Below are 57,671 nucleotides of genomic sequence, written 5' to 3' on the forward strand. Positions count from 1 at the left end.
TCCACAGCCAACCATTCACGCCTTCGGGCGCGTAAGCAGGGTAGCGGAAGCCGAACATCGGAATCAAAGCGCCATGCATAACCACGGTGATAATGATGCCGTATAACGCGCCGTACCATGCACGCATTTTCGACCAATACATCGAGCCGACTACATAAACAAATGCAAACACAAAGCTAAACAGCCAGTGATACAGCGTCACTGCGCCTAAAATGCTGTTGCCTTGAAACATGTAATCCAAGGAATGCTGGTTAAAACCCAACCAGCCAAGCCACGCATCGATATTGGCACCCGGTGGCGAAATTTCGCCCGGCATACGCGGCGGCATGTTTACTTCTGAGCCCCATTTCACCAAAGAGCTAATGAAACCACCGATTAAGGTTGTCCATAAAATTACTTTGCCATTGACATTACGCTGAGTACTCATTTTATTTTCCTTCAAATTGGCGTGAATAATAATGTAACTTTATTTCTAAATGGTGGTTTTGTCTATCAATATAAGAATGATTATTGATTTAAATCAATTAAAAGATAAAAGGGTATTATCCTGATAAACTAATGATTACAATATCTTATTTGGAATTCTTAACAATATGGATAGATATTATCGGTTTTCATGTAAAAAATAGTAATTATTTGATATGAATAGGATGTAGTCGCAAAAACGCCGTCTGAAAAATAATGTGTATTTTCAGACGGCCTTAGTGAATAGCTACGCGGATAATTACAGCCCCAATGCTTCGGCATGAAATTCGATGTGGCTGTCGATAAAGCTGGCGATGAAGAAATAGCTGTGGTCATACCCTGCGCGTTGTTTGAATTGAACGTTAAATCCATTACCGCGGGCAGCGTTGACGAAGGTTTCCGGTTGCAATTCTTTCGGATAAAACGGATCGGCATCGCCTTGGTCGATGAGAATCGGCAGTTTTTTCGAGGCCGTCTGAACGAGGGCGGTGCTGTCGTAGGCTTGCCATGCGGTTGGATCATCGCCCAAATAGGCGGCGAAGGCTTTTTGTCCCCACGGTGTTTGGCTCGGGTTCACAATCGGAGCGAAAGCAGAAACGGCAGCGTAGCGGTCGGGATTTTTCAAAGCAATTTGCAATGCGCCGTGGCCGCCCATGCTGTGGCCGAAAATACTGCGCTGTCCGGTCACCGGAAAATTGGCTTCAATCAAAGCGGGCAATTCTTCGACGATGTAGTCGTACATGCGGTAATGTTCTGCCCAAGGCGCTTGCGTAGCGTTGACATAAAAACCTGCGCCTTTGCCCAAGTCGTAGCCTTCGTCATCAGCAACGTTGCCGCCGCGCGGCGAGGTGTCGGGCATGACTAAGGCAATGCCCCATTGTGCGGCAAAGCGTTGCGCACCGGATTTTTGGGTAAAGTTTTCATCGGTACAAGTCAGGCCGGAGAGCCAATACAACACCGGCACATGGTAGCCTTGAAGTGTTTGCGGCGGCAGGTAAATGCTGAAAGTCATGTCGCAGCCGTTGGCACTTGAGGCATGGCAGTAGCGCTCTTGATGGCCATTGAACATTTTATTGCGTGAAATCAATTCAGGTGAAGACATTATATCTCCTTGTTTTCTAATCAATTGTTTTTCAGACGGCTTTGTTTGGTTTCAGGCCGTCTGAAACTATTTGTGGCGGATTTCCCAGCATTGGTGGATTTTTTTGTTGCGGAAATCATCGGGAACGGATTGTTTGGTCACGTCTTTGACGGCGTATTTTTCGCTGATTTCGGGATTCAATCCAAAGCTGCGTAGATTGTTTGAAAAATACATCAGGCCGTCTGAAGCCAGCAGTTTCATGGCGCCGTTGATTAAGGTCATTTGGTCGCGCTGGATGTCGAGAATATCCAGCATTTTTTTGCTGTTGGAAAAGCTCGGCGGATCCATCACAATCAGGTCAAACTTTTTGCCTTCGGCTTCGGCGTTTTTTAAGTATTGAAACACATCGGCGCGCACGATTTTATGAGCGTTTGAATCGATGCCGTTTAATTCAAAATTGCGTTTTGCCCAATCAAGATAAGTATTGGATAAATCGACAGTTTCACTACCGGTTGCGCCGCCGGTTGCAGCATATACGGTAAAGCTGCCGGTGTAGGAAAACAGGTTTAAAAAGCGTTTGCCCCGGGCGTTGTTGCCGACTTTTTTACGGGTGTTGCGGTGGTCGAGAAAAAGGCCTGTGTCTAAATATTTATCAAGGTTGACCCAAAAGCGGCGGCCATTTTCGCTGATCACAAAATCTTCGCCGGATTTGCCGGTTTTTTCATATTGTTGCGTACCTTTTTGGCGTTCGCGGCGTTTGAGGTGGATTTGTTCGGGCGAAAAACCGGTTACAAAGCCGATGGCTTCCAAAACATCGGCCAACCATGCTTCATATTCTTCCGGCTGCATCAGCCAGCCGGTGTCGTATTCCTGCAAATGAATATGGCCGCCATACACATCGATGGCGAAAGGGAACTGAGGAATGTCGCGGTCGTAGATGCGCCATGCTTCGATTTGGTTGCGTTTGGCCCATTTCATCAGGTGTTTGATGTTTTTTCCCAAGCGGTTGGCAAATGGTGTGATGTCGGTCATTTTCAGACGGCCTGCTGAATAAAATGGCTATTTTACGCCAATTGACTCATTTGTGCTTGACCGAATATGGCAAAATCTATATTATCCGTCATTCGTCTTTATTTTTATGAAGCCATCGTCTTCAAACCTATTAACCGGTATTCTGCCGCGTTTCTTATATCTTTTTTGCTTTCACGCATATTTGCAGGTTGTCGTCGATGTTAACTTACAAGCCAAAGGGCTTGCGACAACCTTGTAACTTATTTCCCGTTACTTATCCTTTGCTTCAGGCCGTCTGAAATGTTCAGTCGGAAGTTGTTGTTGTGTCTTTAGGATAGCCATGTCTATTAAATTTGTTGATTTAAACCTTGATAAAAACATTTTGTCTGCGCTGCAAAGCGCGGGCTACGAATCGCCAACCCCGATTCAGGCGCAGTCGGTGCCGGTGGCTTTGGAAGGCCGCGACATCATGGCATCGGCGCAAACAGGTTCGGGGAAAACCGCCGCATTCCTGCTGCCGACCCTGCAACGTTTGATCAAACGCAGCGAAAAAAACGGCAAAGGCCCACGTGCTTTGGTATTGACCCCGACCCGCGAATTGGCTGCGCAAGTTGAGAAAAATGCGTTGACTTATGCACAAAATATGCGCTGGTTCCGCACCGTCAGCATTGTTGGCGGTGCGTCGTTCGGCTATCAAACCCGCGCTTTGAGCAAGCCGGTTGATTTGGTGGTGGCCACTCCGGGGCGCTTGATGGACTTGATGGGCAGCGGCAAAATTGATTTTGATCGTTTGGAAGTATTGATTCTGGACGAAGCCGACCGCATGCTGGACATGGGTTTCATCGACGACATCGAAACCATCGTTGAAGCCACGCCAAAAGACCGCCAGACCTTATTATTCTCTGCGACTTGGGACGGTGCCGTCGGCAAATTGGCACGCAAATTGACCAAAAATCCGGAAGTGATTGAAGTTGAGCGCGTTGACGACCAAGGTAAAATCGAAGAGCAATTATTATATTGCGACGATATGCGCCACAAAAACCGTTTGCTCGACCATATTTTGCGCGATGCCAGTATCGACCAATGCGTGATTTTCACTTCAACCAAAGCCATGACCGAAGTTTTGGCCGATGAGTTGTATGAAAAAGGCTTTGCTGCCAATTGCTTACACGGTGACATGCCGCAAGGCTGGCGTAACCGCACCTTGATGGATTTGCGCAAAGGCCGTTGCAAAATCTTGGTGGCAACCGATGTGGCTGCGCGCGGTATCGATGTGCCGACCATTACTCATGTGATTAACTACGATTTGCCGAAACAGGCGGAAGATTATGTGCACCGCATCGGTCGTACCGGCCGTGCAGGCCGTACCGGTATTGCGGTGACGTTTGCAGAAGTGAACGAATATATTAAAGTGCACAAAATCGAAAAATACATCGGCCGTAAATTAAATGAAGTAACCGTAGAAGGTATGGAGCCGACCCGTAAACGCAAGTCTACCGGCGGCAGAACGAAAGGCGGCAGATTTGCCAAAGGCAGCTACGGAGACCGTGACCGTAAATTCGGTGATCGCAAAGGCGCTAAGCCGCGTAGCGAAGGCGGTTTTAGTGGAAAAATCCGCAGCGAACGCAGTGAAGATGGTTTTAAACCACGCAGCGAAGGCTTTAAAAAGAGCGGTTCGGATTTCAAAGGCAAACGCAAATCAGGTGGTGATTTCGGTGGTAAAGGCGGCTATGGTAAATCAAGCCGGCCGGCCGGTAAGCGCGGTTAATTTAGTCAAGGCCGTCCGAAAGTAAAAAGGAATGCAGCTTTCTGCATTCCTTTTTCTTTCTGCATTGCTTTTTTGTTTATAAGCGGTGATTGGGAAATCTGAGATTTTTGCAAAATTTAATTTGAAACAAGCAAACTATGTTCGTCATTCCCGTTTGAGCGGGAATAACGGCATAAAGATTTCTGAAAGTTTATGAGTTTGTAAGACCTCAATCTATCGTAGCCATCAATAAAGCGGCATAAAAAAGAACCGCATTGCGGTTCTTTTTTAGCATTAACTGCCTCGTAATTTCAAACGCTGGCCCGGCGTAACGGTACGGGTATTTTTGTTCCAGCGACGAATATCGTTGACATTAACATCGAAGCGGCTGGCGATGGTGTTCAATGTATCGCCTTTGCGCACGGTATATGCCACGTTTTGCACTTTAACTGTATCGGCTTTTGGCTTCGCTGCAGTAATATGCAGCAATTGGCCTTTGCGGATGTTGTTGCCTTTGATGTTATTGGCAGTAATCAAATCGGCCACGCTCAAATTATAGCGCTGCGAAATGTTGTACAAAGTATCGCCTTCGGCTACGCGATGCATACCGCCGACAACGGTTTGCTCTGATTCGGTCGTTTTGGTGCGTGCCAAGCGGGTGGCAATGCGTTGTTGCTGTTTCACCTTGTTTTCAGCCAGTAGTGCTGCACGCGCTTTGGCTGCATTTTCTTGCTCGGTCAGCTTGGCAACAGTTTCTTGAACAGTTTCTGCAGCTTGAATGCGCGAAGTGGAGTCTTGTACCAAATCCATCAATGAATCAGTGTCTTGGCTAAGCTCTTCAGCTTGTTGACCTTGAGTCGGCAGCGGCAACGGTTCAGTTAAAGCTACTTCTGTTGCAACCGGTTCCGATGAGGCCTCGATGGAGAGTTTTACTGCTTTTTCAGCCGTATTATCCGCTGCGTTGGCAACCAAGCCTGAAGCCAAGCTCATTGGTGCAGGTGCCTGTGGTTTTGCTTCTGCAACAACCGTTTGGGTTTTGGCAACAGCAGCAATCGCGTCAACCGGAGCAAGGGTAGGATCAACAGCCGCCTGTTGTGGCTCAGCCACGGCAATAACTGTTTCGACAACGGGCGCTTTGGCTGCGGCAACGTATTCAGCTTGCGTACGGCTCACAAAATTAATCGGTTTGCTTGATTTAGCAGCCGGTGTCACGATATCGGCAGCCAAGGTGCCGGCCACTTTGGCATTGCTGGCCAATTGAATTGGTGCCATTTCAGGCATGTTTGAACGATAAGTATCCGGCGTATTGTCGGTATCGATAAAGTTAACCGGCATATTATTGCTACCGCTCAAGCTGTTTTTCGCCACCAAAATACTGCGGCCGGCAGACAATGAATGGCCGCTGATGCCATTTAAACGTTTGATTTCGGCCACACTCATGCCGGTTTCTGCAGCGATAGCGCTTAAGTGGGTATTGCTGAATGAGGTGTAAACATCCCAAGACAATAAGGTTTCCGGTTTGGCGTTGCGGTAATTTTTCTCAAAGGTGGCAGCGGCGCTGGCCGGCAGCAATAGTTTGCGGTTGGCTTTAGGAATGAATACCGGCGCGTTAAACGCAGGATTTAATGCTAAAAATTCGCTTTCGCCGATGTTGGCCAAGCGGGTAATGGCACTGTGGTCAATTGGTTGATCAATATCTAAAGCTTTGAAATATGGCTGGTTGCTGATTTCGCTCACATTCATGCCGTACGCTTGCGGATTGGCGACAATATTACGAACAGCCAATAATTTTGGCACGTAATTTCGCGTTTCATTCGGCATGCGCAGGTTTTCGTAGGTTGGTTCCAAGCCTTGTGCGCGTGCGCGGTTAATCGCACGGCCGACATTGCCTTCTCCCCAGTTGTAGGCCGCCAAAGCCAAAGACCAGTCGCCAAACAGACTATGCAGATATTCCAAGTAGTTCAAAGCGGCATTGGTGGCGGCGTAAACGTCATGGCGGCCATCATATAATGCTGTTTTTTCCAAACCATAATGACGACCGGTCGCCGGCATAAATTGCCACAAACCTGAAGCGCCGACATGTGATTTCGCTTTGGTAACATAGGCACTTTCAATGAAAGGCAGCAAAGCGATTTCGGCAGGCATATTGCGTTTTTTCACTTCAGTGGCAATATGATACATATAAGGTTTGCTGCGGTTGATAGTGCGGTCAAAATAAGCACGCCCGGCCGAAAATTTGCCTTCATGGAGGCGAACCAATTCGGTGTTGACTTCGTTCATGCGGAAGTCTTTACGTAGAGAAGCCCACAAGCTGCCTGAGCCAAAGGTTTGCGATTTGGCTTGATCAAGCAATGCGGAATTCAAACGCATCATCGCCATGCCGACCTGATTAGGGGTGGCATTGCCGGCGGCTTGTGCGTAGGTGGCGCCGGAAACGGCGGAAATACCCGAAATGGTGAGTGCAATTGTTTTCAGTTTTGCCATAGTCAAAAATAATAGTAAGATAGAATAAATTTAGTCAGTTGGATACTACTGTTTGATGTTGTGAACGTCAAGCCGATAAGCTTGGTATTTACAGACAATGTGGCCTTAATGCCAACTTTTTGATAAAAGTCATGGCCTTGCGTGTAAAAATTTGATGCTGTGGTATAAATTGATACCCCATTCACAATAAGGCCGTCTATAAAGTGAGGAGCGCAGATGGATACTTGGTTTGAACAAACCGTAATCGGGCAATATGTTGCGCAAAAGGAGCGGCAGTTTTTCCAAAAGCATGTGTGCGTTGCCGAAAATCAACAGGCGGCTCAAATCGGGCAGGCTTGGTTGAGACCATCCGAAAAGCTTATTTATGTTCCTGATGATGTGCGCATGATTGCAACTGAAATGGCTTGGGAAAGCCAATCTTTGGATATGCTGCTGCTGCCGCACAGCCATGAATACAGCGGTTCGCCGCTTTTGGCGTTGACTGAATCGGCTAGAGTGTTGAAGCATGGCGGTAAATTGATTGTTACCGGCTTTAATTTAAATTCGCTCTGGTGTGGCAGCAAGTGGTTTGACGGTAAATGCCTGCCGCGCAAAGGGAACTGTTTTACCTTGCCGCAATTTAAGCAGCAGATTCAGGATTTGGGTTTTGAAATCGAATACGGGCAATTTATGGTGTATGTGCCGCCTGTAGAGCAGGGCTCCGCGCTGAAATTTTGGCAATTTTTGGAAAAGGCGGGTGATCGGTGGTGGCCGCAGTGTGCTGCAGTGTATGGTTTGGTATTGGTCAAGCGTATGGCGGGGGTAACGCCGTTGCCGGAGCTTGAGGAAGAATTGGCAGGGCAGACGGTGGCTCTAACGATCGCCCGAGTAGAGGGTAAATAGGGCATTTTTGCAGAGTTTTACCTTTTTCAGACGGCCTGAGGCTTTAAAATAAACGCTGTTGGCTTTATTGTTTTCAATTTAAGATTATTTTTATTCAAAGATTATGCCCGAATTACCTGAAGTAGAAACCACCTTGCGTGGGATTAATCCGCATATAGCCGGGAAAGTCGTGTCGGCGGTTGAAGTGCGCCAGCCTAAACTGCGTTGGCCGATCCATCCTGAATTGGCGCAGATTTTGACCGGACAAACTGTGCTTGATTGCCGGCGTCGAGCGAAATATTTGATGATTCAATTTGATACCGGTATTTTGCTGATTCATTTGGGCATGTCGGGCAGTTTGCGGATTTTTACCGCCGGTGAAGAACGCATAGAGACCCATGACAAGCATGATCACGTCGAAATCCGTTTTTCAGACGGCACGCTATTGCGTTATCATGACCCGCGCAGGTTTGGCGCATTTTTATGGTATGAAGGAATTGCCGAGCATCACCCTTTGTTGGAAAAATTAGGCCCCGAACCTTTGTCTGATGACTTTAATGCCGAATATCTGTATCAGAAATTGAAGCCGCTTAAGCGCGCAGTCAAATTGGCTTTGATGGATAATGCCGTTGTGGTGGGCGTGGGTAATATTTATGCGAACGAAAGCCTGTTTAAAGCAGGTATTTTGCCGCAGCGGCCGGCCAATAAAGTAACCAAAAAAGAGTGCGCTGTGTTGGTTGGAACGATTAAAACAGTTTTGCAACGTGCTATCGATACCGGTGGCAGCACTTTGCGCGATTTTGTCAATAGTGATGGCAAAAGTGGTTATTTTCAGCAGGAATATGCTGTTTACGGCAGGCACAATGAGCCTTGTCTGCAATGTGGCCAATTGATTCAAAAGCAGACTTTGGGTCAGCGCGGTACTTTTTATTGCGGACATTGCCAAAAATAAGGCCGGGTAAGGTTCCGGCCATCTGAAAACAAATGGAATATATAAGAAAAATATGTCTTCTCCAAAAGCCTCATTCGCCACACGCTTACGCCGCTTATCCCGTTTGACGGCGTGGCTTTATCAAACTGCTAAAAATCTGAGTAATATTGATGGCAATAATCCGGAGCAACGCAATCAGGCGGTGTTGGCTTTAGGCCGAGGTGCGCTGGACGCTTTGGATGTTGAGCTGGAAATCGGCACGCCACCGCAGCAGCAATCGGTAAACGGCACTTTAGTCGTGGCCAACCATGTGTCTTGGTTGGATATTTTTGCCATGAGCGCAGTATATCCGAGCAGCTTTATTGCCAAACAGGAAATCAGCAAATGGCCGGTATTGGGAAAAATGGGCAAAAATGCCGGAACAGTTTTTATCAACCGTAACTCTCGCCGCGACATCGAGCCGATTAATCAAGCGATTGGCGCGGCATTGCGGTCGGGGCAAAACGTGAGCTTCTTCCCCGAAGCGCGTACGTCTTCAGGCAAAGAAGTTTTGCCTTTCAAAGCAGCGTTGTTCCAATCTGCCATTGATGCCGACGCGCCGATTCAAATCGTGACTTTGCGTTATTACGACAGCTTGGGCAGACGCAGTATTGAGCCTTCTTATGCCGATGTAAACTTGGTGTCATCGTTGTGGCGTATCATTTCCATGAAAAAAATACGCATTCGGTTAGACTTTGCGCCTTTATACAGGCCGTCTGAATATCCGGATAGCGACCGTTATGCACTGAAGGATATTGCGGAAAATTATGTACGTCAAAATATTGAATCAGATAAAAATAGTTTCGAATAAACCTTGAAATTTTTCAGACGGCCTCTATCTGTATTTTCAGAAGCAGTTATATAATTTATAGTTTAAAATTATTAATATAATTTGAACTATAAATTATACAAATGAAAGTCGGCGGGTTAGAATGTACGCATTGATTTTCAACACCCTTATAAACCTAATCTGAAAGGAGCTAAACATGGCTTTGCAAGATCGTACCGGTCAAAAAATCCCTAGCGTTGTATTTCACACTCGCATTGGTGACACTTGGAAAGACGTATCTACCGATGATTTGTTCGCCGGTAAAAAGGTAGTAGTATTCTCATTGCCCGGCGCATTTACTCCAACTTGTTCTTCTTCTCACTTACCACGCTACAATGAATTGGCTAAAGCATTTAAAGAAAACGGCGTAGACGAAATCTGCTGTGTATCCGTAAACGACACGTTCGTAATGAATGCTTGGGCTGCTGAAGAAGAGTCTGACAACATCGTGATGATTCCTGACGGTAACGGCGAATTTACCGAAGGCATGGGCATGCTGGTTGACAAAAACGATCTGGGCTTCGGCAAACGCTCATGGCGCTACTCTATGCTGGTTAACGACGGCGTAGTAGAAAAAATGTTCATCGAACCGGAAGAACCGGGTGATCCGTTCAAAGTATCTGACGCCGACACCATGTTGAACTACATTGCACCAGACTGGAAATCTCAAGAGTCTATCGCTATCTTCACCAAACCAGGTTGCCAATTCTGTGCTAAAGCCAAAAAAACTTTGGAAGACAAAGGCCTGTCTTACGAAGAAATCGTATTGGGTAAAGACGCAACCGTAACTTCTGTCCGTGCGATTACCGGTAAGATGACTGCTCCTCAAGTATTCATTGGAGGTAAATACATCGGCGGCAGCGAAGAGTTGGATGCTTACTTGGCAGCTCTTTAATCATTAACGATTAACCGCTGGAAGATAAAAAGCAGCCTTCGGGCTGCTTTCCTGAATAATAATGCTAGAGTTATTCAGGTAATGCCGGACATTGCGCGGTATTACCTGAATAACTCTATATTTACTAAGGAAGCCGGTTATTATTAAATTTAATCGGAATTTCTGAAAAACCAATCAGGCCGTCTGAATATGTTCGGGCAGCATTCATAAAGGAATGAACAATGAAAAAAATTCACGCAGATGTAGTGGTAATAGGGGGCGGTACTGCCGGCATGGGCGCGTTTCGTAATGCCCGTTTGCACACAGACAATGTTTACCTGATTGAAAATCATGTCTATGGCACAACCTGCGCACGTGTCGGCTGCATGCCTTCCAAATTATTGATTGCAGCCGCCGAAGCCCGTCATCATGCTTTGCATACTGATCCATTCGGTATTCATTTGGATAAAGACAGTGTAACGGTTAACGGCGAAGAAGTAATGGGCCGCGTCAAATCCGAGCGCGATCGCTTTGTCGGCTTTGTGGTAAGCGATGTAGAAGAATGGCCCGCCGATAAACGTATCATGGGTACGGCCAAATTCATCGATGCCAATACCGTGCAAATTGACGATCACACCGAAATCACGGCCAAAACCATCGTGATTGCTACTGGCTCACGTCCGGTTATGTTGCCTCAATGGCAGGCATTGGGCGACAAAGTCATCATCAATGACGATGTATTCTCTTGGGATACGCTGCCAAAAAGCGTGGCCGTGTTTGGTCCGGGCGTGATTGGTTTGGAATTGGGCCAAGCCTTGCATCGTCTGGGTGTGAAAGTCGAAATATTCGGCGTGGGCGGCAACTTGGGCGGTATTTCTGATCCAGTCGTATTGGAAGAAGCCAAAGCCGTATTCGGTGAAGAAATGACTTTGCATTTGGATGCCAAAACCGAAGCCGCATTAGATGCAGACGGAAATGTCGTGGTGAAATGGGATCAAGACGGTGAAAGCGGCGAATTTACTGCCGAATACTTGTTGGCTGCCGTTGGCCGCCGCCCAAATGTGGACAACATCGGCTTGGAAAACTTGGATATCGAATTAGACGGCCGTGGCGTACCGACTGCCGATCCGTTGACCATGCAAACCAGCATTCCGAATATCTTCATCGCCGGTGATGCATCTAACCAATTACCATTACTGCACGAAGCTTCTGACCAAGGTAAAATCGCCGGTGACAATGCCGGCCGTTATCCAAATCTGGAGCAAGGCTTGCGCCGCAGCACCATCGGTGTTGTATTCACCACGCCGCAAATTGCTTCGATTGGTTTGAAATACGCGCAAGTTTCTGCCAAATACTCAGAAGGCCAATTTGTCAGCGGCGAAGTATCGTTTAAAAACCAAGGCCGCAGCCGTGTGATGTTGGTCAACAAAGGCCATATGCGCGTTTATGCCGAACAAGGTACAGGCTTATTCTTGGGCGCAGAAATTTTCGGCCCGGCCGCCGAACACTTGGCGCATCTGTTGGCTTGGGCGCATCAAATGAAAATGACCATTCCGCAAATGTTGGATATGCCTTTCTATCATCCGGTTATCGAAGAAGGCTTACGCACCGCACTGCGCGATGTGAATGCGAAATTGAAATTGGCTTAAATTTAAAATTTAATCAAAGGCCGTCTGAACGTTCAGACGGCCTTTGATTAAAATTAAATAAAATAATGACCAAATAAAATAATATCGTGTGGAATTATAGTGGATTCACTTTAAAATAGGACAAGGCGGCAAGCCGAAGACAGTATGGATAATACGGCTGGGCGAACCAACGCCGTACTATTTTAAAGTGAATTCACTACATTTTAAATCGTTTCATAAACTGATTTTAAGGATAGAACATGCAAAAATTCCTGTTATTACTTGTTGCCGCCGCGTTGGTTGCTCCTTTATCTGCACAAGTCATGGATACCAAGCCGACTGAAAAATCAGTTGCTTCACAACCTGCCAAAGCAAAAGGCCTATGGGTTGATGTGCGTACACCGGAAGAATTTTCCCAAGGTCATTTGCGCAATGCGGTTAATATTCCGGCCAATGAAATTACGGTTAAAATCAAACAAGCCAGCCCGGATAAAAATGCGCCGGTTAACCTTTATTGCCGCAGCGGCCGCCGCGCCGAAGCCGCTTTGGAAGCCTTGAAAAAAGAAGGCTACACCAATGTGGCCAATCATGGCGGCTATGAAGATTTATTGAAAAAAGGTTTAAAATAATCATTTAGGCCGTCTGAAAGAAAATATTTTCAGACGGCCTTGATTTTAAAAAACATAAAAAAGAGATTTCATGACAGCATTAAAAACTGTAGCTATTGCAGTATTTGCTACCACGTCAATTGCTGCTTGTTCTACGTTAATAAGCAAGCCCGTCCCAACCATGCGATAAGGAAAGCCGATGGGTCAAACGCATGATACGCTTTGGCGAAACGGTCAACCGCCCTGCAAAACACAGTCAAAGAAACACCGATTATCAAGCGGCCGTCAAAGAAAAGCGGGCTTGGACATGTGGCCGGCAAAAGTAATTGCGTTCGGCACCCCAAAAAAATCCGGCACGCCTTTGATGGTGAAAGATCCTGAATTTGCATTGCAACTGCCGAAGCGCGTGTTGGTAACAGAAACCGACGGGCGCGTGAAAGTGGTATTCAATGACACGCGCGCACTGATTGCGGGCAGTAAAATTAATTATTCGGAAGTGGAAAACATTTTGACCAATGCGGAGAAACCGGCCTGCAAAGTGGTTACGGAATAAGTTATTATCAATAAATGAGGCCGTCTGAAACTGAACTGCCCCCCAATACTTGGACAAGTTAAGAATCTTTCTCAAACAGCCTTTTCAAGCTGGGTTCTGTAGCCGACAGGACTCAGCTTTTTTAAGTTTAAACTAATCCGCTCATGATTGTAGTAACGTATGTAATCATCTATTACCTCTGTCAGCTCTGCCACCGACAACGCACCTTCCTGATAGAAGCTCTCTTCTTTTAATGTACCGAAGAAACGCTCCATCGGCGCATTGTCCCAGCAATTTCCTTTGCGCGACATGCTTTGCACCATTCCTTTCTCAGCCAGTTTCGCCCGATAAGCCCCGGTGCGGTAAAGCACACCCTGGTCGGAATGCAGCAGCGGCGTTTGGCCTTTCAGACGGCCAAATGCTTTATCCAACATTTGTGCCACCAGTTTACTGTTTGCTCTGCGGCTTAAAGAATAGGCCACAATCTCCCGATTAAACACATCCAATATCGGCGATAAGTACAGCTTCCCGTCTGTGCATTTGAACTCCGTCACATCGGTCAGCCATTTGTCTGCCGGTTTGCCAGCAGTAAATTCACGATTAAGAATATTATCCGAAGCCTCTCCTATTACCTGCGGACGGTAGGCTTTTTTGCTGCGGACTTTGGCTTTCAGTCCCAACAAACCCATAATGCGCTGCACTTTCTTTTTGTTCCACGACAATACGGCGGCAATCCGCCGATGACCGTAGCGGCCTTTGTGTCGGCGATAGACTTCACTTACTGCGGTTTTGGCCGCCGCATCGGGATCGGCTTTGCCGATATGGTAATGAAAGCTGCTTTTGGGAATGCCGGCACTGTGCAGCAGATATTTCAGCGGGTGCTTCGCTCTCAACGTTTGAACGGTTTCGCAGCTTTGGCGGCGTTCTTTTCGTTGAGGGCTTTCATGTGCTTTAGGTAGTCGTTCTCCGCCCTCATGTAACGTAACTCTTCAATCAGTTCCGCCTGGGTTTTTTCGTGGTCGGGTTTGTCGGCGATAAACGGGTTTTTGCGTTTGGTCTTCATAAACGCAGCCTGCGGGTGTTGAAGTGCGGCGATACCGCCTTGGCGATAGGAGGCTATCCAACGGCGCAGGTGGGTGCGCGAGAGGTTGAAGTGCTCTGCGGTTCGCTGTTGGCTGTGCACTTGGTGATAATGGAGTACGGCTCGGTATTTGAAGTGTAGGTTATATTTGGACATAAGAAAACTGCACCTTTTAAAGTTGGAGGGGTGTCCAACTTTTGGGGTGCAGTTCAAATGTTTCAGACGGCCTTGATCTTTTATCCGTCAGGCAGTCTGAACAATATTGCTGCCTCCAAGAATAATAAAGCTCAAGGCGGTCTGAAAAACTGCGCGGGCGGGCAGCTGACGCGGATACTATAGTGGATTCGCTATAAACCCCCGACTGCGCGGCGTTGGCTACGGAAACTACTGCGCGTAAGACTGCGGATAATAACCTGCAAGCTGCGCATGACATGTTGAAGCAGATGGTCGATAAAGCAGTAGAGGACATCGCTGCATGGGCGGGGAGGACAAATACCCAACAAATGCCGCCGTGCTGGAAAACGGCACGCTGCGTGTCACTATGGGCGACGGCAGCTGCCTAGACGCGAAAATACCGAACGTGTATACCACGGGTGGTAAGGTCGGAGGGGGAACGAGTTGGTATTCGCCCGCAACGACGGCTCTCTGTAGAAAATCCTGAAACAATCATTCAGGCAAAAATAAAAGCTGTTTTGCATAAAAAGTGTAAACAATCCGGCGATTTCCTACATCTATCCGGTAACAATTTCAGACGGCCTTCGTTATAATATCGGTTTACGCATAAAAACACACGCACTCAAAGGAGTACACCTTGTTTCACAGCATGAACGTTGCCGATGGAGAAATGCTTTACCGTCGCGATGCACAAAGTTGGGATGAATTTTCAACTGCACTTCGCCAACTTCACCAACGTCAACAGCGGTTTGCTGCACTCAATGTCACCGTCCGCACGGCTTTGCTGCAAAAGTTTGCCGACCGTTTGGCCGGCGAGCAAGAGCGGTTGGCGCAAATGGTGTGCGAAGAAGTCGGACGCTGCTTGCATGAATGTCGGGCAGAATTGAAAAAATCGGTTGAGCTGATTCGCTATTATGCACGGCTGGCACCGGAATTGCTGGCGCACAAAACCATTGCCACACAGGCGAGTTTGAGCCAAGTTCGCTTTGAGCCTTTAGGTGCCGTGTTGGCGGTCATGCCGTGGAATTATCCGGTGTGGCAGGTTTTGCGTTTTGCGATACCGGCTTTATGCGCGGGCAATGCCTGCGTGGTGAAACCCGCTCCCAGCGTGGCGCGTGTTACTGCCGCTTTGTTTGGCATTATCGGCGAAGATTTACCGATGATGCCTGCGTGGCTGAGTCATGACGATACGCTGAAGGCCATTGAAGCCACCGATGCCATGGCGTTTACCGGCTCGACTCACACCGGCCGCCGCCTTGCTGCACATGCCGGTATGCATTTGAAGAAAACCGTATTGGAACTGGGCGGCAGCAATGCTTTCATTGTGATGCCTGATGCCGATTTGGCGCAAGCCGCAAAAGATGCCTGCTATTCCCGTTTTCGCGATGCCGGTCAATCGTGTAATGCGGCCAAACGCATCATTGTTACCGAAGCCATTGCTGATCAATTTATTCCGTTGTTTTTAGCGGAATGTGCCAAGCTGAAAAGCGGACATCCCAAAGAGGCCGATACCACGCTTGCGCCGTTACACCGCGCCGATTTGCGCGATACTGTGCATGAGCAAGTATGCGATGCAGTCGCACATGGCGCAGATTGCTTGATAGGCGGGGAAATCCCCGCAGGCAAAGGCTGGTTTTATCCGGCCACGGTTTTGGATCGGGTGAATCCTGCCTGCCGCGTGTATCGTGAAGAAGTGTTTGGGCCGGTGGCGATGATTTTACGGGCGGACAACGAAGCACACGCGGTTGAATTGGCCAATGATTCGCCGTTTGGCTTGGGGGCGGCGATTTATTCGGGCGATACCGGGCAGGCATGGCAATATGCTGAACATATTCAGGCCGGTTCGGTGTTTATCAACCGCCACACCAGCAGTGATTTGCGCTTGCCGTTCGGCGGAGTGAAAGCATCGGGTTATGGTCGTGAGTTGTCGGAATTCGGTTTATATGAATTTGTAAATGTGAAAACGTACTGGCAGAAGTAATGAATTATTAAAGGCCGTCTGAAAGGTTATTGTTCAGACGGCCTTTACAATAGATAAAATCAATGCGGCAAGCGGCCTTCGCGCGCCAAGATCTGCTCGGCGTAATCGCAGCTTGCGGTTAAATCCAAACCGTTTTTCTCAGCTTCCTGAATGGCGGCGTTCACCAAGTAGCGTGCCAAGCCTTTACCGCGGTATTTCGGCTCGATGCGGGTGTGGGTGATGTCGAGCGCGTTGCCAAGCTTGCGGTAGTCTAATTCGCCGACAATTTCGTCATCGGCCAATAAGACAAATTTTTGCGACTCGATTTGATGCTGGATATTCGGCATAACTTTCTCCTTTGTCATTGAAAAATTACGGATTGCTTCATCAGTATAAAAGATTTGCCGCAGGGGGCAAGAAAAAAAATTAAGGCCGTCTGAAATTAACCATTTCAGACGGCCTTAATTAAAACAATTTAATTACTGGTTTTCCGCTTCTTCAAAGCCGACCACTTCCAAGCCGAAGCCGGTTAAGCCGGTAAAGGTGGACGGTTTGCCCAAGACGCGCAGTTTGTTGACATTAAGGTTGGCCAAAATTTGTGCGCCGATGCCATAGTTTTTACTGTCCCATTTAAAGGCTTGGTTTGCGCCTTTCGGCAGGGTGCGGTCGAGTAGGGAGGCGCCGTCTTCCGTACGGTGCATCAAAATGACCACGCCGCTTTCGGCTTGTTGAATGCGGGCCAAGGCTTGCGGCAACGACCAAGAATGGCGTGGATTCGGCGAGATGAAATCCATGGCGCTGAACGGCTCATGCACGCGCACTAAGGTTTCGTTTTCAGCGGTCGGTGTGCCTTTTACCAAGGCCAAATGGGTTTCGCCGGTTAATTTATCGACGTAAACATGTTGTTGGAACATGCCCCAAGGTGTGTTTACCGGTGAGTCGCCCATTTCTTCCAACAGGTTTTCGGTGCGGCTGCGGTATTCGATTAAGTCGGTAATCGTGCCGATTTTCAGGCCGTGGGTTTTGGCAAATTCAATCAGTTCGGGCATACGGGCCATGGTGCCGTCGTCGTTGATGATTTCGCAGATAACCGCCGCCGGAATCAGGCCGCACATTTGCGCCAAATCAACGCCGGCTTCGGTGTGTCCGGCACGCACCAACACGCCGCCTTTCTGCGCCCGCAGCGGGAAAATATGGCCGGGTTGGACGATGTCTTCAGGTTTGGCAGACGGCGAAACGGCGGTTTGAATGGTCAGCGCGCGATCGGCGGCGGAAATGCCGGTGGCAATACCGTGGGCTGCTTCGATGGAAACGGTAAAATTGGTGCCGTATTGCGCACCGTTTTTCTGCGTCATCATCGGCAGGCCGAGTTTTTCTACCATTTCGCTTTCCATCGGCAGGCAGACCAAACCGCGGGCGTGTTTGATCATAAAATTGATGGCTTCGGGGGTGACGAATTGCGCCGCCATCAGTAAATCGCCTTCGTTTTCACGGTCTTCGGCATCGGTGATGATGACCATTTTACCGGCTTTGATGTCGGCTAAAATTTCTGGAATGGTGGCAATATTCATGGCTTTGCTTTCTTTAAAGTCGGATGGAGTGGGTGGGTGTAGGGTGTCGAGCCACATTTCGGGCATGGCGGCATCATGCTCTATTTTTCGGGCTTTTTTCTCACCGAAGGATTTGTTTTTCAATAAAGCGGAGAGTTCGCCCTGATTGATGCCGGTTGCCTCAACCAATCGGGCTTGCTGACCGCCGCATTGACGGTTAATCCATAGTCTCAGGTTGTGGCGGCGCAATTCGGTAATGGTCATGATGTGTCCTGTGTGTGAGAACGTAGTCGGATTGTAGTCCCGGTTTTATCAAAAAGCAAATTTGGTAATATGGGTAATTTATATTACTTTATAGTAATTTCGAATGATAAAAACTAGGCCGTCTGAAACGTAAAATCAGGTTTTCAGACGGCCTTTGTTATTGAAATTTCATCAAAGGCAGCCATATCGGCATTTGATTTCATTAAAAGTTTCAAGGTTATGCAATGAAGATATTTTTTCGCCGGCTGCCGGTGTTGTTGCTGATTGCGGCAGCGGCGGCAGGCGGTTGGTTTTATCATGAACGCGTTGTACAAGAGCAAACTGAAGTATTGTCGCGAGAAGGTGTGCTGACGCAAATCAAGCAGCTCAACCGCTTGGAAAGTACGGCGTTTTATATCGATACCATTATCCGTACTGAGAAAAAAGGCGACTGGCGCAAGTTGTGGCAGGATGCGCAAAGCGGTTTGTTTATCGTGCGCGGCAAAGTGTTGGCCGGTGTCGATTTGGATAAAATAACCGCTGATAATGTGAACATCATCGATGGAAAAGTCATCGTCAGCCTGCCGGAAGTGGAAATCCTCAGCGTGGATTTGGAAGATATCGAGGTTTACGACATTCAAACCGGTTCGCTGAATATTTTGCCGATGGATAAAGCGGTGTTTAAAACCGTGCAAGAGCAGGCGCGCAAGCAGGTGCTCACCGGTGCGTGTAAAGCCGATATTTTGAAGAATGCGACCACGCAAGCGCAACGGCAGCTGGAAGACTTGTTTAGATTAACGCAAACGCAAGTGTCGATTTATCCGGCTGCAGTGCCGGTGTGTAAGTAGAAAATTGAATGATAAAAGGCCGTCTGAAAATTGTTTTTCAGACGGCCTTTGTTGTTGGTTTTGTTGAGTTGTATTTTTCAGACGGCTTTCATCCTGTATTCACTCGGATTGCTGCCGAACTGTTTTTTAAACGCTTTGCTGAAGCATTCGGGATTATCATAGCCTGCCAGTTGTGCGGCCTGATAAACGGTTTGCGCCTGTTTGAGTGCGCTGCGCGCTCGGTTGAGACGGTATTCGCGATGATAACGCGCAATGCTGGTGTGGAAAGTTGTCTGAAAATCCCGTTGCAGAGTGGTCGGATTGGTATTGCACAGGCGGGCAAACGTTTCGATATTTTCATTAAAATGCCGCGGATCGTGCAGAAGCGTGATGAGTTTTTGCAGGCGTTTGCGGGCTAAAGTTTCATCGCTTGGAATGACGGGAAACAGCGTTTGCAAAACTTCGCCCATCAGCAGCAGCATTTGACCGTGGCGGTGGAAGTTTTGCCAGATTTCCGGTTTTTCAGATACGGATAAGAGATTGTTTAAATGCATCTGTATAGAGGCAGTCGGGTGAAAATAATGGGGTTCGAGATGGCTGCTGCGAAACAGGCGCAAAACTTCGGGCGGACAGCCCATTTGTGCCAGCAGCTGACTGCTGCAAAACAAAACCAATTCATTTTGTCGCCCGCTGTAGAAAATTTTGCGGCCGTCTGTTGGCTGGTTGACCGGTAGCAATACGGCAGTTTGGGAATCCGAAGCATGAAGGAAAACCTCACGCTTGCCTAATTGCAGGTGAGTAGTGCCTTCAAGCGTGAAAATCAGGCGCAGATCAGGGTCGAAGCGGACTTCTGATTCTATCTGGGATAGTGTTTGCAGTTCGGCATATTTCAACTCTAAACCATCGGTAAAACGACAAATACTGATGTGGCCTGTCTGCATATGGTTGCTGATGGGGAAACGGTTGTAATGATTCATTTTCGGTGGGGATAAAATTGCGGAAAATTCGGGTATCAGTATAGCAAAAACTGACATAATAAGCTTTTAATAATTATTATCAGTTAGATTAGGAGGCTATAATGAATTACCGTTTAATTATCGGTTTTTCGCTGCTGCCCACCGTATTGGCAATTCAGGCTGTTTATGCCCAAGATACTGTGGAATTAGAAACTGTTGAAGTGGCGGGGCAACGAAACGCGGCGCGTTACCAGTATACGGCCTCACCCCGGCAATCCCAGTCCGCCACGAAAACCGCGACACCGTCAAACAACGTGCCGCAAAGTGTGAGTGTGGTCACCCGTCGCCATTTGGACGAGCGGGAGCCGAAAGATATGGCGGAAACGCTGGCTTATACCGCAGGTACCTCAGGTGGTTACCGTGGTGAAAACGGCATTATCGAAATGTCGGTGCGGGGTATTGGTTTCAAAAGCGGCGGTGGCGGCCAACCGACATTTTTAGACGGTTTGCGCTATCCGGCTTCGCTGGAAATCAGTCCTTATGCGGTTGACCGCATCGAAGTACTGAAAGGGCCGTCATCGGTATTGTACGGCCAAGCCAATCCGGGCGGCTTGGTCAATATTTCGTTTAAAGAAGCCAGCGGCAGCAATGAAAACGAAGTAATATTCAAGACCGGCACGGGCAAACTGGCTGAAGTCGGTATCGACCTTGACCGTGCCCTGAATGACGAATGGGCTTACCGTATTGTCGGTGATGCCAAGCAGGTGAATTGGCAGGCGGGCGATGTGGCGCGGCAGCGTTCGTTGGCCTTGGCGCCGTCTTTACGCTGGAAACCGAATGAGCAAACAGAATGGACGTTGAAAGCATTCTACGAACGTCAACCCGAAGCAGGCGACCGCAACTTTTTGGTGCGTCAAGGCACGGTAGATGCGGTGGAAGGCAGTTATATTCCTTACGATTTCTTCGCAGGTGATAAAAACTTCCACAATTTCAATAACCGAAAAGCCCATATCGGTCACCGTTTCAGCCATGATTTCGGCAACGGCTTCAGCGTTGAGCAAAACCTGCGTTATGGTCAATATTCAGATGACTGGAAAACGTTGGTGGTATGGTATGCAGGAGAAGGCAGCGAACTTATCCGCAAAGCCCGTCGTTTTGAAGATAGCTCACGCGATTTGTTGGCTGACAACCGCTTGCGTTGGCAGGGCAATACCGGCCCGGTCAAACACGATGCACTATTCGGCTTGGATTACGCCGACCGCCGTGCAGATTTGAAAGCTTGGTTGGGCAATGCCCCTTCCATTGATTGGCGCAGTCCTGTATACGGCGTGAGCGTGGAAGAGCCACCGTTAACCACCGATGAAACCACGAAAATCAAGCAAACAGGCGTGTATGTGCAGGACCAAATCCAATGGGGAAACTGGCATTTTCTGGCAGGTGGTCGTTATGACCGCGTGAGACGTTATTACCGCGATGATTTATATGGCAAAAGCCAAGTGCAATCAGACGGAAAATTCATTTGGCGCACGGGAGTATTGTATGCGTTTTCAAACGGCCTCAGCCCTTATATGAGCTACAGTACATCGTTTTTGCCTGAAGCAGGGGCCGCTACCGACGGCAGTATGCTCAAGCCGACCACAGCGCGACAATGGGAAGCAGGTTTAAAATACCAGCCTAACCCATCCTTCTCGGCAAATGCCGCACTATTTGATATCGAGCAGAAAAAACTGACCGTTTACACGCCGTTGACCTACGAGAAAACGCAGCGCGGTAAAGTTCGCACGCGTGGTGCGGAAATCGAGATTCAGGGCGATATCACACCGGCTTGGGGCATCAGCGGTAATTATACTTATCTGGACAAAAAAGTACGCGAAGACAGCGATGCTTTAGCAGTTGGCACAACTTCGTGGGGCGTGCCGAAACACAGTTTCTCATTGTGGACGGATTACCGCTTCTCCGGCGTATTGAGCGGTGTCAGCGCGGGTTTGGGCTTGCGCCGTATCGGCAAAACATGGGGCGACAACGCCAATACCTTCCGTGTACCGGCCTATACTTTGTGGGACATGAAGCTGGCTTACAAACCGGGCGAGCATTGGCGCGCACTCAAAGGCATGCAGCTTCAGCTTAATGTGCAAAATCCGGCCAACAAAAAATATGCTGCCTCCTGTGCCAACGACAATGCCTGTTTTTACGGCAAAGGGCGTGTGGTGACGCTTTCGGCAGGTTATCGCTGGTAAAAAATCTTGTGATGTGGTTTCAGACGGCCGTTTTCGTCAAATGCCGTCTGAATCTTTTAAGGAAATACATGAAACGCACTTTTTTTGCTTTATTTCTGCTGCCCGCTTTTTCCGTTGCCAAGACAGATAGCCGAGCCTGTTTGAATGGGCATAGGGTTGCTGATATTCCGTTGGATTTATCAAAAGGCCGCTATATCGAGGGGAGTATTCGTTTCAGCGGCGTTGATTTTGCGCGTAAAGGCATGACACTGAATGCGATTTCAGACGGCCTTGAGCGTATGTTGTTTCATAACCAAACCAACGGGCAACAATTTTTATTGTGGTTGCCGTCTGAAAAGTGGGCGAGTCTGAGTTTGAAGGCGGAGGAAAATCCCCGAATCTGCTATGAATTAACATTAAAACAAAGCAATGCCACCATCGATGGCGTTATTCGTGAAAACGCCGCACCGCAAAGCCCGTGTCTGCAAGCCTTGCAGCAGGATTTAAAACACGACAGACAAGCCTTGGAAAAATTTTGGCAAGAAATGGCAGGCAAAGGCACACCGCTGGTGGAAGGAACGGGCAGTTCCGGCCGTTTGCTGACGTTTCTTTATCGTGGCGCACAAAAAAATGTGCGCGTATTGGGTGCCCCGAGCAACGACCATGAGTGGATGGAAAAGCTGCCTGACAGCGACGTTTGGTACAAAAGTTTTACCGTACCCAATGATTTACGCTTAAGCTACCGGCTTGCTCCCGATGTGCCCTCGCCTGAAAATTTGGACAGCAACGAAAAAGAAGCACAATATCGCAAACGGCGCGCATTGTTGGCGGTATTGCAGCCCGACCCGTTTAATCCGCGCCGTTTTGGCAGAGATTCTTTGGTGGATTTGAATCAGGATACTTTTTCAGATGGCCTCGATAAGCCAAAAGGCCGTCTGAAACAATATGCTTTTACCAGTAAAATGCTTAACAATACGCGCCGGATATGGATTTATCAAACCAACCTAGATAGCAAGGCAAAACCTGTATGGCTGTATCTTTTTGACGGGCAAGATTATCTGGAGAAAACGCAGCTTCCCGCCGTGCTCGACCGTTTGCGCGCACAAATAAACCTGCCGCCCATAATTGCCGTGATGATTGACAACCATGAGCGCAGCAAAGAATTGCCTGCCAATCCGCAGTTTGCCGATATGGTGGTGCAAGAGCTGATTCCTTTTATTGAGCAGCAAACCGGCTATGCCCACCACCGCGAATCGGCCGTGATTGCAGGTAGTAGCTATGGTGGTTTGGCCGCTGCTTACATTGCTTTGCGCCACCCGCAGCAATTTGCCAATGTGCTGCCGATGTCGGGTTCTTTTTGGTGGAAAAATAAGACGGGCGAAGGCATTCATGAAACGTTTGCTTCATCATCCAAGCTACCGTTAAAGTGGTACATCATGGCCGGAAAGTATGAAACCGCCCGCAAGGGAGAGGCCGCGGCAGAAGGCATCGTCTTTTCTTCACGCCAACTGGTTGGCATTTTGCAACGCCGCAACCATATGGTGACTTACCGCGAATACAGCGGAGGCCATGATTATGCGGTATGGCAAAAAGCGTTGGCAGATGGGGTGATTAATCTGTTTGGTGAGCGTTAAAGCTTGAATTGGTATTTAAGAAAAAGCCGTCTGAAAAACATTGTTCGGACGGCCTTTTATATCAACAATATTTAATTTATTCGACTGGCGCAGCAGGATCTTTTGCCGTCGGTAAAATCCAGTTCAGCAAAATCGCCAAAATTGCGCATAAGCCGACACCGGCGAAGCTTAGAGTACCGAATTTAATAATCATGCCGCCCACGCCAGTGGTCAATACCGAGCTGACAATCACCAAGTTTTTCGGCTGCATTAAGTCCACTTTGGCATCAATCAGGGTTTTCATGCCCAATGATGCGATAGTGCCGAACAGCAAAATCATGATGCCGCCCATCACCGGCAAAGGAATCGAGGCCAAAAACGCGTTGAATTTACCGAAAAATGCCATGCTGACGGCGAAAATGGCTGCCCAAGTCATGATTTTCGGGTTGCTGTTTTTGGTAATCATTACCGCGCCGGTGACTTCGCCGTAAGTGGTCACAGGCGGGCCGCCGATTAAGCCGGCTACGCACACCCCAAAACCGTCGCCGGCCAAGGTTTTATCCAAGCCCGGGTCTTTGGCATAGTCTTTGCCGGTCACGTTGCCGATGGCCATGATGCCGCCGATGTGTTCGATGGCAGGTGCAATGGCGACAGGCAGCATAAACAAAGCCGCTTGCCAGTTGACTTCGGGTGTTTCAAAGTGAGGAATGGCAAACCAAGGTGCGGCGGCAATCGGCGAAGTGTCAACCAAGCCCATAACAAGCGCCAAAATGTAACCTGAAGCCACGCCGATTAAAATCGGAATCAGCTTCATCATTTTGCTGCCGAATACCGACACAACCACGGTCACGGCAAAAGTGAACCCGGCCAGAATCAATGAATCGCTGTATTCGATGATTTGCCGGCCGCCGGATTGGCCCATGGCCATTTGGCTGGCCGCTGCGGCTACCGACAAACCGATGACCATAATCACCGGTCCGATGACCACAGGGGGCAATAATTTATGTACTGCTTCCAAACCGCGCCAGCGAATCAGTGCGGCAAAGATGAAATACATAAAACCGGCGGCAAACAGGCCGAACATGGTTGACGGCAATCCCCATTCGCCGATGGAATAAATAATAGGCGCAATGAAGGCAAACGAAGAGCCTAAGAAAATCGGTACTTTGCGCTTGGTGAGCAATTGAAACAAAAGCGTGCCGATACCTGCGCCAAGCAAGGCTAGAGCAGGATTCAGGCCGGTAAGCAGGGGGACAAGTACCATTGCGCCGAACGCGACAAATAAAATCTGCGCGCCGGAAATGGCAAGCTTAAGTTGTTGCATGTTAAATTCCGTTATGATTTTGAAACAATCGGCCGCGATTATACGATGATTCAGGCAGTTTTTGTATCGCCTTTGCATAGGAAGGCCGTCTGAAACCATGAATTTGCGGTCGAGATTGTTTATAATGTTGCTAACGGCCGAAATATTGTTGAGACGGCCTTTGCGCTGCTTTCAAACCTAACACGATAAAGAGAACGGATATGTCGGAAAAACAAAAAGTTATTGCCATTGATGGGCCGAGTGCCTCAGGAAAAGGAACGGTTGCTTCGCGCGTCGCCGCTGCCTTGGGCTTTGATTATCTGGATTCGGGCGCGCTTTACCGCCTGACTGCCTTATATGCTCAAAAAGAAAATACCGAGTGGACGGATGAAGCGGGCGTGGCCAAATTGGCGGAACGTTTGCCGGCTGAGTTTGACGGCCAAAAAGTATTGCTGGATGGCGAAGATGTTTCCGACCAAATCCGTACCGAAGCCATCGGCATGGGCGCGTCGGCCGTCGCGCAATTGCCGCAGGTGCGCACTGCTTTATTGCAACGCCAACGTGATTTTTTAACCGACAAAGGCTTGGTGGCAGACGGGCGCGATATCGGTTCGGTGATTTTTCCTGAAGCGGCATTAAAAATATTTTTGACCGCCAGTGCGCAAGTGCGTGCAGGACGCCGTGCCAAACAAATCGGTTTGCCGTGTGAAGGTGTGGAATTTGACCGCATTCTGTCGGATATCGAGGCGCGTGATGAAGCAGACCGCCGCCGTACCGTAGCGCCGTTGCAGCAATTGCCGGATGCGCAGCTTTTGGATACCACCGAGCTGGGTATCGAGGAAAGCGTAAAAAAAGTGCTTGATTGGTATAGCAAAGTCTGAAAATTGCTGTATAATTCTTTTGCTTGATTTCAGACGGCCTTTTTATCATGAAAGGCCGTCTGAAAAATTATAGTCGGTTAAAATAAGAAAGCTGCACAATGGTTTCTTTGCTGCCGCATTGTCATTTTAACCGATTTGATTTTGACGTTTGTCGTGCCAAGGGCGGCAAACGATGTCTAACTTACCCCGCACCCCTTGGCGGTGTACCGAAAAGAGTTATTTATGACTATGGAAAATTTTGCCCAGTTATTGGAAGAAAGCTTCACCCTGCAAGAAATGAACCCAGGTGAAGTGATTACCGCTGAAGTAGTGGCAATCGATCAAAACTTCGTTACTGTAAACGCAGGTCTGAAATCAGAATCTCTGATTGACGTAGCTGAATTCAAAAACGCTCAGGGCGAGATTGAAGTTAAAGTAGGCGATTTCGTAACCGTGACCATCGAATCCGTTGAAAACGGCTTCGGCGAAACCAAATTGTCCCGCGAAAAAGCCAAACGTGCCGCAGACTGGATTGCTTTGGAAGAAGCAATGGAAAACGGCGACATCCTGTCCGGCGTTATCAACGGCAAAGTAAAAGGCGGCTTGACTGTAATGATCAACAGCATCCGTGCCTTCCTGCCGGGTTCGCTGGTTGATGTCCGTCCGGTGAAAGACACTTCACACTTTGAAGGCAAAGAGATCGAATTCAAAGTTATCAAACTGGACAAAAAACGCAACAACGTTGTCGTATCTCGCCGTGCCGTTCTGGAAGCCACTCTGGGCGAAGAACGCAAAGCCCTGCTGGAAAACCTGCAAGAAGGCGCAGTGGTTAAAGGCATCGTTAAAAACATCACCGATTACGGTGCATTCGTTGACTTGGGCGGCATCGACGGTTTGCTGCACATCACCGATTTGGCATGGCGCCGTGTGAAACACCCAAGCGAAGTGTTGGAAGTCGGTCAAGAAGTTGAAGCCAAAGTATTGAAATTCGACCAAGACAAACAACGCGTTTCTCTGGGCATGAAACAATTGGGCGAAGACCCATGGAGCGGCCTGACCCGCCGTTATCCACAAGGTACCCGCCTGTTCGGTAAAGTGTCTAACTTGACCGACTACGGTGCATTCGTTGAAATCGAACAAGGTATCGAAGGTTTGGTACACGTTTCCGAAATGGACTGGACCAACAAAAACGTACACCCAAGCAAAGTGGTTCAACTGGGCGACGAAGTAGAAGTAATGATCTTGGAAATCGACGAAGATCGCCGCCGTATCTCTTTGGGCATGAAACAATGCCAAGCCAACCCTTGGGAAGAATTTGCCGCCAACCACAACAAAGGTGACAAAATCTCCGGTGCGGTTAAATCCATCACCGACTTCGGTGTATTCGTAGGCTTGCCTGGCGGTATCGACGGCCTGGTACACTTGTCTGACCTGTCTTGGACTGAAGCCGGCGAAGAAGCCGTACGCAAATACAAAAAAGGCGAAGAAGTTGAAGCCGTTGTATTGGCAATCGATGTTGACAAAGAACGCATCTCTTTGGGTATCAAACAGCTGGAAGGCGATCCGTTCGGCAACTTCATCAGCGTAAACGACAAAGGTTCTTTGGTTAAAGGTACTGTGAAATCAGTAGATGCCAAAGGTGCCGTAGTTGCCCTGTCTGAAGAAGTAGAAGCCTACCTGCCTGCAGCCGAATGGTCCAGCGAGCGTGTAGAAGACCTGCGCAACGTTGTGAAAGAAGGCGATGAAGTAGAAGCCGTCATTGCGACCGTTGACCGCAAAAACCGCAGCATCCGTCTGTCTGTAAAAGCCAAAGATGCCAAAGAAAACCGCGACGCTCTGAACTCAGTGAATGCTGCAGCAACTGCCAATGCCGGTACCACCAGCTTGGGCGACTTGCTGAAAGCCAAATTGTCTGGTGAAGAATAAGGTTACAGACAATGACTAAGTCAGAATTAATGGTTCGTTTGGCAGAGGTTTTTGCCGAAAAAAACGGAAATCAATTAATGGCTAAAGATGTTGAGTACAGCGTGAAGGTTTTGGTGGATACCATGACCCGTTCGCTGGCTCGCGGCCAACGTATTGAAATCCGTGGTTTCGGCAGCTTTGACTTGAACCACCGTCCAGCCCGTGTGGGTCGCAACCCGAAAACCGGCGAGCGTGTGGAAGTGCCTGAAAAGCATGTTCCGCATTTCAAGCCGGGTAAAGAATTGCGCGAACGTGTGGACTTGGCTCTGCAAGAGAACGCCAACTAAAAAACTGAGTAATCAAACGCCGCAGAGATGCGGCGTTTTTTCTTATAAATTCAAGCAATAAAGAAGTTTCGTACGATAAGTGCTTGGAGGCCGTCTGAAATCATTTATAATGGCTGCCATTCAGTTAGAATTAATAAATAATAAGGTTCGGTAATGAGTGATAGAGAAAATCTGTTTGTTCCGCCAAGTTTTGAAAACCACAGTCCGTTGACGTGGTATCAGGCCGCTGCCCAGCAGCCTAATTTTATCCGTGATGAAGCTCAAGCCATTGCCATTGAGCATTTAGACCGTTTGTGGACTGAATTGATGATGTTCAAACGCAAACGCAACCGTTTTTTAGGCCGCAGCCTGCGTTCTCCGCAAGTGCCGAAAGGCTTGTATTTTTATGGTGGCGTAGGCCGTGGTAAAAGCTTTTTGATGGATGCTTTTTTTGGCTGTCTGCCTTATAAACGCAAACGCCGTGTTCACTTCCATGCCTTTATGGCCGAAATTCATCAGCGTTTGAAAGGTTTGAAAAGCGAGGCAAATCCTCTAAAAGCCGTGGCTTCCGAAATTTCCCAAGAAACGCGTGTTTTGTGTTTTGACGAATTTCACGTCAGCGACATTGCCGATGCCATGATTCTTGGCCGCTTGCTCGAAAATCTGTTAAACGAAGGTGTGGTGTTGGTGGCAACTTCCAACTATGCGCCGTCCGAGCTTTATCCGCAAGGGCAAAACCGAAGCAGCTTTTTGCCGACTATTGCTTTGATTGAGTCCAGCCTGACAGTGTTAAATGTGGATGGCGGCGAAGATTACCGCTTGCGTACCTTGAAGCCGGCTGAAATTTTCTTTGTACCGAGCAATGAAGAAAATGAAAACAAACTGGCCGGATTGTTTAAAGAAATGGCGCATGCATCGGAATTGAATCCGGGCATCAGCATCATTCACGACCGTGAAATTCCGCATAAAGCCAAATCAGACAAAGCAATCTGGTTTGATTTCCGTGCTTTGTGCTTCGGCCCGCGTTCGCAAGCAGATTATCTGTATTTGGCAGAGAATTATGAAATTGTATTTATCTCCGGCTTAGAGCGTTTAACACCGTTGGAAAAAGCCGAAGCACGCCGCCTGACTTGGCTGATTGACGTCTTGTATGATTTCCGTGTGAAATTGTGCGCCACCAGTGCAGTTGGTGTGAATGATATTTATGTTGAAGGTGATTTTGCCGCAGAATTTACCCGCACCGCCAGCCGTATGGTAGAAATGCAGTCTGAAGTGTATTTAGGGCAGCCGCACTTGACGCTGGGTAAGAAAAAATAAGCGTAATTTTGACCGGGCGAAGCTGCTTTTTACCAAAAGCAAACGAAGTTTGGTAAAATAAAGCTTGGTAGAATTTTGAAAACCCCATTGCAAAATGCAATGAATATAAGGACATGACATGGCTATTGAACGCACCATCTCTATCGTAAAACCGGATGCCGTAGGCAAAAACGTTATCGGTAAAATTTATGACCGTTTTGAAAGCAACGGCTTGAAAATCGTTGCCGCAAAAATGAAACACCTGACTCAAGAAGAAGCCGAAGGTTTCTATGCTGTACACAAAGAGCGCCCTTTCTTTGCTGATTTGGTTAAATTCATGACCAGCGGCCCGGTAATGATTCAAGTGTTGGAAGGCGAAAATGCCGTAGTGAAAAACCGCGAGCTGATGGGGGCGACCAATCCTAAAGAAGCAGCTGCCGGTACCATTCGTGCCGACTTTGCCGAATCTATCGATGCCAATGCCGTACACGGTTCTGACAGCTTGGAAAATGCTGCCATCGAAATCGCTTACTTCTTTAACGACAGCGAAATTTGCCCTCGTTAATTGACGCATTGCCGATTTGTTTGAGGCCGTCTGAATGATTTTTCCGAATGCAATCCGTATTCGGAAAAACAGGCAGACGGCTGAAAGACTTTGTAGAATATGTTTTCAGACAGCCTTTTGTTACAACACCGAAGCGGGCAGTCTGAAAATGAAAAGCTTTTAAATTAAAGCTGTATCTTGCATCTTATACAATTTTAATTTGACAGCTTCTTTATAGTTCAAGAATACATGAAAACCAATCTACTGAATTTTGATTTGCAAGGCCTGACCGAACACTTCGCCGCGATGGGCGAAAAGCCTTTTCGTGCCAAACAGGTTATGCGTTGGATTCACCAATCGTGTGCATCTGAATTTGACGAAATGACCGATTTGGCCAAGTCTTTGCGTCAAAAATTAAACGAACAGGCTACCGTTGGCATTCCGCAATTGATGACGTCACAAGAATCGACTGACGGTACGCGCAAATGGTTGCTGGATGTAGGCACCGGTAACGGCGTGGAAACAGTTTTTATTCCCGAGGCCGAGCGCGGAACGTTGTGTATTTCATCGCAAGTCGGCTGTGCATTGGAATGCACGTTTTGTTCTACCGGCCGCCAAGGCTTCAACCGCAACTTGACCGCTGCTGAAATCATCGGCCAATTGTGGTGGGCAAACAAAGCCATGGGCGTAACGCCGAAAAATGAGCGCGTGATTTCCAATGTGGTAATGATGGGCATGGGCGAGCCGATGGCCAACTTTGACAACGTGGTCACTGCATTGAGCATTATGCTTGACGACCATGGCTATGGTTTGAGCCGCCGCCGCGTAACTGTTTCGACATCGGGTATGGTACCGCAAATGGATCGCTTGCGCGATGCTATGCCGGTTGCTTTGGCAGTATCGCTGCATGCGTCTAATGATGTCGTGCGCGATGAGATTGTGCCGTTGAACAAAAAATACCCGCTGAAAGAATTGATGGCGGCGTGTCAGCGTTATCTGGTGAAAGCACCGCGAGATTTCATCACTTTCGAATACGTTATGCTGGATGGCATTAACGACAAACCGCAACACGCACGCGAACTGAACGAATTGGTGAAAGATGTGCCGTGTAAATTCAATCTGATTCCGTTTAACCCGTTCCCGAATTCCGGTTACGACCGTTCTTCTAATGAAAATATCCGCGTATTCCGCGATATTTTGCAGCAGGCCGGTCATGTGGTGACGGTGCGTAAAACGCGCGGTGATGATATTGATGCGGCTTGCGGCCAGTTGGCGGGGCAGGTGCAGGATAAAACCAAGCGTCAGCAGAAATGGCAGCAAATTTTGGTTGAGCAACAGGGTTAAGCTATGAAATTAAACATTTTACCGTCTTTAATTGTTACCTTAACATTGGCCGCGTGCGCCGGTCCATCTGGCCCAAGCCCGCGCGAGCGTGCGAAACAGGTGTCCAACATCAAAACGCAATTGGCTTTGGAATACATGCGCGTTCAGGATTACCGCCAGGCAACGCAGGCGATTGAAGATGCGCTGGGCTCCAATGTCAAAAACGAAGTGGCTTGGCTGGTACGTGCGCAGATTTACCAATATTTGAAGGTGCAAGACAAAGCGCAAGAAAGCTTTTTGAAGGCTTTGTCGTTAAAACCGGATAGCGCGGAAATCAACAATAACTACGGCTGGTTTGTGTGCAGCCACATGAATAATCCGGCTGAATCGATTCAGTATTTTGACAAAGCGCTGTCGGATCCGACCTATCCCAGCCCGTATGTGGCGAATTTAAACAAAGGCATTTGCAGCGCGAAAATGGGTCAATTCTCATTGGCCGAAGCTTATTTAGAGCGCGCTTTGGCCGCTGCGCCGCAGTTTCCGCCGGCATTCAAAGAATTGGCACGCACTAAAATGCTGGCAGGCAGTCTGAACGATGCCGATTATTACTTCCGCCAATACCAAAGCAAAGTTGACGTATTGCAGGCAGATGATTTATTGCTGGGTTGGCGTTTGGCCAATGCGCTGGGCAACACCCAAGCCGCTTACGAATACGAAGCGCAATTAAGAACCAATTTCCCTTATTCTGAAGAACTACAGGCAGTGACGACAGGTCGATAATACATGGATAGCCAACAAAAAACAGCATACAATACCGAAGCAGCAAAAACATTGGGCAATGAGCTGCGCCAATTGCGTGAAAAGCAAGGTATCGACATCAGTGACATTGCAGGCCGTCTGAAATTATCGGCCGAGCAAATTCAAGATTTGGAAAAAGGCGATTATTCCAGCTTTTCCGGTTTGGTATTTGCCACCGGTTTTTTGCGCTCATACGCGCGTTTGTTGAAAATGGATGAGCGGCAAATTGCAGGCCGTCTGAAAACCGTTGTGCCGCAAACCGCTGAACATGTGTATGCTGTTAACCGCGAAAAAGATGCCGGTTTCAATTACCAAAGCATAGAGAAAAACGGCTTTCCAAAATGGATTTTGGGCGTGGCGGCTTTGGCATTAATAGCCGGCGGCATTTATTTATGGCAAAACAAGTCGAATTTAGAAAATAACCAGCAACACGCGCAAGACAGCAGCGCTGTGCAAAATAGTCTGCAAGTGCCGGCTTTAAAAACCGGCAATGTCGAAGTATCGAAAATGACCGAGCAAGGCACACAAGTGATTGCGGCTGCTTCTGCCGCTTCAGATATTGCCGCTTCAGCGGCGGCTTCCGAGCCGGAAATCGAAGTGGCTGCCGATGAATTGTGGGTGAAAGTACAATACCGCAGCAATCTGATTATTCATGATAAAGACGGCAAAATGGTGTTCAGCAACATCATTCCGGCCGGCAGCGAGCGCCGCTTCAAAGGCGGTGCGCCGTATGAAGTTTGGATCGGTATCGCGGCCGGTGCCGAAGCCAATTACGGTGGCATCGGCATTCGTCCGGTTGATTACCGTGTGCCGGGCAAACAGTCTGCCACCTTTATCGCAGGAAAAAAATAAACATGAACACACTCAAACGCCGCCAAACGCATCAAGTCCGCATCGATCATGTGACCGTTGGTTCCGGCGCACCGGTGGTGGTGCAATCCATGACCAACACCGACACAGCCGATGCCGAAGGCACTGCTTTACAAGTTAAAGAGTTGAGCGATGCCGGTTCGGAAATGGTGCGGATTACCGTTAACAGCCCCGAAGCAGCCTCCAAAGTGGCTGAAATCCGCCAACGCTTGGACGACATGGGTTACAACACACCATTGGTCGGTGATTTCCACTTCAACGGCGAACGCTTGTTAGCCGAATATCCCGAATGCGGCAAAGCCTTGGCCAAATACCGCATCAATCCGGGTAATGTCGGCAAAGGCGTAAAAGGCGATGAAAAATTTGCCTACATGATTCGCACTGCGGCTGAAAACAACAAAGCCGTGCGCATCGGTGTGAACTGGGGTTCTTTGGATCAAAGTCTGGCCAAGCGCATGATGGATGCCAACATGGCTTCGGCTACGCCGCGCCCGCCAGAAGAAGTGATGAAAGAAGCCTTGATTGTGTCTGCTTTGGAGTCGGCTGAAAAAGCGGTGAATTTGGGTTTGCCGGAAGACAAAATCATTTTATCATGCAAGGTCAGTGCGGTGCAGGATTTGATTCAAGTGTATCGCGAGCTGGGCAGCCGCTGCCAATATCCACTGCATTTGGGTTTGACCGAAGCAGGTATGGGCAGCAAAGGCATTGTGGCATCCACTGCGGCATTGGCAGTGTTGCTGCAAGAAGGCATTGGCGACACCATCCGCATTTCCTTGACACCAGAGCCGGGTAGTTCGCGCACGCAGGAAGTGATTGTCGGCCAAGAAATTTTGCAAACCATGGGTTTGCGTTCGTTTACACCGATGGTAACGGCTTGCCCGGGCTGTGGCCGTACCACCAGCACGGTTTTCCAAGAATTGGCGCAAGATGTGCAAAATTATCTGCGTCAAAAAATGAACGTGTGGCGCACAGTTTACCCCGGTGTAGAATCCTTAAACGTGGCCGTTATGGGCTGCGTGGTGAATGGGCCTGGCGAGAGTAAGTTGGCCGACATCGGCATCAGCCTGCCGGGTACGGGTGAAACGCCGGTCGCGCCAGTTTATGTTGATGGCGAACGCAAAGTCACCTTAAAAGGCGACAACATCGCACAAGAATTTTTGCTGATTGTCGAAGAGTATGTGAAAGAGAATTACCGTGAAGGCGGTGCAAAACGCGTTCAACCACGCGTGATTCCGATTAAAAATGCTTAATTAATATGAAAGGCCGTCTGAAAATAAATATTTCAGACGGCCTTTATTTTATAGTTTCTGTATGCTTTCAAATTTCCGAGTATCGCCGCTGATTGGGTCGGTAAACTCAATGCTTTTAGCCAATAATTTTAACGGCTTTTCATAATTTTCACAGCCTGCCGCCAGGGGAACAGGGTAAAGAGCATCGTTTGACAGTGGCATCCCCAAGCTCATCATATGTACCCGAAGCTGGTGTTTTTTGCCGGTAATCGGCTGCAAGCGGTAAAGGCTGGTTGCACCGCGGTTTTCAATCAATTCGATGGTGGTAAAGGCATTTGGTTCGCCATCGACTTCTTGGGTTAAATAAAATTTGTCACTGCGTACCATCCGTGATTGCACCGAATAAGGGTAAACCAAATCCGTGCGCGTGGGGGCAACCGCTTCATAGGTTTTACGTACTGCTTTATCCTGGAACATGGTCTGATAATCACGGCGGCTGGCCGGATTGTGCGACAACAACATCACGCCTGCCGTGTCTTTGTCTAAGCGGTGAATCGGTGTGATGTGCTCAATGTTTAAGTGTTGCAAGTCAGGGTGCAGGCGCAAGCGGGTCAGCAAGGTTTCGCGCAAGAAACGTCCGCTGGGAATAACGGGTAGGAAATGCGGTTTGTCCGCCACAATCAAATGCTCGTCAACATGCAGGATTTTTTCGTCAAACGGAATGCGCGGTTCGTCTTTGCGGCTTATTTCACGGTAATAATAAATTGTTTGGCCGGGCTGGAACGGCGTATCCGCATTCAGCGACATGCCGTCTGAATCGACTACAAATCCGCTGTTTAAGCGTTTGCGCCAACTGGCTTCATCAACAAACGGAAAACGGGTGCATAAAAAGTGCAAAAGCGGTAAGCCGTAAAACGATTTGTCGTGCGGCAATACCAGATAGCTGGGTTTTATGCCGTCGAGCAGCGGCAGGGGATTCGTGCGTGTGTTCATGCCGCATATTCTACCCGAAGCCTTGTCGGCATTGAAATGATTTTCAGACGGCCTTGCAACTGCGAAGATGCCGTCTGAAAACACAATCCGCTAAAAATAAGCTATAATTGCCGACTATTTGATTTAAGCATTCTGATTTGAAATGACACAAAAAATCCAATCCGTAAAAGGCATGAATGACCTTTTACCTGTCGAACAAAAAGATTTCAAACTCACCGCCGATTTTTGGCAGGCTTTTGAAGACATGGTCAGTCAATGGGCGCGTGCTTACGGCTACCGGCAAATCCGCACACCGATTGTGGAGCAAACGGGTTTGTTTGTGCGTTCCATCGGCGAAGAGACAGATGTGGTCGGCAAAGAAATGTACACTTTTTCCGATTCCAACGATTCGTTGAGCCTGAGCCTGCGTCCTGAAGGTACGGCTTCATGCTTGCGTGCGGTGGTGGAACACAATCTTTTGTATAACAGCCCGCAGAAATTATGGTACATGGGGCCGATGTTCCGCCGTGAACGCCCGCAAAAAGGCCGTTACCGCCAGTTTCACCAAGTGGGTATTGAAGCTTTGGGTTTTGAAGGTCCTGACATCGATGCCGAAATCATTGCCATGTCGGCCGATTTATGGAAAAAATTGGGTATTAGCGATTATTTAACGCTGGAAATCAACAGCTTGGGTAATCGTGAAGAACGCGCCGCGCATCGTGCTGCGTTGGTGGCTTATCTGACCGGATACGAGGACCAATTGGATGAAGACAGCAAGCGCCGTCTGAAAACCAATCCGCTGCGTGTATTAGATACCAAAAACCCGGAATTGCAGGAAATTTGTAATGCCGCCCCGCGCTTGGTCGATTATCTGGGCGAAGAATCACGCATGCATTACAGCCGTTTCAAAGCTATGCTGGATGGTTTGAACATTCAATACACCGAAAATCCGCGTTTGGTGCGCGGCTTGGATTACTATAACCAAACCGTGTTTGAATGGACGACCGATAAACTGGGTGCGCAAGCTACTGTGTGCGGCGGCGGCCGCTACAACGGTTTGATTGAAGAACTGGGCGGTAAGCCGGCCGCTTCGATTGGTTTTGCCATGGGTATTGAGCGCTTGCTGTTATTGGTGCACGAATACGGTTCGCTGCAAGCCAACGCCGCGCCTGATGTGTATGCCGTGCATCAAGGAGAAGGTGCCGCTTTGCAGGTGATGCAATACGCACAAGCCTTGCGCGATGAAGGATTCAATGTGCTGCAGCATTCCGGCTGTCAAAGCCTGAAAGCGCAAATGAAAAAAGCCGATGGCAGCGGAGCACATTTTGCCCTGATTGTGGCGCAAGACGAATTGGCCGAAGGCAAAGTTACGCTGAAAGACATGCAGGGCGGAAAAGGCCAAATTACCGTGGCAGCCGCTGATTTAATCAACACTTTACAACAATGGAAGAACGCATAAATGGCAGCTCATTTGGAAGAACAACAAGAGTTAGACAATTTCAAATACTTTTGGAAAAGTACCGGCCGCTGGCTGTTTGCCTTGCTGATGCTGGCTGCATTGGGCTATTTGGGCTATACCGTGTACCAAAGCCATTTGGCGAAAAAAAGCCAAGAAGCAGCCGGCGTATTGGCGCAATTGGTTGAAAAAGCGCAAAACAAAGGCGATACTAAAGCCATTAATGCCGATTTGCAAAACCTTCAGCAAAATTTTGCCGATACCATTCCGGCTGCGCAAGCAACGTTGATGGCGGCAGCGGCCGAGTTCGATGCCGGCCGTTACGATGTGGCTTCAGGCCATCTGAATTGGGTGTTGAAAAACCAAAAAGAGCCGTTGGTGCGAGCCTTGGCGGCACAGCGTTTGGCCGTGGTAAAATTGCAGCAAAAGAAATATGATGAGGCTTTGGCGGCTTTGGATACCAAAGTTGATGCCGATTACGAAGCTTTGCTGCTGGAAACCAAAGGCGATGTTTTCGTGGCGCAAAACAAAGCCAAAGAAGCGGCCGCCAGCTATGAGCAGGCATTGGCTAAATTACCGAAAAATTCGGTGGGGCGCGAATTGGTTCGAATGAAATTGGATTCGCAGAAATAAGGCCGTCTGAAAGTATAGAGGGTTTTGCTAATCTGCATGATGGTGTGAAAGCGTTGTCACAATTCGTGCAGATTCAAGAAACAAACAGCAGGCTTGCCGGGCATTGTGTCCGGCAAGCCGTTATGTGTTTTCAGACGGCCTGCAAATATAGGCCGTCTGAAAAGGAAAGTGAAAAAATGAAACCAACAATTGCATTGGTGGGGCGGCCGAATGTCGGCAAATCCACCTTATTCAACCGACTGACGCGCACCAAAGACGCGTTGGTACACGATCTACCCGGTTTGACGCGCGACCGTCATTATGGTCACGGCAAAGTGGGCAGTAAACCGTACTTAGTGATTGACACCGGTGGTTTCGAGCCGGTAGTCGATAGCGGTATTTTGCACGAAATGGCGCGCCAAACCCTGCAAGCGGTTGACGAAGCCGATGCGGTGGTGTTTCTGGTTGATGCCCGTACCGGTTTGACTCCGCAAGACAAAATCATTGCCGATCGCCTGCGTCAAAGCCCGCAGCCGGTTTATTTGGCCGTGAATAAAGGTGAGGGCGGCAATCAGGCGGTATTGTCTGCCGAATTCTTCGAGCTGGCCTTAGGTGAACCGTATGTGATTTCCGGTGCACATGGAGATGGCGTGTATTATCTGATGGAAGACATTCTGGCCGGGTTTCCGGAGCCTGAAGAAGAGGAAGAGGCCGCCAAGCATCCGGTTTTTGCCGTGATTGGCCGCCCGAATGTCGGAAAATCGACTTTGGTGAATGCCATTTTGGGCGAAGAACGAGTGATTGCGTTTGATATGGCCGGCACCACGCGCGACAGTATCCACATTGATTTCGAACGCGAAGGTAAACCATTCACCATCATCGATACTGCCGGCGTGCGTCGTCGCGGCAAGGTAGATGAAGCGGTGGAAAAATTTTCAGTGATTAAAGCCATGCAGGCGATTGAAGCGGCCAATGTTGCAGTATTGGTATTGGATGCGCAGCAAGACATCGCCGATCAAGATGCCACGATTGCCGGTTTTGCTTTGGAAGCAGGGCGTGCCTTGGTGGTCGCGGTGAACAAGTGGGACGGCATTAGCGAAGAGCGTCGCGAACAAGTGAAGCGCGACATCAACCGCAAATTGTATTTCTTGGATTTTGCCAAATTCCATTTTATTTCCGCTTTGAAAGAGCGCGGCATTGACGGTTTGTTCGACAGTATTCAAGCGGCTTACGAAGCGGCCATGATTAAAATGCCGACACCGAAAATCACTCGTGTGCTTCAGACGGCCGTCGAACGCCAACAGCCACCGCGTTCGGGCTTGACCCGTCCGAAAATGCGTTATGCACATCAAGGCGGCATGAATCCGCCGGTAATTGTGGTGCACGGCAATTCGCTGCATGCGATTTCCGACAGCTACACGCGTTATCTGACGCAAACTTTCCGCAAGGCTTTCAATCTTCAAGGTACACCGTTGCGTATTCAGTATAATGTTTCAGAAAACCCTTACGAAGAAAAAGAAGATAAGCCGAAGAAAAAACCTTTACGCCGTGCGGCTTACAGCAACCGTATTGCTAAGCGTGAAGAGCGCAAAGACGAAAAAGTGCGCAATAGCGGAGGCAAAGCGAAGAAACGCCAAGTCAGCGTGAAAAAACAACACAGCAAATAAAGCCAAACCGGAAAACGATAGCAAAATTCGTTTTCCGGTTTTCTTTAATATGTGTTGGCTTCGCCAGTCGTCAAACATGCCGGATAGAAAATAAAATTGAAAAAGAAGAAAGAGATAAGCATGAATAGAATAAATAGTTAAACAAACCGGAGCCGAATATCAGACAAACCAAGCAGGATAGAACAATAAACCCATGCTAAAAAGTTTGCATATTCTTACCCAAAATTGTTGGTAAAAATCTACATTCAAGGCTACAATCACCCATAAAGCTATTCACGGCTTTTCTTAGAATCATAATAACGGAGTAAAGAATATGACAGCTAAAGGACAAATGTTACAAGATCCTTTTTTAAATGCGTTGCGTAAAGAGCACGTACCGGTTTCGATTTACTTGGTTAACGGCATTAAGTTGCAAGGCCAAGTCGAATCATTCGACCAATACGTTGTTTTGCTGCGTAATACTTCAGTGACTCAGATGGTTTACAAACATGCTATTTCAACAATCGTTCCTGCCCGTGCGGTAAGTTTGCAGCATGAAAACAAACCGGCTGCCCAAGCACAGGCAGCTTCGCCGGTGCAAGTGGAAACCCAGTCAGCAGAATAATGCAGGTCATTATTTTTTAATACCTTACCGGTGACGGTAAGGTATTTTTATTTTCAGACGGCTTGCAAGCAATATCAAGAGAATGTCATGTTGATTCAGAATATTCTTCCTTTTACCCATCAATTATTAACCCGGCATTTAAACAATGGTGACACAGCCTTAGACGGCACGGCCGGAAATGGCCACGATACGGTTTTTTTGGCCAAAGCAGTAGGCAATCGAGGCAAAGTATGGGCGTTTGATGTGCAGCAGCAAGCCCTTGAGCAGACCAAAGCCAGATTGATGTCGGAAAACCTGCTGGACTGCGTTACTCTGGTTCATGACAGTCATCAATATATCGAACGCTATATCCGGCAGGGGGTGGATGCGGCAGTGTTCAATTTTGGCTGGTTGCCGGGTGGTGATAAAAGTATTACCACGTCAGCCGACAGCAGCCTTGCTGCGCTCAACGGCACTTTATCGCTGTTGAATCCCAACGGCATTGTGACGGCAGTGTTATACCCCGGCCATGATTCGGGCCGTGTAGAGGCTAACGCCATCGAAGCATGGGCTCAATTGTTGCCGCAGCAAGAGTTTGCCGTATTGAAATATCATTTTATCAACCGTCAAAACTATCCGCCTTATGTCTTGGCGATACAAAAGTTACGTCAAAAATGAATGTTTAGGGTAGAATGTCAGTATTCTTAGACCAACTACCATCACTACCATGCAATATTTGATTGTCAAACACAGCCACATGCTTTTTGTGGCAATTACGATTTTATTGTTTAACCTGCGTTTTTTCTTGTTGTGGAAAAATCCGCAAAAGCCTTTACCCGGCATCTTGAAAGCCTTGCCACACTTAAACGATACTATGTTATTGTTTACCGGTTTATGGCTGATGAAGCTCACCCATTTCACACCGTTTAACGCGCCTTGGTTGGCAGTAAAAATTGTTTTATTGTTGGTTTATATCGGTTTTGGCGTAGCGATGATGCGTTCTGCACCGCGCTCGAGCAAATTCTATGTAACCTATTTGTGCGCCATGGTATGTGTGGCTGCGATTGTGTACATGGCTTTATTCAAACCTTATTTCTAAGGCCGTCTGAAAAATGTCAAACCCAAAATCCGCCGTTATTGCCTTGGGCAGCAATCTGCAGAATCCTGTCCGGCAGATTCGTGCCGCATTGGCGGCGATTGCAGCCCATCCGCAAATTAAGCTCGAACGCACTTCTTCACTCTACATCACCGCGCCTGTCGGTTACGATGATCAGCCGGATTTTGTGAATGCCGTGTGTGCAGTATCGACCGATTTGAGCGGTGTCGATTTACTGGCAGCGCTGAATCAAATCGAAGCGGATTTCGGTCGCGAACGCACATTCCGTAATGCGCCTCGAACCTTGGATTTGGACATCATCGATTATCATCGCCAGAGCAGTGATGATCCGCATTTAACCTTGCCGCATCCGCGAGCGCATGAGCGCAGTTTCGTGATGAAGCCATTGGCCGAAATTTTACCCGATTTTGAATTGGGCCAACACGGTAAAGCTGCCGATATCGCCGTACGATTGGGAGATGATGGCATTCGGTTATTGAGTTAAGCGAATGAATAAAATAGGCCGTCTGAAAAGATTCAAAATTCTTTCAGACGGCATTTGATACTGTTCACCACCGCAGGGTCTGATAAAATACGGCCTGACAATAAAAAGACATATTAGGGAATCAACATGAACTATCGTTATATTGCGGTTGAAGGAGCCATCGGTAGCGGTAAATCAGAATTGAGCCGCCGTTTGGCCGCCTATTTCAATGCGCTGCATCTGACTGAAAATGCCGACCAAAATCCCTTTTTGACGCAATTTTATGCCAATGCCAATAGTCACGGTTTGGCGACCGAACTGTTTTTCCTGATGCGCCGCGCCGAAAGCGTGGACGTGATTAATGCCGAAGAAGAAAAAGGCAGCGTGATTGTGGCCGACTTTCTGCTGGAAAAGGACCAGATTTTTGTGCCGGTGGTATTGAACGATAAAGAGCAGACCCTGTTTTGGGAATTAAAACGCCGCGCCATGCCGCAATATCCTGTGCCGGATTTGGTGGTTTACCTGCAAACCGCCGCCGATACCGACCGCAAACGCCTGCAAAAACGCGGCGATGGTGTGGTGAATCTGTTTCCGGCAGGGTATCTCAACCGCATTCATGAAGAATACAGCCGCTTTTTCCACCTTTATCAAAACGCTCCTTTGCTGATTGTGAATGCTGACGAACTGGACGTTAACGGCAATGGCGAGCATTTCGACTTGCTGCTGCGCGCCATGAGTGATTTGCAGGGTAGCCGCAATTATTTGAATTTGAGTGAAAAGTAGCCTGATAGGCCGTCTGAATTTGAAACGGAATGAATATGCCAACATACGAATTTACCCTTCCATCCAGCAGCGGAGAAGATTTTCACTCTGCTGAGCACCTGCCTTTGATTGTGTATTTCTACCCGAAAGACAGCACCCCCGGTTGCACCACCGAAGGCTTGGATTTCAATGCCCGCTTGGATCAATTCAAAGCATTGGGCTACACCGTGGCCGGCATTTCGCGTGACGGAGTGAAAGCACACCAAAATTTCTGCGCCAAGCAAGGCTTTCAATTCGAACTCTTGAGCGACAAAGACGAAACCGTGTGCAAAATGTTTGATGTCATCAAGCTGAAAAAACTGTACGGCAAAGAATCTTTAGGCATCGAGCGCAGCACTTTTGTGTTGAACGAGGCCGGAGAAATCGTGCACGAATGGCGCAAGGTTAAAGTGGCCGGACATGCGCAAGAAGTGTTGGAAACGGTCAGCGGGAAATAGCGAAATAGGCCGTCTGAAAACCGTGTTCAGACGGCCTCAATCATTGAACCATCATGAACAACCTAATCGACAACCTTTTAGAACATCTCTGGCTCAACCGCCGCCTAAGCCAAAACACCCTGCAAAGCTACCGTCGGGATTTGGAAAAAGTGGCTGCACGCTTGAGCCGTAAAAATCTCGACTGGCTGAATGTCGCGCGTGAAGAGTTGGCCGAAGCGGTCTACGATGCAGCGGAAAAGCCAAGCTCGCAAGCACGGGCACTTTCGGCATGCAAAAGGTTGTATGCATGGTTGGAAGAAACCGGGCAGCATCATGACAATCCCACTACTTTTTTAAAAGCACCGAAGCAGGCGCAAAAGCTGCCTAAGCTGATTACTGAAAGCCAAATCGATCGGCTCTTGAATGCACCCGATAACGGCACGCCGCACGGTTTGCGTGATAAAGCTTTGCTGGAAGTGATGTACGCCACCGGTTTGCGTGTGACGGAAGCGGTGAAATTGCAATTGGACGATATTGATTTGAGCAAAGGTTGGATTCGCACCATTGGTAAGGGCAACAAGCAGCGCATCGTGCCTTTGGGCGGTGAGGCCGTATATTGGATTGAGCGCTATTTGCAGGAAGCACGCCCGTTGTTGCTCAAAAAGAAAATGTGTGATGAATTGTTTGTGAGTCAAAAGCGGGTCGGCATTTCCCGCCAACTGGCGTGGATGATTGTCAAAGAATATGCCGAAATGGCGGGCATTACCGCCTTAAGCCCGCATGGTTTGCGCCATGCCTTTGCCACACATTTGGTCAATCACGGCGCTGATTTGCGCGTGGTGCAAAGCTTATTGGGGCATGCCGACATCAGCACCACGCAAATTTACACCCACGTTGCCAGCCAACGCTTGAAAAGTGTGGTCGAGCAACATCACCCGAGAAACTGACTTTCAGACGGCCTTTTATTACCACAGGCCGTCCGAACATAAAGAGAATACCATGAAAACCAGTGCACGCAATCAATTCGCAGGCATCGTCAAAAGCATTCAAACCAGCGGTATTCACAGCCAAGTGGTGCTGACTTTGCCGGGTAATCATGAATTGGCCGCCACCATCACCAGCGAGAGCTGCGCCGAATTGGGTTTGAAAGAAGGTGGCACAGCGATTGCTTTGATTAAATCCACCAACATCATCATCGCCACCGATTTAAACCACATCAAACTTTCCGCCCGCAATCAGTTGAAGGGTGTGATTGCGCATGTCGAACGTGGTGCGGTCAATTCGATTATAACCTTGGATTTGGGCAGCAATATCCATATTCATGCAGGTGTCACTGTGCAGAGCACCGAACAACTTGACTTACACCCGGGGCAGTATGCCACGGCGGTGTTTAAAGCGGGTAGTGTGATTTTGGGTGTACTGGCTTAATCATCTATAGACAGAAGCCGTCTGAAAGCAAATAGTGTTTTCAGACGGCCTTTTTATAGGAAAAAAACAAATGGTTATTTATATTTTAGTAATTTTATCAAGATTAATAATTTAATAAAAAATTTCCAACGATTTTATGCAAACAATGGATTGCAATAGGAACAGTTTTTATTTATATTTACGTTTAAGAATAAAATTAAATCTCATTATGAGATGGAATCAGGAGCACTCACATGTTTGTATGCATTTGTAACGCCATCACCGATCGCGACATCAAAGAATCTGTTGCCTCAGGTGCCGCGACCATGAGCGATTTGCAAGACCAATTGGGTGTAGCCACTTGCTGCGGTTGTTGCAGCGATTTGGCTGCTTCGTTCCTGAACGCCGGTACATCTGTCCAAACCACGGTGATTGCAGGCATCAACATTCAAGCCTAAATTGACAGAATACATCAAGGCCGTCTGAAAATTTTCAGACGGCCTTTGCATTGTGTATCAGATAAACAATCAGGTAAAACACATGTAAAGCGATGTGGCTTAAGTTTACCGCTAAGCGAGAGATATTTGAAACTCATTAAAAATAAGTTGCCGATTTTTGAAAATTTGACTATTCTTGACACCTGCTTACATTTTATGGCAAAACCATCGGCATTTTCAAACAGCCCATTTTGGTTTTGGCGTAGAAAAGTAAAGCTTGGATTGGTCATGTCTGTGGCGGTTTCAAACCGGTATGGCGCATGATGTTTGATTGTACAGATAAGAAAAACAGGTGTTACAAATGAATTCTTCAGGAAATCAAAAGGCATCGCTGTGGGCTGTCGGCCTGATGCTGTTTGCTTTGTTTTTTGGTGCCGGTAATTTGATTTTCCCTGCTTTTTTGGGACAGCAGGCCGGTGAAAATTGGTTTTCGGCCATGCTCGGTTTCTTACTGACCGGTGCCGGTTTGCCGTTATTGGGCGTGATTGCGATTGGTTATTCCAATTCGCGCGATGTGCAGGTATTGGCCTCACGCGTAACTCCTTTATACGGCATTTTATTTGCTTCGGTGCTCTATTTGGCGATTGGCCCTTTGTTTGCTACGCCGCGCACGGCAACAGTATCGTTTGAAATCGGTGTAGTGCCTTATATCAGCGAAGAAAACAAAACGCTGGGCTTGGCATTATTCAGTTTGTTCTTTTTCGGTGTGGCTTACTGGCTGTCGCTGTCACCGGGTAAACTGGTGGGCCGTATCGGTAAAATTTTGACGCCTGTGTTATTGGTGACGATTGCCATTTTGATGGGCTATGCCGCAATGAATCCGATGGGGGCATTGGCTGCACCGCAAGGTGATTTTGCCGTTCGTCCGTTTACCAAAGGTATTTTGGAAGGCTACGGCACCATGGATGCGCTGGCCTCATTGGTATTCGCCATCATCGTAATTGATGCCGTGCGCGCCATGGGCGTGGACAACCGCGCGGGACTGTTGCGTACTACTACCATTGCCGGTGTGGTAGCCGCTGCTTGCTTGGCGGTGGTTTACTTGATGATCGGCTACATGGGCGCGACCAGTGTGGCCGGTTTGGGCATGCAGGAAAATGGCGCGGCAGTATTGTCGAAAACCGCGCAATACTACTTTGGCAACGGTGGCAATATTTTGCTGAGCGTGATTGTATTTTTGGCGTGTTTGAGTACCGCAATCGGTTTGATTGTAGCCAATGCCGAATTCTTCAACCGCTTGTGCCCGGGCATTTCTTACAAAACGTTTGTGACCATTTTTACTTTGGTGTCGATGGGTTTTGCCAACAAAGGTTTGGCCGGTATCATCAGCTTCTCGATTCCGGTGTTGATGCTGCTGTATCCGCTGACCGTGGTGATTATTTTGCTGGCGTTCTTGCATAACCTGTTTGGCGGTGGCCGCATTGTGTATATCTGTACCATTTTCTTCACCTTGATTGTCGGTGTGCTGGATGCGTACAAAGCTGCATTCGGTTTCAGCGATGAAACAGCTGCTGCGATTAACAACACTTTGCCGCTGTACGATATCGGCTTGGGCTGGGTAGTGCCTGCGGTGGTCGGTTTTATTTTAGGCTGTATCTTGAACGCAGTATTTAAAAAGAAAGCTTAATCTGTTTGCTAAATAAGCAGAATAATGGCCGTCTGAAAAAAGATAAACGAAATCTTTTTCAGACGGCCTTTTTGCCGGCATTCTGTTTTACAATAGCGATTCGCTCGTTTAACAGCATTTGATTCAGCATACTTGGATTGGTTATGTCCGCCATTTTTACCATTACCGCACCGGTTTTTTTGATGATTGCCATCGGTTATGGCGCGATGCGGCAACAGATTTTCAGCCGTGAGCAGCTCGACGGCTTGGGTAAGTTCGTCATCAAAATCGGTATGCCGATGATGGTGTTTAATGCTATTGCTACGCGGCCGATTGCCGATGTGTTCAAACCTGAATATTTTTACGGCTATACGCTGGCTTCGGGTTTGCTGTTTTTTATCAGTTGGTACGCCACTAAAAAACGCGGCCTAGATCCGAAATTGGCCGCGTTGAACGGTTTGGCGGTAGGGATGTCGAATTCCGGTTTTGTCGGTTATCCGTTGCTACTGATGGCGATTGGTCCTGCGGCCGGTGTATATTTTGCCATGAACGTGCTGACGGAAAACTTGCTGATTCTGCCGCTCATGTTTATTTTTTTGGATTTGGCCAAGGGCGGACAAACCAATTATTGGGCGTTGTTTACCCGTATCGGCAAAGTCCTGCTGCTCAATCCGATTATCATTGCCATGCCGATTGGCTTGATTTTTGCTTTCGGTTGGCTGCCATTGCCGCCCTTCATGGACAAACTTTCCGCCATGCTGGCAACGGCCACGTCACCGTTGGCCTTATTTATGATTGGCGGTAACCTTTACGGCATGAGTATCCGTGGCAATGTGAAAGATATGGCATGGGTGACGTTCGGTAAATTGGCTTTGTGTCCGCTGGTAGTGTTTGCCTGTTTGCGGCTGATGGGGGCGGATAAAGATATGTTGTTTGCCGGCGTATTGTTTGCCACTGCACCGATGGCCAGCCTGTATGCGCTGTTTGGCGGCATTCACGGCTTTGCCAAGGAAACATCGGGGGCGATGTTGATGGCGACTGTGTTGTCGATTATTCCCATTTCGCTGGTGTTGATGTGGCATCATTAAATGATGGTAAAACGAAGGAAACGATAAATGAAATTGACTTTGATGTTCCGCGAGTATTGCAGCTTGTGCCACAAAATGCGCGAGCAATTACAGCCGTTTCAACAGGAATTCGGTTTTGAATTAGCCGTAATTGATGTGGATGAGGATCCGGTTTTAGAAGAAAAATACAATGAATTGGTGCCGGTGTTGCTGCATGGCGAGCATGAAATCTGCCATTGGTTTTTAGAAGAAGACAAATTAAAAGCGTATCTTCAAGCGCAATCTTGATATAACCATGCCGTCTGAAATTTCAGACGGCATGGTAAAAGTGGTAAAGGTGCAACCTGGCTGGTGCACCTTGATTTTGATTAACGGCTTTTTGCTTGTGCAGGAGCCGTCGGTTTGTTGCTGAAAGAGGCGCGTTTGGCGGCCTGGAAAATTGACTGACGTCGACGATGTTGCATAGAAATATTTCCTTTCACTTTGTTGCTTTTTTGTGCAGTTATGTTTTTTATCAAACCTGCAATATTTATTGTGAGATGTTATGTTGGCATAATAGGCGCTTTTCACAGAATTGAATACAGTAATTATGTAAAGTTGCTGTGTTTTTCTGTTAGTGCGTATCATAGCGCACAATGATGGCAAAATTTTGGCGTAAGATAAAAAAGGCCGTCTGAAACGATTGAATCAGTTTCAGACGGCCTTATTATTTTATCGGCTGCTTAGTTTAATTTGCTCATGATGTCGTTCAAGGCTTTTTGCCAGTCGGAGGCTTTTACTTTGAAATCACGTTCGATTTTATGATTATCCATCACGCTGTATGTCGGGCGCGGAGCGGGAACGGGGTATTCACTGCTTGGAATGCCTTTGAGTTCAGGTATTTTGAAGCCTTCGATATGCTTGGCTGCGGCTTGGAATACCGCATCGGCAAATTCGCACCAACTTACGGATTTGTCGCCGCAATAGTGGTAAATGCCGCGACGCATTTCCGGTTCGCCAATAATGCTGACAATGGCTGCGGCCAAATCACCCGCATAGGTCGGGTTGCCGGTTTGGTCGTTAACGACGGACAAACTGTCACGTTCGCCGGCCAAGCGCAGCATGGTTTTGACAAAGTTGTTGCCGTATTCGCTGAATAGCCAGGATGTACGGATAATCACGGCTTCGGGGTGTGCGGCCAAGGTCAACAGTTCGCCTGCCAGTTTGCTTTTGCCGTAAACGCTTTGCGGATTGGTCGAATCTGTTGTGCGGTAAGGGCTTTTGGCGTTGCCGTCAAACACGTAATCAGTGGAAACATGAATAAAGCGCGCATGAATTTTTTGTGCGGCGGCAGCCAAATGATGCACGGCTTGGGCATTTACGGCAAAGGCATTACTCACGTCGGTTTCGGCTTTATCGACAGCAGTATAGGCAGCGGCATTCACCACGACATCGGGCTGGAAATTTTGCACCATGTTGTTTACGGCTTCGGCATCGGTAATGTTTAAAGAGCTTGAATCCGTGGCAATCAATTCCCAATTTTCAGGCAGGCGGTCGCGCAGACAACGGGCTAATTGGCCTTTCGAGCCGGTCAGTAAAATTCGCATATGGGCTTCTCCTTGCTGTCGGAACAATAAAATAAAGCGGGGCTGTAATCAGTCGTATTATAGAGCAAATTCGCATAACCGATTATCCGGAAATTTATTTTCTTATTTATTTTTTTTATCAAAAAATATTTTTTAGGTTATACTCGAAAACAAGTTTTCAGACGGCCTTCAAAGATGACGGCATGATGGAAAATTTTTTGACACATGTATGTGACGGAGAGAGCAATGTTTAAAAAATGGTTGGCCGTTTTGGCCGTGATGACATCGATGTTCGGCTTGAGCGGTTGCGGTTACAACACCATGCAAACGCAAGACGAAGCGGCTAATGCGGCTTGGTCGGAAGTGTTGAACCAATATCAACGCCGCTCGGATTTGATTCCGAATCTGGTGAATACGGTGAAGGGTTATGCGACTCATGAAGAAGAAGTGCTTACCAAAGTTACCGAAGCGCGCAGCAAAGTAGGCAGCATGCAGTTGAGCGCGGAAGATGCCGGCAATCCTGAAAAATTGAAGCAATTCCAACAAGCGCAGGGTGAGTTGAGTGGTGCGTTGTCGCGTTTATTGGTGGTGTCGGAAAACTATCCGCAATTGAAAGCCGATCAAAATTTCCGCGATTTGCAGGCGCAACTGGAAGGCACGGAAAACCGTATTTCCATCGCGCGCAACAGCTACATCAAAGCGGTGCAAACTTATAACACCACTTTGCGCCAGTTTCCGCAAAACATTACTGCAAAAATTTTCGGTATGCAGCCGCGCGCGAATTTCAGCGTAGAGAATGAAGGTGCGATTTCAAATGCGCCTGCCGTGCAGTTTTAAGAGCTAACTTTTTCAGACGGCCGGAGACCTTTGTAAAACCTCGGATTTGAGTACAGTTCAAAGTTATGGTAGCGCAGAAAGCGTATATATCATGAAGATAGGCAAGCTTTCGAGCAACGTATAACGAAGAAATGTGCCGAAAATGGGGATTTTGCAAAGGTCTCGGTCTGTTCATCGTGGATAGTCCGTCTGAAATCATGGATAAAATGGTTCGTAACCATAAAAATCCGGAAAGGCAAAGCTATGCAGTCCGTGATTCATAAAACAGGTCTCGCGCTGGCCATGCTGCTGAGCAGTTTTTTGCTGTTTGCTGCCGAATTAACCGCCATTCCGCCGCTCACAGCGCCGGTGATGGACAGTGCGCAGATGATGAGCGCCGAAGCGCGTGTCGAATTGAATACGCATTTGACGCAATACAGCAAAGAAAAAGGCAGCCAGATTGTGGTGTTGACCGTGCCGGCGATTTCTCCGGAAAGCCCGTTCGATTATGCCTTGCGTGTGATGGAAACATGGCAGCCGGGCCGCAAAGATATCAACGACGGCGTCTTGTTGCTGCTGGTGCGTGATGAACGCAAAACACATTTGGCTGTGGGCCGCGGCTTAGAAGGCGCAATTCCTGATGTGTACGCCAAACGCATTTTAGATGATGTAATGCGACCTTATCTGCAGCAAGGTCAAACTGACGCTGCGATTTATCAGGCTGTCGGCCAAATCGAACGGCTGATTGCCGGAGAAGGTTTGCCGGAAGCGGCGACCAGTGAATATTCCGGCCCGGCCGGTGAAGATGCATGGATGATGCTACTGTTTGTGCCGCTCGTGGCCGGCAGTTTCTTGAAATCCATGTTTGGCCGTATTTTAGGCAGTCTGATTACCGGCGGTGTGATGTTCGGCTTAACGGCAATGTTCGGCTGGGCATTATGGATTGGCATCATTGCAGCCATCGGCGGAGCCTTATTCACTTTCTTATTAGGTTCGAGTGCCTTTATTTCCGGCGGCGGCGGTGGTTTTGGCGGCAGTAGCCCGCGTGGCGGCTGGAGAAACGGCGGAGGTGGCTTCGGAGGAGGCGGTTTCGGCGGTGGCGGTTTCGGCGGTGGCGGCGGTAATTTTGGCGGCGGCGGTGCTTCAGGGAGCTGGTAATGGAACAAAATAGATTTAAACGTTTATGGCAACACTGGAAATATCCGCGCTGGCGTGTAGAGAAATTTTTTCCTACTGCGGATTTAGAACGTATCAGCCGCGAAATCGGTTTTTCAGAACAAAAACACGCCGGTCAAATCCGCTTTGTAGTCGAATCGCGCTATGCCAACAGTGAAATATTGGCTGGTGTCGATCCGCATACCCGTGCGTTGCAATGGTTCGGGCAATTGGGCGTATGGGACACCGAACACAACAGCGGCGTGCTGGTGTATGTTTCTTTTGCTGATCATGTGGTAGAAATTGCAGCCGACCGCGGTGTCAATCGTAAGGTGCCGCAGGAAAAATGGCAGGAAATTTGTAATTTGATTCGTGAATCTTTCCGCAAGGAAGAATACATCAAAGGCTTGGAAAATGGTTTACAAGCCGTTAGCGATGTCTTGGTTGAATTTTATCCACGTGAACTCAATACGATTTATCGTGATGACTTGGATAATGATATCATGATGGTGTAAAGAATATATTTGTTCAAAGGCTGTCTTTGGTCGTCTGAAAATCGAATCATCGGTTTCAGACGGCCTTTTTAGTGTTGTAAAAATGAAAAACGGTTTGTTTAATATCCAATGAGGCTGAAATTTTATAGAGAAATAAATTGCATCATAAAACAATATAGTTATATGTAAATATATTGGTAAATCATATTTAATTTACATAATAATAATGGCAGTAAATCCACTAAAAAATATATACGTATAGCATAATTCTTAAAGCTGAAATTTTTTTACTAGCTATCGTTTATGATAAAGTAATTTTTATTTGGTTATCTTTGTAAATCAAATATAATACAAATACTTAATATTTTGGGATTGGATGCTTACTGAAAGTGATTCATTAGAAAAAGTTTCAGAAATATTAATATTGGTAAAGAAAGTAAATATTATTGTGGTATTTTAAGTCCCTTTTGTCATTTATTCATACCGTTTGCTTAGTCATAATAAATGTCAATAAAAATATCACTATAATGATATTGCTTACTAAATAGCTTGATTGCTCTAGGCTAAAGTCGGCATTTTTTTATATTTTTGGGAGTGATACAACATGACTTATTATTACGGCGGTTTTTCTTCGGCCAACTACAATTACTGCGCCCCAGCTAAATCATACGGCACCAATGGCTACGGCTACTGCTCACCGACTATATCATACAAAGTGAGCTACAACAACTATTGCGCCCCTTCTTATTCTTATAAATTTTCTTCATTGCTTTCTTTGTTCTGCGCACCGGTTCAACCGACATACAAAGTAGTATGTTATACCTATACTTGTGATTGTGAGCCAATCAAACCAATCGCTCCTAAACCAGAGCCAAAACCTGAACAAAAACCGGAACAAATTCCGGAGCAGCAACCGGAACAAATTCCGGAACAAAAACCAGAACAAATTCCGGAACAAAAACCAGAACAGATTCCGGAGCAACAACCTGAACAGATTCCGGAGCAGCAACCTGAACAGATTCCGGAGCAACAACCTGAACAGATTCCGGAGCAGCAACCTGAACAGATTCCGGAGCAGCAACCTGAACAGATTCCGGAGCAAAAACCTGAACAGATTCCGGAACAGCAGTCTGAGCAATGCCCGGAACCTACTCCTGAGCCACAACCTGAGCCAGAGCAGGAAGATGAGTGTGAAGACTGTGTAGACGACCAAAACCAAGAGAACACTTTTGGTGGCAAAGATACCAATCCGGGTAATGTGATTAATGTTGTTAAACCTGAAGATGGTGCAAGCCATACTGAAGGCACTGCCGGTAAAGATACTATCTATGGTACCGATGGTGAAGATGTCATTTACGGTAAAGATGGTGCCGATGTCATTTACGGTGGCCCGGGTAACGATACCATCAAAGGTGATGATGATGGTGATAGCCTCTATGGCGAGGCCGGTAAAGATTACTTGAATGGCGGTGCGGGTAATGACTACCTGAATGGTGGTGCCGGTGCTGATACTATGCTTGGTGGTGATGGTAATGATGTTTACTTTGTAGACAACAAAGGAGACCAAGTTATTGAATTCTCGAACAATGCTTCAGGTCATGACACTGTTCGCACCGTCATCGATTACACCCTGCCTGAGAACGTTGAAGACCTATACCTGCAAGGTAACGGTGACATCAACGGCACCGGCAATGAGTTGAACAACACCATCAACGGCAATTCAGGCAACAACAAATTGTTCGGTATGGACGGTGATGATTGCTTGGTCGGCAAAGACGGTGACGACTACTTGGATGGCGGTTTAGGTAACGACGTATTGATCGGCGGCTTGGGTAACGACACTTACTTCTTCGATAAAGGTTACTGCTACGATATCATTGAAGACAATGGTGGCGACGATACCTTGGTATTCGGTGAAGGTTTCTGCTCAAAAGACGTAATCTTGTGCCAAAAGGGTGATGACTTGAGTATTACCTTTACCAACAGCACCGACAGCATCTTGGTAGGCGATTGGTTTGTCGGTTCTGACAACCAAATCGAAACCTTCAAGTTCTCTGACGGTACTTCTTACCAAGTCGGCGGTTACGGCACAGGCGCCTTGGCTTTGGAACAGATCCAAGAGCAAACCCAAGCAGCGATTGCTTAATATTGTTTAGCTGATTACGCTTGGAACAGGCCGTCTGAAAGACTTTTGTCTTTCAGACGGCCTTTTATTTGATTACAGGCTGCCTTGTCTCAAGAAATTCAGCTAAAATAACACTTTTGAATCCTGACTGGAAAGACTCTCGACATGGCGGCAATCAGTTTGAAAAATATTTATTCGGGTAAAGTACGTGACTTATATGAAATCGACGACAAACGCATGTTGATGGTGGCTTCCGACCGTTTGTCGGCATTTGATGTGATTTTGGACGACCCGATTCCGGGCAAGGGCGAAATTCTGACGCAGATTTCCAATTTCTGGTTTCAAAAGCTGGCGCATATTATGCCGAACCATTTTACTGGCGATACGGTTGCCGATGTTTTGCCGGAAAACGAAGCCAAAGTATTAGAAAAGCGTGCCGTTGTGGCGAAAAAACTTACGCCGGTGAAAGTTGAAGCGATTGTGCGGGGTTATCTGGCGGGCAGCGGCTGGAAAGATTATCAGAAAACCGGTGCGGTTTGCGGCATCAAATTGCCGGAAGGTATGCAGGAAGCGCAGCAGTTGCCGGAAGTGATTTTTACGCCTTCGACCAAGGCCGAAGTCGGCGATCATGATGAAAACATCAGCTATGAACAATGCGAACAGATTATCGGCAAAGAGCTGGCGGCCGAAGTGCGCGAAAAAGCGATTCAGCTTTACACCGAAGCCGCAGAATACGCCCGTTCGAGAGGAATCATCATCTGCGACACCAAATTTGAATTCGGTTTGGACGAAAACGGTACGCTGACGCTGATGGACGAAGTGCTGACTCCTGATTCGAGCCGTTTCTGGCCGGCCGACCAATATCAGGTCGGCAGCAATCCGCCGTCATTCGACAAGCAGTTTGTGCGGGACTGGCTGGAGCAGAGCGGTTGGAATAAGCAGGCACCTGCGCCGAAAGTGCCGCAGGAAGTCATCGACAAAACCGTTGCCAAATATCGTGAAGCATTGAATTTGCTGACGCAGGCCTAATGCCCGCAGAGGCCGTCTGAAAAATGAAAGTTTGCCGCAACCGCAAAAGTTTGATTTTCAGACGGCCTTGCTGTATGAACCAGTGCATTCCCAATCACACAAACCGATTATTTTATGGCATAATTCCGCTCGTTTGGGCGGCGATGCCGTCTGAAAAATAATTTGATTAACTTTATTGCCGCTGTCTGTCTGAAACCCTAATCATGCGTATTGCCTCGCAGTATCCATGATTAGTGTTTTAGCGGCAGCGGCGGAGAAAGCAAATATGTTTGAAAAACACATTAAAACCTTCCAATACGGCGATCAAACCGTAACCTTGGAAACCGGCGAAATTGCCCGTCAGGCGGCGGCAGCCGTTAAAGTATCCATGGGCGATACCGTGGTGCTGGTTGCCGTAACCACCAACAAAGAAGTGAAAGAAGGCCAAGACTTTTTCCCGCTGACTGTGGACTATCTGGAACGCACCTACGCTGCGGGCAAAATCCCCGGCGGTTTCTTCAAGCGTGAAGGCAAACAGAGCGAAAAAGAAATCCTCACCAGCCGCCTGATTGACCGTCCGATTCGTCCGCTGTTCCCCGAAGGTTTTTACCACGACATTCAAATCGTTGCCATGGTGGTATCGGTTGATCCTGAAATCGATTCCGATATTCCCGCCATGCTGGGTGCTTCGGCAGCATTGGTGTTGAGCGGTGTACCGTTTGCCGGCCCGATTGGTGCTGCCCGTGTCGGTTATGTCAACGACCAATATGTGTTGAACCCGACCAAAGCCCAACTGGCCAAATCCCGTTTGGACTTGGTGGTGGCGGGTACCGAAAAAGCCGTGTTGATGGTGGAATCCGAAGCCGACATTCTGTCTGAAGAAATCATGCTCGGCGCTGTGGTGTACGGTCACGACCAAATGCAGGCCGCCATTCGGGCGATTAACGAATTTGCCGATGCGGTCAATCCTGAAGTGTGGGACTGGAAAGTACCGGAAACCAATGAAGAACTGGTTGCCAAAGTTCGTGAAATCGCCGGTGAAACCATTAAAGAAGCCTTTAAAATCCGTTCCAAACAAGCCCGTTCCGCCAAATTGGACGAAGCATGGGCTGCTGTAAAAGAAGCCTTGATTACCGAAGAAACCGACACTTTGGCGGCCAATGAAATCAAAGGCATTTTCAAACATTTGGAAGCCGATGTGGTTCGCGGCCAGATTTTGGACGGCCAACCCCGTATCGACGGCCGCGACACCCGCACCGTACGCCCGTTGAACATCCAAACCGGCGTATTGCCTCGTACCCACGGCTCGGCATTGTTTACCCGTGGAGAAACCCAAGCCTTGGCGGTAGCTACCTTGGGCACGTCCCGTGACGAACAAATCATCGATGCCTTAAGCGGCGAATATACCGACCGCTTTATGCTGCATTACAACTTCCCGCCGTATTCTACCGGCGAAGTCGGCCGCATGGGTGCACCGAAACGCCGTGAAATCGGTCATGGTCGTTTGGCAAAACGTGCTTTGCTGGCGGTATTGCCTGCGCCGGAAGATTTCAGCTACACCATGCGTGTGGTATCCGAAATCACCGAATCCAACGGTTCGTCTTCCATGGCTTCCGTTTGCGGCGGCTGTTTGAGCCTGCTGTCTGCCGGTGTGCCGTTGAAAGCCCACGTTGCCGGTATCGCCATGGGTCTGATTTTGGACAACAACAAATTCGCCGTGCTGACCGATATTCTGGGTGACGAAGACCACTTGGGCGATATGGACTTTAAAGTAGCGGGTACTACCGAAGGCGTAACCGCCCTGCAAATGGACATCAAAATCCAAGGCATTACCAAAGAAATCATGCAGATTGCGCTGGCTCAGGCCAAAGAAGCCCGCCTGCACATTCTGGCGCAGATGAAAGAAGCCGTTGCCGGTCCGCAAGAACTGTCGGCACACGCCCCACGTCTGTTCACCATGAAAATCAACCAAGACAAAATCCGTGATGTTATCGGCAAAGGCGGCGAAACCATTCGCTCGATTACCGCCGAAACCGGCACGGAAATCAACATCGCCGAAGACGGCACCATCACCATTGCGGCGACCACGCAAGAAGCCGGTGATGCCGCCAAAGCCCGTATCGAGCAGATTACCGCAGAAGTGGAAGTCGGCAAAGTGTACAGCGGCACGGTGGTGAAAATTCTGGACAACAATGTCGGAGCCATCGTATCCGTGATGCCGGGCAAAGACGGCTTGGTACACATCAGCCAAATCGCCCACGAGCGTGTGAAAAACGTCAGCGATTACCTGCAAGTCGGCCAAACCGTTGATGTGAAAGCGTTGGAAGTGGACGACCGAGGCCGTGTCCGCCTGTCTATGAAAGCATTGTTGGAAGCGCCTGCCGCTGAATAACCGCCATTAGTGCAAACGGCTTGATTCTTGTTAACATGAATCAAGCCGTTTTTTATGACGGATATTTTCAGACGGCATAAAATGGGATTGCCGTTTCAAAAGGCCGTCTGAAAGCATATTTCCCACATGGAAAGAAAGGAAAATGATGAGAACCTTATTATAGTGAATCCACTTTAAAATAGTACGGCGTTGGCTCGCCTGGCCGTATATCTATACTGTCTTCGGCTCGCCACCTTGTCCTATTTTTAAAGTGAATCCACTATAAAACCATTACCGCCGCAGCCGTATCGGTGCTGAGAGTGTGTGTGTCGTTTCCGACTCGACCACAACGCATTACACCAATGATCCGAATGTAATCATTATCACCGACAATAACCGGGACGGTCTCAAGCAGCCGCCGTAAACTGCATTACAGGAAAAAATCCGCGGTTTGAATAATCAGATGGTGGTGAACGATATTTGCAAGGTTGGAGCCGATCGCCGAACGGTGGTGAATGATCGCGAATATGTGGCTTTGAATTTCCATGATGCCAACGGCCGTATTTTCCACGCGTGTGCGTCGGCTTCGCAAATCACTGAGGCGCAAATCCAGCAATTCAAAAAGGTTAAAGGCACAACCTTTATTGTCGTCATTCCGGTATCTGACCGCTAAAATGTTCATATGTTCCAACGCATTAGTGATATGCGTATTTAAATTACAGAGTAGCAAAGGCCGTCTGAAAACTTAAGGTTCAGACGGCCTGTTCAATTAGTGCTTAAAATTTCAATACTTGGCCATTGTCCGGCACATGCACGCGTGAGCCTAAGCGGTTGGCTTTCACATATTTGCGCATATCATCGCTGCTGATAGTGCCATGGTTTACCGCATCCATATGCACGGTGATGATGTCTGCATTCGGTGCCGCGCGGTAGGCTTTGCCTACATCTTCAGTACCCATGATGATGCCTTCTTTAAATTGCGGCATACGCGCAAATCCGGTGTTCATCACGATGATTTCAGGCTTGTACTGTGCCAAAGCGTGGTCAACATGGTAGTTCCATAAGGTATCACCCGCGACATACAAGGTTTTCTCGCCTTGGGTTTGGAACACGACACCCATCGCATCGCCCAGCATTTCAGCCAATTGCGGATTGGCATACATTTCATCGCTACCGTGTTGGCCGCCGGTTTTGCTCAAACGCACGTTTTTAAATTCGGTGTTTTGACCGACCACACGCACGTCTTTAAAGCCTTGCGCACGGATAATTTTGGCATCGCCGGCGTTTT

Annotated in this window: 57 protein-coding genes and 1 pseudogene (2 of these 58 running past the window's edge); 45 read left to right on the plus strand and 13 right to left on the minus strand. The window is 48.1% G+C overall.

Annotation, left to right across the window (positions count from 1 at the left end):
* The 3 genes from H4O27_RS04940 to H4O27_RS04950 form a co-directional block, all read right to left on the minus strand.
* Positions 1–427, minus strand: the 5' portion of a protein-coding gene (locus H4O27_RS04940) for a YagU family protein (RefSeq protein WP_165007981.1). 131 nt of this gene lie to the left of the window's left edge; the window shows 427 of its 558 coding nt (coding positions 1–427); it begins with the start codon at positions 425–427; the stop codon falls past the left edge of the window.
* 297 nt (positions 428–724) lie between these two features.
* Complete coding sequence (gene fghA / locus H4O27_RS04945; RefSeq protein ID WP_165007983.1) at positions 725–1,567, minus strand: S-formylglutathione hydrolase; 843 nt, start codon at positions 1,565–1,567, stop codon at positions 725–727.
* A 66-nt stretch (positions 1,568–1,633) separates the two neighbouring features.
* On the minus strand, positions 1,634–2,578 hold the full coding sequence (locus H4O27_RS04950; RefSeq protein WP_165007985.1) for a class I SAM-dependent methyltransferase: 945 nt from the start codon (positions 2,576–2,578) through the stop codon (positions 1,634–1,636).
* 319 nt (positions 2,579–2,897) lie between these two features.
* Between H4O27_RS04950 and H4O27_RS04955 the strand changes: the two genes are divergently transcribed.
* Positions 2,898–4,325: a DEAD/DEAH box helicase gene (locus H4O27_RS04955; protein ID WP_165007987.1), complete on the plus strand. Its 1,428-nt coding sequence runs from the start codon at positions 2,898–2,900 to the stop codon at positions 4,323–4,325.
* A gap of 273 nt (positions 4,326–4,598) precedes the next feature.
* Here the strand turns inward: H4O27_RS04955 and H4O27_RS04960 are convergent, their stop codons facing one another.
* Entirely contained in the window at positions 4,599–6,788 is a 2,190-nt protein-coding gene (locus H4O27_RS04960) for a LysM peptidoglycan-binding domain-containing protein (protein ID WP_165007989.1), read from the minus strand.
* Between the two features lie 216 nt (positions 6,789–7,004).
* Between H4O27_RS04960 and H4O27_RS04965 the strand changes: the two genes are divergently transcribed.
* From H4O27_RS04965 to H4O27_RS04995, 7 genes and pseudogenes are all read left to right on the plus strand, one after another.
* Positions 7,005–7,670, plus strand: a complete 666-nt coding sequence (locus H4O27_RS04965) for a methyltransferase domain-containing protein (RefSeq protein WP_165007991.1) — start codon at positions 7,005–7,007, stop codon at positions 7,668–7,670.
* Between the two features lie 103 nt (positions 7,671–7,773).
* Complete coding sequence (gene mutM, locus H4O27_RS04970) at positions 7,774–8,601, plus strand: bifunctional DNA-formamidopyrimidine glycosylase/DNA-(apurinic or apyrimidinic site) lyase (RefSeq protein ID WP_165007993.1); 828 nt, start codon at positions 7,774–7,776, stop codon at positions 8,599–8,601.
* 52 nt (positions 8,602–8,653) lie between these two features.
* Complete coding sequence (locus tag H4O27_RS04975; RefSeq protein ID WP_165007995.1) at positions 8,654–9,430, plus strand: 1-acylglycerol-3-phosphate O-acyltransferase; 777 nt, start codon at positions 8,654–8,656, stop codon at positions 9,428–9,430.
* Between the two features lie 175 nt (positions 9,431–9,605).
* On the plus strand, positions 9,606–10,343 hold the full coding sequence (locus H4O27_RS04980) for a glutathione peroxidase (protein ID WP_165007997.1): 738 nt from the start codon (positions 9,606–9,608) through the stop codon (positions 10,341–10,343).
* Positions 10,344–10,564: 221 nt separating this feature from the next.
* Entirely contained in the window at positions 10,565–11,971 is a 1,407-nt protein-coding gene (locus tag H4O27_RS04985) for a dihydrolipoyl dehydrogenase (protein WP_165007999.1), read from the plus strand.
* Positions 11,972–12,210: 239 nt separating this feature from the next.
* Positions 12,211–12,579 (plus strand): rhodanese-like domain-containing protein, encoded by a 369-nt coding sequence (locus H4O27_RS04990; protein ID WP_165008001.1) that lies wholly within the window; start codon positions 12,211–12,213, stop codon positions 12,577–12,579.
* A 268-nt stretch (positions 12,580–12,847) separates the two neighbouring features.
* Positions 12,848–13,111: pseudogene (locus tag H4O27_RS04995) on the plus strand (DUF302 domain-containing protein); the annotation flags it as partial.
* Between the two features lie 71 nt (positions 13,112–13,182).
* Here H4O27_RS04995 and H4O27_RS05000 read toward each other — a convergent pair.
* Together H4O27_RS05000 and H4O27_RS05005 are read right to left on the minus strand one after the other, a co-directional pair.
* Complete coding sequence (locus H4O27_RS05000; RefSeq protein ID WP_193004344.1) at positions 13,183–13,983, minus strand: IS3 family transposase; 801 nt, start codon at positions 13,981–13,983, stop codon at positions 13,183–13,185.
* Complete coding sequence (locus tag H4O27_RS05005; RefSeq protein WP_193004221.1) at positions 13,980–14,327, minus strand: helix-turn-helix domain-containing protein; 348 nt, start codon at positions 14,325–14,327, stop codon at positions 13,980–13,982. The genes H4O27_RS05000 and H4O27_RS05005 overlap by 4 nt, the downstream gene beginning before the upstream one ends.
* Before the next feature lie 215 nt (positions 14,328–14,542).
* Between H4O27_RS05005 and H4O27_RS05010 the strand changes: the two genes are divergently transcribed.
* Positions 14,543–14,734 (plus strand): hypothetical protein, encoded by a 192-nt coding sequence (locus tag H4O27_RS05010; protein ID WP_165008014.1) that lies wholly within the window; start codon positions 14,543–14,545, stop codon positions 14,732–14,734.
* Positions 14,735–14,982: 248 nt separating this feature from the next.
* Entirely contained in the window at positions 14,983–16,326 is a 1,344-nt protein-coding gene (locus tag H4O27_RS05015; protein WP_165008016.1) for an aldehyde dehydrogenase family protein, read from the plus strand.
* Positions 16,327–16,385: 59 nt separating this feature from the next.
* Here H4O27_RS05015 and H4O27_RS05020 read toward each other — a convergent pair whose 3' ends face one another.
* Together H4O27_RS05020 and ribBA are read right to left on the minus strand one after the other, a co-directional pair.
* Positions 16,386–16,760 carry a GNAT family N-acetyltransferase gene (locus H4O27_RS05020; RefSeq protein WP_308806048.1) on the minus strand — a complete coding sequence of 125 codons (375 nt, stop codon included), beginning with the start codon at positions 16,758–16,760 and terminating at the stop codon, positions 16,386–16,388.
* 24 nt (positions 16,761–16,784) lie between these two features.
* Positions 16,785–18,119: a bifunctional 3,4-dihydroxy-2-butanone-4-phosphate synthase/GTP cyclohydrolase II gene (gene ribBA, locus H4O27_RS05025; RefSeq protein ID WP_165008021.1), complete on the minus strand. Its 1,335-nt coding sequence runs from the start codon at positions 18,117–18,119 to the stop codon at positions 16,785–16,787.
* A 224-nt stretch (positions 18,120–18,343) separates the two neighbouring features.
* Between ribBA and H4O27_RS05030 the strand changes: the two genes are divergently transcribed.
* Positions 18,344–18,946 (plus strand): DUF4230 domain-containing protein, encoded by a 603-nt coding sequence (locus H4O27_RS05030; protein ID WP_165008023.1) that lies wholly within the window; start codon positions 18,344–18,346, stop codon positions 18,944–18,946.
* A gap of 77 nt (positions 18,947–19,023) precedes the next feature.
* Here H4O27_RS05030 and H4O27_RS05035 read toward each other — a convergent pair whose 3' ends face one another.
* The gene (locus H4O27_RS05035) at positions 19,024–19,902 is read right to left on the minus strand and encodes a helix-turn-helix transcriptional regulator (protein ID WP_165008025.1); all 879 of its coding nucleotides are present in this window, start codon (positions 19,900–19,902) and stop codon (positions 19,024–19,026) included.
* 101 nt (positions 19,903–20,003) lie between these two features.
* Here H4O27_RS05035 and H4O27_RS05040 point away from each other — a divergent pair, with 101 nt between their 5' ends.
* On the plus strand, positions 20,004–22,118 hold the full coding sequence (locus H4O27_RS05040) for a TonB-dependent siderophore receptor (RefSeq protein WP_165008027.1): 2,115 nt from the start codon (positions 20,004–20,006) through the stop codon (positions 22,116–22,118).
* 68 nt (positions 22,119–22,186) lie between these two features.
* Complete coding sequence (locus H4O27_RS05045; RefSeq protein WP_165008029.1) at positions 22,187–23,731, plus strand: alpha/beta hydrolase-fold protein; 1,545 nt, start codon at positions 22,187–22,189, stop codon at positions 23,729–23,731.
* 76 nt (positions 23,732–23,807) lie between these two features.
* On the opposite strand, the gene H4O27_RS05050 is transcribed toward H4O27_RS05045, so the two are convergent.
* Entirely contained in the window at positions 23,808–25,034 is a 1,227-nt protein-coding gene (locus H4O27_RS05050) for a uracil-xanthine permease family protein (protein ID WP_165008031.1), read from the minus strand.
* Positions 25,035–25,234: 200 nt separating this feature from the next.
* Between H4O27_RS05050 and cmk the strand changes: the two genes are divergently transcribed.
* The 9 genes from cmk (at position 25,235) to ispG (ending at position 34,185) form a co-directional block, all read left to right on the plus strand.
* The gene (gene cmk / locus H4O27_RS05055) at positions 25,235–25,894 is read left to right on the plus strand and encodes a (d)CMP kinase (RefSeq protein ID WP_165008033.1); all 660 of its coding nucleotides are present in this window, start codon (positions 25,235–25,237) and stop codon (positions 25,892–25,894) included.
* A gap of 222 nt (positions 25,895–26,116) precedes the next feature.
* Positions 26,117–27,799, plus strand: a complete 1,683-nt coding sequence (gene rpsA, locus H4O27_RS05060; protein WP_165008035.1) for a 30S ribosomal protein S1 — start codon at positions 26,117–26,119, stop codon at positions 27,797–27,799.
* Positions 27,800–27,810: 11 nt separating this feature from the next.
* Positions 27,811–28,125: an integration host factor subunit beta gene (locus H4O27_RS05065; RefSeq protein WP_095503440.1), complete on the plus strand. Its 315-nt coding sequence runs from the start codon at positions 27,811–27,813 to the stop codon at positions 28,123–28,125.
* 153 nt (positions 28,126–28,278) lie between these two features.
* Complete coding sequence (zapE, locus tag H4O27_RS05070; protein WP_165008037.1) at positions 28,279–29,421, plus strand: cell division protein ZapE; 1,143 nt, start codon at positions 28,279–28,281, stop codon at positions 29,419–29,421.
* Between the two features lie 118 nt (positions 29,422–29,539).
* A complete protein-coding gene (gene ndk / locus H4O27_RS05075; RefSeq protein ID WP_165008039.1) occupies positions 29,540–29,965 on the plus strand; it encodes a nucleoside-diphosphate kinase in 426 nt (141 codons plus the stop codon).
* Between the two features lie 228 nt (positions 29,966–30,193).
* Positions 30,194–31,288 carry a dual-specificity RNA methyltransferase RlmN gene (gene rlmN / locus H4O27_RS05080; RefSeq protein WP_165008041.1) on the plus strand — a complete coding sequence of 365 codons (1,095 nt, stop codon included), beginning with the start codon at positions 30,194–30,196 and terminating at the stop codon, positions 31,286–31,288.
* A 3-nt stretch (positions 31,289–31,291) separates the two neighbouring features.
* Positions 31,292–32,047, plus strand: coding sequence for a type IV pilus biogenesis/stability protein PilW (gene pilW, locus H4O27_RS05085; RefSeq protein WP_165008043.1), 756 nt, complete (start codon positions 31,292–31,294; stop codon positions 32,045–32,047).
* 3 nt (positions 32,048–32,050) lie between these two features.
* The gene (locus H4O27_RS05090; protein ID WP_165008045.1) at positions 32,051–32,917 is read left to right on the plus strand and encodes a helix-turn-helix domain-containing protein; all 867 of its coding nucleotides are present in this window, start codon (positions 32,051–32,053) and stop codon (positions 32,915–32,917) included.
* A 2-nt stretch (positions 32,918–32,919) separates the two neighbouring features.
* Positions 32,920–34,185 carry a flavodoxin-dependent (E)-4-hydroxy-3-methylbut-2-enyl-diphosphate synthase gene (ispG, locus tag H4O27_RS05095; protein ID WP_165008047.1) on the plus strand — a complete coding sequence of 422 codons (1,266 nt, stop codon included), beginning with the start codon at positions 32,920–32,922 and terminating at the stop codon, positions 34,183–34,185.
* Positions 34,186–34,233: 48 nt separating this feature from the next.
* Here ispG and H4O27_RS05100 read toward each other — a convergent pair whose 3' ends face one another.
* Complete coding sequence (locus tag H4O27_RS05100) at positions 34,234–35,157, minus strand: pseudouridine synthase (protein ID WP_165008049.1); 924 nt, start codon at positions 35,155–35,157, stop codon at positions 34,234–34,236.
* Between the two features lie 142 nt (positions 35,158–35,299).
* Here H4O27_RS05100 and hisS point away from each other — a divergent pair, with 142 nt between their 5' ends.
* From hisS to H4O27_RS05175, 15 genes are all read left to right on the plus strand, one after another.
* Positions 35,300–36,595 carry a histidine--tRNA ligase gene (gene hisS / locus H4O27_RS05105; protein WP_165008051.1) on the plus strand — a complete coding sequence of 432 codons (1,296 nt, stop codon included), beginning with the start codon at positions 35,300–35,302 and terminating at the stop codon, positions 36,593–36,595.
* The gene (locus tag H4O27_RS05110; RefSeq protein WP_165008053.1) at positions 36,596–37,225 is read left to right on the plus strand and encodes a YfgM family protein; all 630 of its coding nucleotides are present in this window, start codon (positions 36,596–36,598) and stop codon (positions 37,223–37,225) included. It abuts the gene before it with no gap.
* Positions 37,226–37,401: 176 nt separating this feature from the next.
* Positions 37,402–38,871 (plus strand): ribosome biogenesis GTPase Der, encoded by a 1,470-nt coding sequence (gene der, locus H4O27_RS05115; RefSeq protein WP_165008054.1) that lies wholly within the window; start codon positions 37,402–37,404, stop codon positions 38,869–38,871.
* A 313-nt stretch (positions 38,872–39,184) separates the two neighbouring features.
* On the plus strand, positions 39,185–39,475 hold the full coding sequence (gene hfq / locus H4O27_RS05120; RefSeq protein WP_165008056.1) for an RNA chaperone Hfq: 291 nt from the start codon (positions 39,185–39,187) through the stop codon (positions 39,473–39,475).
* 87 nt (positions 39,476–39,562) lie between these two features.
* Complete coding sequence (mnmM, locus tag H4O27_RS05125) at positions 39,563–40,132, plus strand: tRNA 5-(aminomethyl)-2-thiouridylate-methyltransferase MnmM (RefSeq protein WP_165008058.1); 570 nt, start codon at positions 39,563–39,565, stop codon at positions 40,130–40,132.
* A gap of 49 nt (positions 40,133–40,181) precedes the next feature.
* Entirely contained in the window at positions 40,182–40,553 is a 372-nt protein-coding gene (locus H4O27_RS05130; protein WP_165008059.1) for a SirB2 family protein, read from the plus strand.
* A gap of 13 nt (positions 40,554–40,566) precedes the next feature.
* Positions 40,567–41,055 carry a 2-amino-4-hydroxy-6-hydroxymethyldihydropteridine diphosphokinase gene (gene folK / locus H4O27_RS05135; RefSeq protein ID WP_165008061.1) on the plus strand — a complete coding sequence of 163 codons (489 nt, stop codon included), beginning with the start codon at positions 40,567–40,569 and terminating at the stop codon, positions 41,053–41,055.
* 126 nt (positions 41,056–41,181) lie between these two features.
* Complete coding sequence (locus H4O27_RS05140) at positions 41,182–41,817, plus strand: deoxynucleoside kinase (protein ID WP_165008063.1); 636 nt, start codon at positions 41,182–41,184, stop codon at positions 41,815–41,817.
* Between the two features lie 35 nt (positions 41,818–41,852).
* Positions 41,853–42,293 carry a peroxiredoxin gene (locus H4O27_RS05145; RefSeq protein WP_165008065.1) on the plus strand — a complete coding sequence of 147 codons (441 nt, stop codon included), beginning with the start codon at positions 41,853–41,855 and terminating at the stop codon, positions 42,291–42,293.
* A gap of 53 nt (positions 42,294–42,346) precedes the next feature.
* Positions 42,347–43,219, plus strand: coding sequence for a site-specific tyrosine recombinase XerD (xerD, locus tag H4O27_RS05150; protein WP_193004346.1), 873 nt, complete (start codon positions 42,347–42,349; stop codon positions 43,217–43,219).
* A gap of 52 nt (positions 43,220–43,271) precedes the next feature.
* Positions 43,272–43,700 (plus strand): TOBE domain-containing protein, encoded by a 429-nt coding sequence (locus H4O27_RS05155; RefSeq protein ID WP_165008067.1) that lies wholly within the window; start codon positions 43,272–43,274, stop codon positions 43,698–43,700.
* Between the two features lie 233 nt (positions 43,701–43,933).
* Positions 43,934–44,137, plus strand: a complete 204-nt coding sequence (locus H4O27_RS05160) for a (2Fe-2S)-binding protein (RefSeq protein WP_165008069.1) — start codon at positions 43,934–43,936, stop codon at positions 44,135–44,137.
* 340 nt (positions 44,138–44,477) lie between these two features.
* Positions 44,478–45,803 carry a branched-chain amino acid transport system II carrier protein gene (gene brnQ, locus H4O27_RS05165; RefSeq protein ID WP_165008071.1) on the plus strand — a complete coding sequence of 442 codons (1,326 nt, stop codon included), beginning with the start codon at positions 44,478–44,480 and terminating at the stop codon, positions 45,801–45,803.
* Between the two features lie 143 nt (positions 45,804–45,946).
* Entirely contained in the window at positions 45,947–46,870 is a 924-nt protein-coding gene (locus tag H4O27_RS05170) for an AEC family transporter (RefSeq protein WP_165008073.1), read from the plus strand.
* A gap of 27 nt (positions 46,871–46,897) precedes the next feature.
* Entirely contained in the window at positions 46,898–47,137 is a 240-nt protein-coding gene (locus H4O27_RS05175) for a glutaredoxin family protein (RefSeq protein ID WP_165008075.1), read from the plus strand.
* Between the two features lie 434 nt (positions 47,138–47,571).
* Here the strand turns inward: H4O27_RS05175 and rfbD are convergent, their stop codons facing one another.
* The gene (gene rfbD, locus H4O27_RS05180) at positions 47,572–48,462 is read right to left on the minus strand and encodes a dTDP-4-dehydrorhamnose reductase (RefSeq protein WP_226883440.1); all 891 of its coding nucleotides are present in this window, start codon (positions 48,460–48,462) and stop codon (positions 47,572–47,574) included.
* Between the two features lie 198 nt (positions 48,463–48,660).
* Between rfbD and H4O27_RS05185 the strand changes: the two genes are divergently transcribed.
* The 8 genes from H4O27_RS05185 (at position 48,661) to H4O27_RS05215 (ending at position 57,056) form a co-directional block, all read left to right on the plus strand.
* Positions 48,661–49,251 (plus strand): LemA family protein, encoded by a 591-nt coding sequence (locus tag H4O27_RS05185; protein ID WP_165008079.1) that lies wholly within the window; start codon positions 48,661–48,663, stop codon positions 49,249–49,251.
* A 243-nt stretch (positions 49,252–49,494) separates the two neighbouring features.
* On the plus strand, positions 49,495–50,388 hold the full coding sequence (locus H4O27_RS05190) for a TPM domain-containing protein (protein ID WP_193004349.1): 894 nt from the start codon (positions 49,495–49,497) through the stop codon (positions 50,386–50,388).
* The gene (locus H4O27_RS05195; protein ID WP_165008081.1) at positions 50,388–50,900 is read left to right on the plus strand and encodes a TPM domain-containing protein; all 513 of its coding nucleotides are present in this window, start codon (positions 50,388–50,390) and stop codon (positions 50,898–50,900) included. The genes H4O27_RS05190 and H4O27_RS05195 overlap by 1 nt, the downstream gene beginning before the upstream one ends.
* Positions 50,901–51,483: 583 nt before the next feature.
* Positions 51,484–53,025 carry a calcium-binding protein gene (locus tag H4O27_RS13350; protein WP_165008082.1) on the plus strand — a complete coding sequence of 514 codons (1,542 nt, stop codon included), beginning with the start codon at positions 51,484–51,486 and terminating at the stop codon, positions 53,023–53,025.
* A gap of 144 nt (positions 53,026–53,169) precedes the next feature.
* Entirely contained in the window at positions 53,170–54,033 is an 864-nt protein-coding gene (locus H4O27_RS05205; protein ID WP_165008084.1) for a phosphoribosylaminoimidazolesuccinocarboxamide synthase, read from the plus strand.
* A 31-nt stretch (positions 54,034–54,064) separates the two neighbouring features.
* Positions 54,065–54,187 carry a hypothetical protein gene (locus tag H4O27_RS13355; protein ID WP_255464527.1) on the plus strand — a complete coding sequence of 41 codons (123 nt, stop codon included), beginning with the start codon at positions 54,065–54,067 and terminating at the stop codon, positions 54,185–54,187.
* Between the two features lie 111 nt (positions 54,188–54,298).
* The gene (gene pnp / locus H4O27_RS05210; RefSeq protein ID WP_165008191.1) at positions 54,299–56,404 is read left to right on the plus strand and encodes a polyribonucleotide nucleotidyltransferase; all 2,106 of its coding nucleotides are present in this window, start codon (positions 54,299–54,301) and stop codon (positions 56,402–56,404) included.
* 430 nt (positions 56,405–56,834) lie between these two features.
* Complete coding sequence (locus H4O27_RS05215) at positions 56,835–57,056, plus strand: hypothetical protein (RefSeq protein ID WP_165008086.1); 222 nt, start codon at positions 56,835–56,837, stop codon at positions 57,054–57,056.
* 103 nt (positions 57,057–57,159) lie between these two features.
* Here H4O27_RS05215 and H4O27_RS05220 read toward each other — a convergent pair whose 3' ends face one another.
* Positions 57,160–57,671 carry the 3' portion of an MBL fold metallo-hydrolase gene (locus H4O27_RS05220; RefSeq protein ID WP_165008088.1) on the minus strand. It continues 346 nt past the right edge of the window, so only the last 512 of its 858 coding nucleotides appear in the window; its start codon lies beyond the right edge, outside the window; its stop codon occupies positions 57,160–57,162.

It is taken from the genome of Neisseria yangbaofengii (assembly GCF_014898075.1).
In the GTDB taxonomy this organism is placed as follows: Bacteria; Pseudomonadota; Gammaproteobacteria; order Burkholderiales; family Neisseriaceae; genus Neisseria; species Neisseria yangbaofengii.

Excerpts from the sequence above, each read along its gene's own strand:
- fghA (WP_165007983.1), bottom strand. The coding sequence starts at position 1,567 with ATGTCTTCACCTGAATTGATTTCACGCAATAAAATGTTCAATGGCCAT.
- H4O27_RS04950 (WP_165007985.1), bottom strand. The coding sequence starts at position 2,578 with ATGACCGACATCACACCATTTGCCAACCGCTTGGGAAAAAACATCAAA.
- H4O27_RS04955 (WP_165007987.1), top strand. The coding sequence starts at position 2,898 with ATGTCTATTAAATTTGTTGATTTAAACCTTGATAAAAACATTTTGTCT.
- H4O27_RS04960 (WP_165007989.1), bottom strand. The coding sequence starts at position 6,788 with ATGGCAAAACTGAAAACAATTGCACTCACCATTTCGGGTATTTCCGCC.
- H4O27_RS04965 (WP_165007991.1), top strand. The coding sequence starts at position 7,005 with ATGGATACTTGGTTTGAACAAACCGTAATCGGGCAATATGTTGCGCAA.
- mutM (WP_165007993.1), top strand. The coding sequence starts at position 7,774 with ATGCCCGAATTACCTGAAGTAGAAACCACCTTGCGTGGGATTAATCCG.
- H4O27_RS04975 (WP_165007995.1), top strand. The coding sequence starts at position 8,654 with ATGTCTTCTCCAAAAGCCTCATTCGCCACACGCTTACGCCGCTTATCC.
- H4O27_RS04980 (WP_165007997.1), top strand. The coding sequence starts at position 9,606 with ATGGCTTTGCAAGATCGTACCGGTCAAAAAATCCCTAGCGTTGTATTT.
- H4O27_RS04985 (WP_165007999.1), top strand. The coding sequence starts at position 10,565 with ATGAAAAAAATTCACGCAGATGTAGTGGTAATAGGGGGCGGTACTGCC.
- H4O27_RS04990 (WP_165008001.1), top strand. The coding sequence starts at position 12,211 with ATGCAAAAATTCCTGTTATTACTTGTTGCCGCCGCGTTGGTTGCTCCT.
- H4O27_RS05005 (WP_193004221.1), bottom strand. The coding sequence starts at position 14,327 with ATGTCCAAATATAACCTACACTTCAAATACCGAGCCGTACTCCATTAT.
- ribBA (WP_165008021.1), bottom strand. The coding sequence starts at position 18,119 with ATGACCATTACCGAATTGCGCCGCCACAACCTGAGACTATGGATTAAC.
- H4O27_RS05030 (WP_165008023.1), top strand. The coding sequence starts at position 18,344 with ATGAAGATATTTTTTCGCCGGCTGCCGGTGTTGTTGCTGATTGCGGCA.
- H4O27_RS05035 (WP_165008025.1), bottom strand. The coding sequence starts at position 19,902 with ATGAATCATTACAACCGTTTCCCCATCAGCAACCATATGCAGACAGGC.
- H4O27_RS05040 (WP_165008027.1), top strand. The coding sequence starts at position 20,004 with ATGAATTACCGTTTAATTATCGGTTTTTCGCTGCTGCCCACCGTATTG.
- H4O27_RS05045 (WP_165008029.1), top strand. The coding sequence starts at position 22,187 with ATGAAACGCACTTTTTTTGCTTTATTTCTGCTGCCCGCTTTTTCCGTT.
- H4O27_RS05050 (WP_165008031.1), bottom strand. The coding sequence starts at position 25,034 with ATGCAACAACTTAAGCTTGCCATTTCCGGCGCGCAGATTTTATTTGTC.
- cmk (WP_165008033.1), top strand. The coding sequence starts at position 25,235 with ATGTCGGAAAAACAAAAAGTTATTGCCATTGATGGGCCGAGTGCCTCA.
- rpsA (WP_165008035.1), top strand. The coding sequence starts at position 26,117 with ATGACTATGGAAAATTTTGCCCAGTTATTGGAAGAAAGCTTCACCCTG.
- H4O27_RS05065 (WP_095503440.1), top strand. The coding sequence starts at position 27,811 with ATGACTAAGTCAGAATTAATGGTTCGTTTGGCAGAGGTTTTTGCCGAA.
- zapE (WP_165008037.1), top strand. The coding sequence starts at position 28,279 with ATGAGTGATAGAGAAAATCTGTTTGTTCCGCCAAGTTTTGAAAACCAC.
- ndk (WP_165008039.1), top strand. The coding sequence starts at position 29,540 with ATGGCTATTGAACGCACCATCTCTATCGTAAAACCGGATGCCGTAGGC.
- rlmN (WP_165008041.1), top strand. The coding sequence starts at position 30,194 with ATGAAAACCAATCTACTGAATTTTGATTTGCAAGGCCTGACCGAACAC.
- pilW (WP_165008043.1), top strand. The coding sequence starts at position 31,292 with ATGAAATTAAACATTTTACCGTCTTTAATTGTTACCTTAACATTGGCC.
- H4O27_RS05090 (WP_165008045.1), top strand. The coding sequence starts at position 32,051 with ATGGATAGCCAACAAAAAACAGCATACAATACCGAAGCAGCAAAAACA.
- ispG (WP_165008047.1), top strand. The coding sequence starts at position 32,920 with ATGAACACACTCAAACGCCGCCAAACGCATCAAGTCCGCATCGATCAT.
- H4O27_RS05100 (WP_165008049.1), bottom strand. The coding sequence starts at position 35,157 with ATGAACACACGCACGAATCCCCTGCCGCTGCTCGACGGCATAAAACCC.
- hisS (WP_165008051.1), top strand. The coding sequence starts at position 35,300 with ATGACACAAAAAATCCAATCCGTAAAAGGCATGAATGACCTTTTACCT.
- H4O27_RS05110 (WP_165008053.1), top strand. The coding sequence starts at position 36,596 with ATGGCAGCTCATTTGGAAGAACAACAAGAGTTAGACAATTTCAAATAC.
- der (WP_165008054.1), top strand. The coding sequence starts at position 37,402 with ATGAAACCAACAATTGCATTGGTGGGGCGGCCGAATGTCGGCAAATCC.
- hfq (WP_165008056.1), top strand. The coding sequence starts at position 39,185 with ATGACAGCTAAAGGACAAATGTTACAAGATCCTTTTTTAAATGCGTTG.
- mnmM (WP_165008058.1), top strand. The coding sequence starts at position 39,563 with ATGTTGATTCAGAATATTCTTCCTTTTACCCATCAATTATTAACCCGG.
- H4O27_RS05130 (WP_165008059.1), top strand. The coding sequence starts at position 40,182 with ATGCAATATTTGATTGTCAAACACAGCCACATGCTTTTTGTGGCAATT.
- folK (WP_165008061.1), top strand. The coding sequence starts at position 40,567 with ATGTCAAACCCAAAATCCGCCGTTATTGCCTTGGGCAGCAATCTGCAG.
- H4O27_RS05140 (WP_165008063.1), top strand. The coding sequence starts at position 41,182 with ATGAACTATCGTTATATTGCGGTTGAAGGAGCCATCGGTAGCGGTAAA.
- H4O27_RS05145 (WP_165008065.1), top strand. The coding sequence starts at position 41,853 with ATGCCAACATACGAATTTACCCTTCCATCCAGCAGCGGAGAAGATTTT.
- xerD (WP_193004346.1), top strand. The coding sequence starts at position 42,347 with ATGAACAACCTAATCGACAACCTTTTAGAACATCTCTGGCTCAACCGC.
- H4O27_RS05155 (WP_165008067.1), top strand. The coding sequence starts at position 43,272 with ATGAAAACCAGTGCACGCAATCAATTCGCAGGCATCGTCAAAAGCATT.
- H4O27_RS05160 (WP_165008069.1), top strand. The coding sequence starts at position 43,934 with ATGTTTGTATGCATTTGTAACGCCATCACCGATCGCGACATCAAAGAA.
- brnQ (WP_165008071.1), top strand. The coding sequence starts at position 44,478 with ATGAATTCTTCAGGAAATCAAAAGGCATCGCTGTGGGCTGTCGGCCTG.
- H4O27_RS05170 (WP_165008073.1), top strand. The coding sequence starts at position 45,947 with ATGTCCGCCATTTTTACCATTACCGCACCGGTTTTTTTGATGATTGCC.
- H4O27_RS05175 (WP_165008075.1), top strand. The coding sequence starts at position 46,898 with ATGAAATTGACTTTGATGTTCCGCGAGTATTGCAGCTTGTGCCACAAA.
- H4O27_RS05185 (WP_165008079.1), top strand. The coding sequence starts at position 48,661 with ATGTTTAAAAAATGGTTGGCCGTTTTGGCCGTGATGACATCGATGTTC.
- H4O27_RS05190 (WP_193004349.1), top strand. The coding sequence starts at position 49,495 with ATGCAGTCCGTGATTCATAAAACAGGTCTCGCGCTGGCCATGCTGCTG.
- H4O27_RS05195 (WP_165008081.1), top strand. The coding sequence starts at position 50,388 with ATGGAACAAAATAGATTTAAACGTTTATGGCAACACTGGAAATATCCG.
- H4O27_RS13350 (WP_165008082.1), top strand. The coding sequence starts at position 51,484 with ATGACTTATTATTACGGCGGTTTTTCTTCGGCCAACTACAATTACTGC.
- H4O27_RS05205 (WP_165008084.1), top strand. The coding sequence starts at position 53,170 with ATGGCGGCAATCAGTTTGAAAAATATTTATTCGGGTAAAGTACGTGAC.
- pnp (WP_165008191.1), top strand. The coding sequence starts at position 54,299 with ATGTTTGAAAAACACATTAAAACCTTCCAATACGGCGATCAAACCGTA.